We start from the raw sequence: 50,126 nt of genomic DNA, 5'->3' as shown, positions 1-50,126 counted from the left end.
AGACCGATTTCCCCTCTAACTTTTCACCTTTGACACAAAACTATTGACATACCCCAGACTGTTGAGGCTGAGTGCTACATCAGGATGCATCGCCCCTAACTGCTGTTCCCGGATTGAGAGTGATCGTGCGAGGAGAGGTTCTGCCTCACTGTAGCGCCCCTGCGAATTGTAGAGGGATGCCAGATTGTTGAGGCTTTGTGCCACATCACGATGCATCGCCCCCAACTGCTGTTCCCGAATTGAGAGTGATCGTGCGAGGAGAGGTTCTGCCTCACTGTAGCGCCCTTGCGAATGGTAGAGTAATGCCAGACTGTTGAGGCTAGTTGCCACATCAAGATGCATCGCCCCCAACTGCTGTTCCCGAATTGAGAGTGATCGCGCGAGGAGAGGTTCTGCCTCACTGTAGCGCTCTTGCAAATTGTAGAGTCCTGCCAGATTGTTGAGGCTTTGTGCCACATCACGATGCATCGCCCCCAACTGCTGTTCCCAAATTGAGAGCGATCGCACATGAAGCGGTTCTGCCTCGCTGTAGCGCCCTTGCGAACCGTAGAGTCCTGCCAGATTGTTGAGGCCAAGTGCTACATCAGGATGCATCGCCCCCAACTGCTGTTCCCAAATTGAGAGCGATCGCACATAGAGCAGTTCTGCCTCGCTGTAGCGCCCTTGCGAATCGTAGAGTCCTGCCAGATTGTTGAGGCCGCGTGCTACATCAGGATGCATCGCCCCCAACTGCTGTTCTTGAATCGAGAGCGATCTTATGTAAAGCGGTTCTGCCTCACTGTAGCGTCCTTGCGATTTGTACAGTACTGCCAGATTGCTGAGGCTAGTTGCCACATCAAGATGCATCGCCCCCAACTGCTGTTCCCGAATTGAGAGTGATCGCGCGAGGAGAGGTTCTGCCTCACTGTAGCGCCCTTGTGCGTAGTAGAGTTCTGCTATCCAATTCAGACAAGTTGCTAAATCTAGCACTTGCCCTGGTCTTGTTAAGAGTCCGATCGCTGCTTGCAAATGAGCAATCATCACTGTCGATTCCTTGATTAGCGATCGCTCTGGCTTATCCCTAACTCTTTCTGCCTCAGCAATCACAACCTCATAAAACTTCCGCTCTAATTCCTCCGCATCTGTTCGCTGCTCTCGCTTTGCTGCAAAAAATTCCCGCAACAATTGATGCAGTTGATACATCCCTTGATCCACACGCTTTAGCAGATTCGCACCCAAAAGCGCCTCGTCTCGAATTTCCTCCAACTCTTCAGCATCCACATCGGGCAAACACTGTTCTACCATCGTCCACGGAATTTCCGCCAATGCAAACAGACTCAACACTGCTGCCAATTGCTGCGCCGACTCCTCCAAATCCTGCCAACTCAACTCAAACGCCGCAGCAACCCCCAACGATGCCGTCATTCCCGGTTCCGCTTGCTGAAACGCTCTTGCCTCCAGTCGTTTATCCTGTAATCGTTGCCACAAAAGCTCGATCGACACATCCTGTTTCTTCGCCAAATACCGCCCGACAAGCTCCAATCCCAGGGGCAAGTAGCCCAACCACTCACAAATCTGCTTTGCGGTCGCTAAATCTTGATCAACCCGTGAATCTTCAACGATCGCCCGCAACAACTCCAGCGATTGTTCTTCCGACAGCACCTTGATTTCGTAATTTTGGACGGGTTTTCCGAAGCGCGATCGCGTCGTCATCAACACCTTGAACTGCGATCGCTGTGGCGGCAAGAACGGTTTGACATCCTCATACGCCTGCACATCATCCAGCACAATCAGCGTTTCTTTTTGCTCCCACTTTCGCCAACACCAGGCTACCTTTTGGGCTAACTCCAGATCGTCTGGGATTGAGAAATTGAAGCGCGATCGGGCAAACAACACAATTTGCAACCCGACATCCTCTCGCGCTCTCAGCCAGCAGATGCCCCCCAGATAAGTCTTCGACTCCAGATGCTTGAGCGCATACTGCAACGCTAATTCTGTCTTGCCAATGCCGCCCATCCCGGCGATCGATGAAATGGCGATCGTCTTTCCAGCATCTCCCTGCTGCAATTGCTCATGCAATGTTGCCAAGTCCGTTTCCCGTCCGACAAACTTCGTCGCGCCGCTGAAAGGTAGGTTGTTTGGGCTAGGCTTCTCCTGATTGCCCTTACTTGAATCAGGAGGCGTTACTTTTTTGCGAGTGCTTTAGACCACTTTCTAAACGTCGGGAAATTGGTTTGCCAAAATTTCTCCAAATCCAACTCGCCTTCTGTCGCCAATCCCACAAATGGCGGCATCGCTGACAACACCCACTTCACCTTAATCGCTGCCGAAGTCTCCGGTTGGTTCAACTTGTCCCGCAGTTCCAGCAAAATCGGCATGATTTCCGGCGGATAGTTTTGCTGTATCGCCAATCGATCGACCGATTCGACAATTTCTGCCACGATTACGTTCGCTTCTGGTTCAGTGATCGTGTCCACCCCAGAGCCTGCCAAAATTTGCCAATACTCTTGCTCATATTCACGAATTTTTGGCTTAGTTTCTAGTCGTAGTCGCTGCTCTGCCTGAGTTTTAAACAATCCCGTTGTCAGCGAAGACTCTTGTTCCAGGGAGGCTTGTTGCTCTCGCAGGATTTCTAACTGATTTTCTATGTGGCGCAGGCGATCATTAGACATGAGCGTAGTTTTAGAGGGGAGGCTGTATCTTTTTTAGCAAAGAAGTTCCCTAACCGTCCGGAAGCTCCACAGTTGATTTGCCAGCCGTCTCATTTGAAAGGGGAACGATCGGGGTGAAAGCAGGGCGATCGTTTTCACTTTTTGCTTGATGCTCCAGGCTTTTTGCTCAAATCATCGGGCTAAAAACAGAAAAGTTCCTATTTCAGACAGCACCAGACGCGCTCGGATCTGGAGAGATTGAGTTAGAAGCGCGATCTCTATGAGTTACCCGCGAGGGGTCGCGACAGCTTACTCATCCGTAAATGGATCGACCTGTAGCTCAAATCCTAGAAGGACAGACTCGCCTGAAAGTTTTGTGGGCAGTGAGCGCACTTCTGTCTCCTGTCCCTGGCGATAGAGTTCAACCTGTTGGTCTTGAGGATTGAACAGCCAACCCAAGCGAACCCCACTCGCCAAATATTCCTGCATCTTTTCTTGAAGCGTCGCCAGATCATCCGTGCGAGACCGGAGTTCAATCACAAAATCGGGGGCAATTGGCGGAAACTTTTGGCGCTGTTCTGGTGTGAGGGCTTGCCATCGAGACAACTCTACCCAGGCTGCATCCGGAGAACGATCTCCCCCACTGGGAAGCTTAAACAGCGTCGAAGAGCTAAACACCTTTCCCAGTCGAGTCTGCTTATTCCAGAGATATAGCTCTCCCCCCAAGCCCATTTCTCGGTTTCCGCTGTCTCCTCCAACTGGCGACATAACAATCAAGGCTCCTTTTGCGTTCCGTTCGATCGTCCAGTCAGGATTATGAATACAGAGTTGATAAAATTGCTCATCGCTGAGATGAACGTGCTTAAGATCCAGCTTGAGGGGAAGGGTCAGTTCCATTTTTGCTCCCATCCAGGACAATCTACGGTGAAGGTTTGAGTTGAATGCACGATGCGCTTTGCAAGAAACGGCAACGCTGCCCAACTTTATTGAGATGTTCCAATCTGCCTAAAAAACCGCTGCACCTGACATTCAAATCCTGGCAAAATTGGGGAAGCGATCGTTTCTCGATAAAACCGATTACTTAGAAATAAAGTGCGCCCACACCTCACCGTCAGGGCCAGCCGTCTGATCCACATAGCTGTAAGGATAGAGTCGCTTGCGGCCTTCGGTATTCGTATAACCAGAAATCGCATCGCCCCACGGATCATTCACGATGTAGCCTTGAGGCGTGTAACCGATCGTCGTAATAATGTGTCCCCCATGCGTAAACAGCCCACACAAGACGACCGGACGACCATTCATCAACTCTTCCTTCACCTCCTGCCACTTATAAGTCGTGCTAAAACGACTCTTAAAGCCATACGCCTCAATCATTTCTACCAAAACGTTGTGATTGGTCTGAGAGCCTTCCCCAGCTTTGTTAAAACACCACTGCAAAAGCTCATCCTCTAGCTGACCGCCGTCTTTAGAGCGCAGTCCGTAGTAGTAGAAAACCATCGCGATCGCCGTCACATTACAGGTTGACCAATAATAGCGAGGGTTGTCACGCTGAGAAAAGTACGGCACATTCATCTCAACCGTTCCCGGAATCGGGTTAAACGCCCGTCCGCCCCGCTTCATCTGCACAAAATCAGGAAACACAAATCCTGTATTGCCAAAATTAGGAACTTCCTCAGTCAGTGTGACTTTAATGTGTCCGCCCTGAATCATGTAGCTCGACACGCCGTAGAAATCGCCCGCGTTGAAACCTGCTCGTTCTTGCGGTTGCAGTTGGGCCGAGTCTACTGGACGCTTTTTGAGAATGGTCGATCGCAATGCCGTCACCGTCAGCGCATTTGGGTCATAAGGAATCACCTTGCCGTCACGCTTGATTTGAGCATATTGCCAGAAGACATATCCCACATCGCCAAAATTAGGCAACGGTTGCGCCAACTTCACTCTAAAGTGTCCGCTCACACAGGCATAGCCCAAAATTTGTAGCGTTTGCCCCTCCACCAGGTTGGCCTTCTCATTTGCCGCCAGCTTTGACGAATCCGCCACTCTCGCCTTGATCAGCGTCGTCGTCGTCACCAACATCTGAGCCGATAGAGGAATATCCGGCACATCATCAATGCCAAACCGCAGCACTTGATTGCCCTTACTCAGTTGCACATCATTTTCGTAGAGATAGCCAAAATCCCCAATGGGCGCGATCGCCGTCGCCAATTCCAGCTTGAGATGTCCATCCAGGTAGCCGTAGCGATTGACTGCAAAAGTTTGCCCCGCTTTGACCAATACCTTCTCAGAGTCCTTGAGCTTGCCTGAGTCAAAAGGAGCGACCTTAAAGAACGTATCGCGCATGACTTTCAGCGTCAGAGCTTGCCCCACGGTCAACGGGTCAGCACTCACCGTAATATAAAAGATTCGATCCTCAACCACCTTGTTGGCAGCGTCAAAGCCTCTCAGTCGCAGCCAGCGCGTTCCTGCCGCCGAAAAACCTCTAGGCATGTTGACCTGCCAGGTTCCTGCGCTCGTCGTCACACTCAACGGAAACTTGTCTTCGGCCGCCACAGTGATTTTGGCGATTCGCCTGGTGTCGTAGCTTCCCTTAAGCGTCAGTGGCTTGTTGACCAAGACTTCTCTCGGCCCGGAGTAGATGGGTGGAGCGGCAACCCCCGCGAGATTTCTGACAGTAGGATCGGTCATGGTAGTTACGGATGGAGGGATGAGGGATGAGGGATGAGGGATGAGGGATGAGGGATGAAGAATTCTACTAACTTAGGGTGTCAAGGGTTCTCGGTTTGTTGATGAATTACGAGGATTGACCACCCAGGTAGAAGCGGCATTTTTGACGATCGAGCGGCGACAGGAACCCCTAATAATTTAGCTCACATACTGAGGGATGATTCTGTTTTTGGGCGATCGCTACTCCAACCACTGCTTCAAAAAAGAAAGCCCCAACTCCAAAAAGGAATCAGGGAAATCAGCAAAAGGTTTGGGTTGGACGGATCTGTCTGGAGCCAGTTAGCCCATGTGAGCCAAGATATCCGTTGCGTGAGTCGCCGTCTGAATCGATTCAAACACCTGCTTGATCTTGCCGGACTCATCAATTACATAGGTTACCCGCTTGGAGTAGCCGCCACCATCGACATCGTAGGCTTTGGTGATTGCCCCATTGGTGTCTGCCAACAGCGGAAACGGCAAGCTGAACTTCTGAGTGAACTGCTGATGAGAGGCTTCATCATCCATGCTCACGCCCAAAACGGTGATGCCTCTGGTCAGGTACTGCGTGTAGTTGTCTCGAAAGCTGCAAGCTTCTTTAGTACATCCCGGTGTATCATCTTTGGGATAAAAATACAGCACGACGGGCTTTCCAGCATAGTCTGACAAGGAAACCGTATTGCCCTGGGTGTCTTTGACGGTGAAATTAGGGGCCGTTGCTCCAACAGATAAAGACATAGTTGACACCTTAGTAATTCAAACTTCCGTTAAAAATTGTAAGGTACTAAGAGAAGTCAAAACTTCTACTCTTTGCAGTATTTGATAAATTACCTTGTCTGAAGGTCGATCGCTTATGACACTCTTTTCTGCTTGCAGACGCTGGATTTTGCCAGTTTTTACGCTAATTCTCACCGCTCAGTTTTGGATGGCTCCCGCTCAAGCGACCAGTCTGTATGAGGTTCCGCCGCTCCCTAGCGATACGAGAGTGATTGATCTAGCTGAGATTTTGAGCCGCCTCAACGAAGGGAAGTTTAACGAATCCCTAAATGCACTGGCCGAGAAAACGGGGCAAGAAGTCCATTTTGTGACGATTCGCCGTCTCGACTATGACGAAACGATCGACACCTTCACCCAAAAACTATTCAAACAGTGGTTTCCGACTCCCGAATCGCAAGCCAATCAGACCCTATTGGTAATCGACAAGCTGACCAACAACAGCGCGATCTACACGGGCGAAAAGGTGAAGGAAGTCATGCCCGATACGATCGCCAACAGCATTGCCCAGGATACGCTACAGGTTCCGCTACGAGAAGGTGAGCGCTACAATCAGGGGTTTTTGGATGCCAACGATCGCTTAGTTGCCGTTCTGTCTGGAGAACCTGATCCGGGCCCGCCTGTGGTCAAAGATACGGTGCAGGTCGAAGGCACGTTTGCCAGCCCAGAAGAAACCAAGGAAAGCAACGCAACGGTTTGGGTAATCGGGCTGTTGATCGCAGCGACGGTGATTCCGATGGTGACGTACTTCTGGTATGTGAAATAGAGGTGTTTTGAGGTTTGGGTTAGAGTCACGATCGACCAAATCTTGATCTTTCTGATCAGACGACGATCGCCCCTGTCAACCGCCCAACCTCAAACCCTCTCTCACCTGAGATCCAAACCTGTTTAACGTGGATTCAACAAACTTCTTCACTTTGGTTGCCGCTCTACAAAGTATTCCTGACCCTGGGCGAGGGGCGGGTCAGCGCCATTCCTGATGGGTGTTTCTGCGGTTCATCATTCTCGGTACCAGGCGGGGCGAGGGGGATAGCGAGGGGTATCCCGGTTCAGGCTCAGCCACCAAGCGCATCTCGCCCAGCAGTTGGGGTTGCGCCGAGACCGCAGTCGAGCGCAATGAATCAACCCTACAAGTGGGGGATTTAAGATATCCCTTAAAAATTTCTCTCGCACAAAAGCATACTTAACAAGTTCATCCCTCATCCCTCTGCTCTGCGTTCACTGTCCAATCTTTGCGGCAGAGGTTTGCATCGTTTTACAGGAGGCTGGGGTGAGCGGGGAAGGGTGAGGAGTCGCAATCGAGGCTTGATCAATGAGTTGGACGGTGCCATCAGCCTCAATGACCCAGCCCTGAGCTTCTATGATCTCGTTGGTGACAGGATGAGAAGGGGTGATGGCTTGAGGAGACTGGGGGGTGATCTGCTCCAGCAGATATTTCTTCGAGATCGCTGAATTTGGCACGATCGGAGTCAGTCCTACTAAAACACCATCTCCGGTAACCAGATCAGTGGGACTGGTGGGCAGGCCGCCTCGTCCGGTTACAGTGAAGTGATTTTGATTCGCCGTCCCGTTGGTTGAACATTGCTGAGAAATCTGATTGGTCGGGTCAACAAGATTGGTCGGCAAAGACACCAAACCGCTACCGGGATCGATACTTAGGGTGTTCAAAATCACCTTTCCATTCACCCCAAATTGTGAACTGGCCGTAATGTCGCTGCGGGGCGTGTCTTTGGGTTGAAAGGTGAGACCAAAAATTGCTTGAGTGTTGATCTCAACCTTGCCGCCGTTGCCTGTAAATGCGTTAGCTCGAATATCACTATTTTCTGACAACACACCCAAAATAAAGGGAGCCGAAATTGTGATGTTGCCGCCGTTCCCTCCGGATTGGGTCGTTCCTGCGCTAGAGGAAATCAGACTGCCCTGCCGCAAAAACAAAATGTCTTGTGCCTGAATCGAAATGTTGCCACCCTGGGCGCTGGCGGTTTCTGCGGAGAGAAGGGCCCGATCGACCAGGGTCAATTGATTGCTACGAATCTGCACGTTGCCGCCTTGTCCCTGTCCGCGGCTGCCTACGGCGACCCCTGCGCTCGATCGCAGATTTAACCTGTTTGCGGTTAAGAAAATGCTGCCCCCGTCGCCCGTCGAGTCGGCTGTGGTGTTGGCGAATAGTCCTGTGCCATTTCCAGTGAGGAGAACGCGATCGCTGACAGTTGCGGTGATGTCTCCAGCTTGACCGCTGCCAGAGGTGGTGGTTCGCAGTTGTCCCCCTTCAAATGCTGTGATGTTGTTCGCATTCACCGTAATGCTGCCTCCCGAACTTTTGGCCGTTGCGGTCGCGTTCAGGGTAGCGTTTCTCGAAATTTGAAACGTATCTGTCTCGATTCTGATTTCTCCACCCTTTCCGGTGTCAGAATTGGTTTGCGTGATCAGTCCACTATTAAGATCAGAGATGTTAACAGAACCGTTGATCGCTTCAATCGTAATATTTCCCGCATTCCCTTGACCAAAGGTACTGGCAGACAGTTGAGCGCCCTCTGTGAGCGTAAAGTTAGGCGTTGTGACATTAATTTTTCCGCCGTTGCCTGTGGAATTAAGGGTTGCGTTTGCGAAAAGTCCGGTGCGATCGCCAGAAAGGGTGACGCGATCGCTGCCATTGACTCGAATATCGCCTGCCTGACCTTGCCCAGACGTTGTGGTGAGAAGCTGTCCCCCGCTTTGGGCATTTACGGTTTTGGCGCTGACTGCAATGCTGCCTCCCGGACTCGCTGCGGTCGTCGTCGCATTCAAAGTTGCCTGGTTGCTGATCTGGAAGCGATCGGTGGCGATCGTAATCGTTCCGCCTTGTCCGACATCGGAGTTGGTTTGGGTCACCAGGCTACTATCGGGATCTGCGAGGTTGACAGCATTGAGCGCCCTGATTTGAATATCACCCGCTTTGCCCTGTCCTGAAGTGCTGGCAGAGAGTTGAGCGCCTTCTCGGACAGAAAGGCTGTTGGTTTTAATATTGATCGTTCCGCCGTTCCCGATCGCGCCCTTACCGACTGAGTTATCGATACGTCCTGCGCCCAAAAGTTCGATCGCCTCCTGCACCTCAATATTCACGTTGCCTGCATTGCCCTGTCCGCCTGAAATGCCTGCGGTTTCAGCAACGACCGACGTGAGAATGGCACCCCCGTCGATCGAGAGATTTTTAGCCGTGAGGTTGACATTGCCACTATTGCCGACCGCTCCCGCTTCTACTGTGCTGTAGATGGTGCCGCCTCGCTGGAGGGTGACTTGATCTTGAGCGGCGATCGCGACACTTCCCGCATCCCCTTCGCCCAGGGTCGCCACATCTAGAAATCCATCGTCTGTGATCAAGAGAGAACCTGTTGTGATTTTGAGGCTGCCCCCGGTTCCGATCGCGCCTGTTTGCACTGTGCTGGCAATTTGTCCACCTTGCTGAACGCTAATGTGATCGCTTGCGTTGACGGTGATATTTCCTGCGTTTCCTTGTCCGAGTGTACTAGCTGCTAACTGAGCATTACTGCTGACATTCAGAGAGCCAGTCTCGATCGTGATGTCGCCTGCGTTCCCAATATCGGATGTCGTAGCAACAATCTCACCGTTACTTATAATGTTTGTATTTCTAGTGTTAATCACGATACTTCCTGCATTGCCACCACTAGAGGCTTGAGCAGTTACTTTAGCGTCATCTTCTACGGTTAAATCATTGATATTCAGCGCAATCAGACCGCCATCATCAGCATTCTCAGTCGCAGCGCTAATGGTTCCACGATCGCTCAATCGTAGTGTTCCTGCATTGACTGTAATGCTTCCCCCGCCCCCGGTCGAAGTTTCTTGAGTGGCGCTAAAGATTCCTGACGAATTTGCGTTGCGGTTATTGGCTCCTGCGATCAAGATGCTGCCTGGAATGCCACGATCGCGAACGTCGAGAATAATATCGCCTCCCTGTCCGTCGGCCCCTCTTTCAACGGTGCTAGAAATAGAGGCTCCATTGAGGATTTGGAGTCCCGCTGCTTGCAGGTCGATCGTGCCCGCTTGTTTACCAACCCCTCCAAAAGAGACGTTGCTGGCGATTCCGCTTCCCGAAGCTTGTGAGTTTTGACGCGATCCTTCTAAAATGACCCGACCCGTCGCCCTAATCGTCACATCTCCTGCCCTGACATCCATGCCATCTCCAAAGTTGTTGGCCAACAGTTCGGAGCCATCTCTCAATTCAAGAGAGCCTGTATTAATGATGATGTCGCCACTGCTGCCAAACGATCGCAAGTCCGCCAGCGTAAACACCGCACTGGGACGAAAGTCAAATCCTGTCCCTGTTAATGAAATCGAATCTGTAACGTTGAGCGTAATGCTTCCGCCATTTCCAGTCGCTCCCGTGCGGCTTTGGCTTCTAAGTTGTCCTCCATTGGTTAAAAAGAGCGATCGAGCATTTACCGTGATACTGCCTGCATTGCCGCCGCCAAAGGTGCTGGCTTCAAGGCTAGAATCTTGAGTCACCGTCAGCAAATTAGTTGTAATGTTGATGCTGCCTCCGTCATTAGCATCTTGTGCAAACGAGATGGCTGTCGCGTTGACGCTGCTGTTTTGGATTTGAATCTCGTCTGTAGCGTTTAGCGTGACCTGACCCACGTCGCGATCGTCCGCTCTATCAACAGGTGTACTCGCAGACAAACCAGAATTATTCAACACGATCGTTTTAGCGGTTGGCAAAGTTTCATTGTCGGGATGAGTTCCCAAAAAAATCTGTCCTAGATAGCCTTCGCTGAATAGAGTGCTGCTATCTATCTCGATGCGATCGGCGGCATTGACAATCAAATCTCCTGCATAGCCAGATGCATTGTTGTCAGCCTTGAGCAGCGAGTTGCTTACAAAGACCGAACCTTCTAATGAGGCGATGTCGATCGTTCCATAGGCGGTCAAGTCGTCTCTGTTAGAAGAGATGTCGATCGCGACTCCATTCAGCGCAATGTCACCTCTAGCAAGTAGTGTAACGTTCCCACTGGTGCTGTTAAAAGCGGATGCCGAAGCGTTAATATTCCCGTTCAGTATTAAGCTATTTCCAGCGCTTAGAATGACGTTTCCACTAATACTATCGGTTTCAATCGTAGAAGTATCCAATGATTGATTAATTAGAATGTCTTTTTCTGCTAGAAAGATGATTTCTCCACTATTTCCAAATAGGTTAGCGTAAGTTTTCACTTGACCATTTACGATCAATCCATCGCGGGAATCGATCGCCACTAATCCCCCTGCATTATTTGCCGTCGTATCAATCACACCCACTTGAATCATGCCCCCCGGCAAGGTGAGGTCTGGCGCAAATCGATTGGTGATCAAAACCTTGCCAGCAGAGGTAACCAGGTTACCTAGAGTAATGTCTGCACTGGTTGCTGTCTCAAAGGTTGGCGGGGGCGTGACGTTGCCAAATGTGCTATTTCCGGGAGAGCCATTAAGCTGATTCCAATCAATTCCCGCACGAATGTCGAGTACCGTTTCTGCACTCCCGTCGAGTGTGATTTCTGTCCCGTTAGAAAGCGCGATCGAAAGCTGTCCAAAAATATCGTTTGGGTCAGGTGCAGTAATGAAAATATCGCCTGAAATTGTGACGCTGCCGCCTGCAAAAATATGAAGAGAAGCCCCTGTATAGCTGTCTAGGCTGACATCACCATCAGCCACGATCGTCGGATCAGTTGGGCTAAAGAGCGCTCCTAAATGACCATCCAGTTTCTCAAACCGCACGTTGCCCCCACTGCGATAATGAGCATCCCCGTTGATCGGGTTGGCGCTCCGCAACATCAGATCCCTACCTGCAAAAAAGCCACTTGCGGGATGATTTAAGGCAAAAATATCGACCTTCTGATTTCCTTGAACCAGGAGATTTCCGCCTGATCGAGCGACCAAGGGAGCGATCGCGCTATCCCGCACTTGCAAGGTGTCGGTGGCCAAAAGCGTCAGGTTTCCGCCTGCTTGAAGTTGTCCCTGTAACTCCAAATTGTTGGATGCCAAGGTCAGATTTTGTCCGGTGGTTAGATTGCCTCGATTGACGATGCTGCGCTGCTGAGTACCATACTGCAACCCTGGCGTGAGATTGACCTTTAGCACCGATGGGATTTGCGGAGCGATCGCACTAAATTCGCCTCCGTCAAACTGAAGTTGGTTGGCAGTACTGGCTAGAAACGAGCCACCCAGCTCTAACCGAGCATTGGGGCCAAATGTAATGCCGTTGGGATTGAGAAAAAATAGATTGGCGGTGCCGTTGGCTTTGATCAGTCCATCAATGCTGGAGTCCGACGTTCCGGTAACTCTGGTGAGAATATTCTGAGTTTGCGACCCGTTGTTAAAAAACGCCACTCCGCCCGTAGGAATCGAGAACTCCCGAAAACTATGAAACAAATTGGCTCCCTGGATCGTTCCTCCCTCGATCGTGCAAACGGTACAATTCTGCTCCACTAGAGAGTTAACCGGAAGGGTATTGTCAGGAATAATCTGCGCCTGAACAGAACTAGCGATCGCCAAATTTGTAGCCAGAATACTGAGGAGCGATCGCAGAGAAACTTGATTCATAGAGCTAAAGATAGAAACGATCGGGGACAAAAATACTAAAAAGGTGCGTCACGGATCACACCGAACACACCTGCTTATGAGGACTAAAAAACTACTTTGAGGCGCGAATGGGAGCCGCCGCGATCGCATCCAAATTTGCGGATTTTAGCAAGTCTTGCCAGGCGGCTGTGTATTGAGTGTTGTTGGGTTGCGATTGTCTGAGGGCGATCAAATCGGCCAAGGTGTCATGCCAGATTCCAGACTTGGCGAGTAGGGCTGCGCGATCGAGTCCTTTAGTTGCTGCCAACTGATTTTTTAACCTGGCATCCGGCTGAATTCGGCGCACAACCCCTTCTACAAAAAGATCTCCAGGTTTGGGAGACTTGCAGATTACCGAGGCTGACCATTTATAGTCTTTGCCAATTGCTAATAAGGGGCCGGTGGCAGGTAGGGTGATGCTGACAATGCTGGCGGCGTTGGTGACAGCTACACGAGTTTGATATAGACCATTGCCCGCTTGATCTTCTAGTGTAAACTCCACGGCTTTTGCAGCACTCTGAGGCACATAGACTAGAAAAGTGGGGCGATCGGACACCGTTAATCCCAGTTTGCTGACAGGTACCAGCGGCGTGAGGGAGTTTGCCAGCGATTTGACCAGGGGCGGCGCGCTCGAAAGTCCGGGCGCTTTTTGACAGAGACTTCCGCCTCGTCGTCCTCCTCCTACGGTGACGGTTGGGGCGGGCTGTCCTTTGGGCGGTTCAAAGCCAAATCTTGCCTGAGCCGGAGGAACGAAAACAGAAGGGAATAGAACGATCGTCGCTGAGAGCAGCGCAAAAAACTGGGGAGTTTTGCAAGTCATAATGCAGGAATCCCTTAGATAGCAGGTTTGTAGATTACTTAAGTTGTGCCCAAATTCAATTTGATTTGCTCAGATAAACTTATACCAAATCAACCAACAAATGATACTCATAAAAATCAGTTAATTAACCGATTTCTATCTCTCAGATTTGAAAAAACCAATCAGGGAAGCCGTTTCAAAGTCCCCCAAAATGGGGGATTTAGGGGGCGAGGATCTGTATCAGTAACTAGTGTATTTGGTATTAGGCGCTGAGAATGGGATTTCTACTACAGCTATCTTATTTAAATGGTGAGAATTTAGCCGTTAGTGATTAGTTGTCAATCAAAGGCTAAGGAGATTTCTAGCAGAGAAGTGACCAATCTTGGGAAGCCCTCTAAACCCCCCAATTCTGGGAACTTTGACTTTCAGAACTCTCATTGGAGACGGACAGGTAGATTTATTAAAGCAAATCTCCTAAGAACTCATGACTAGAAACTTGCCATTTGAAGATCCTTACAAACGATCTAGATTTCTGTAGTTCCACGGCTTGTTCTGCTAAAAAAACTGTGTGGCTCAAAGCCAATTGCCAACGAGGACAAAGGGTGCCCAGTAGTAGGGATGACGCAACCCAGGCTGTTTCAAGATGATTTGTTGAGCGTGACGCAGCGCTTCGGCTTTGGTCATGTTGGGTTGAGCCAGCGCTTGATAAAACTCAGTCATAAAGGCAGATGTCGCTTGATCATCGACCGCCCAAAGTGAAGCAACTGTACTGCGTGCCCCCGATCGCACCGCCACTCCGGCCAATCCCAATGCAGCGCGACGATCGCCATCGGCCGTTTCGCAAGCACTCAAGACAAGTAACTCGATCGGGTGTTGGGTTTCTTGTGCCCTGCGCTGGAGCAATTCGCCAAGCTGTTTGACAGTAATGGGATGATCCCACGCCAAGACAAAGGTTTCCTCAGCGTTGGAGCTAAATTGTCCATGTGTGGCCAAATGCACCACGGGGAAAGGCGTTTTCTCGATGAGTTGTTGCAGACTGGCGCTAGTGAATTTCTGATTGAGCAGCACTTGAGCCGGGATTTCGGACTTGATTTGAGAAATTTCAGTTTCGACTCCGGGCAGCGAAATAAAGCCATGTCTCGACTCACTCAATCCCCCAACCAAAACCTGAAGCTGGCTGGGAGCAAGCGGCCGAGGATCAAGGAGTTGCAGTCCGGGTGCGATCGAAATGCCGTATTTCTCAATTAAGTATTGCTGACCATCGTGCAGAGCCGCCATCGGAATATTTTTGAGCGAGCCATCGGGGACAAAAACCAGCGTTTTGATGCCTGCGTTGGTCAAGTCTGACTCGGCGGGACGAATCAGCAGATTGTAGATTTTTTGAGCGATCGCCAACCGTTCTTTTTCCAGAGAGGTGCGTCTGAGCGAGTAGCGCATCTGATCAGAAAGGCTGTCTAAATCAGGTTGAGAAAGGTTGGTTGCATAGTGACGTAAGGGTCGATTCGCGATCGAAAGAACCACTTCTAGTCGATCTTTCAGAACGATCGGGTAAATAACGGCAGCCGTTGAGTCGATGTAGTCGATTTGAGTGGGACGATCGCTCAAACAAGATTCTCGAAAGAAGTTATCAAGTTCGGCGAGTTGCAGCGATTCGATGACTTCACGGGCTTTTCGCAGATTTTCTTGACTGGTGACACTAGGTTGTAACAATAGTCCGACAAACTGACGATACACAGGCTCTACACTTTCCCGAAACGAGAATTGCATATCCAAATTGCTGGCAACCAGATCTTGACGAATCGAACTGAGGGTTTTGATGGTTTCGGTGTAGGTGGCGATCGCGGCTTGGGTCTGTCCCTGGGCGTTGAGTAGTCTTCCTAGCTGCCACTGCCAACGATAGGTGATATCTGCGGCGTTGCTCATTTGCGCGAGAACTAATGCTTTTTCGGTCAGCGATCGCGCTTCTGACCATTGCTGATTTTTTTCGTAGAGTTCGCCTAAGTAACCTAGTGCGTATGATTCTGCGGGTTGATCGCTCATTTTTTGGGCTTGTTGGGCTGCGATCGCCAGTAGTTTGACAGCGTTCTTTGTAGCGATCTGATTTTCTTGCTGATTGATTTCTGGATCTATTTTTTGCGTGTTTTCTTCTGTTTCCTCTTCTGTGTCATCTACTTTTTCGCTGGTTGTCAGTCGCGTTATACTTTGAGCAAGATTAACTGTTGCATAGATTGTCATCCGACTGGGCGGAAGTTGATTTAACTGCGATTCGATTTGATGAATTAGAGACTGGGCTTTGGGTCGTTGGTGAGTGTCAATCAATAAGCGCAACTGATTGAGTTGAATCTGGACACGGGTTGCTGACGGTGCAGTTTCTAAGGCTTGCTGATAGTAATTGAGCGCCTCGATCGGTTTCTCAGTGCGAAGCGTATTGCCCAAACTTAAGAGCGCCAACGTGATGTCTGAAGGAGACTTTAATGCTTGAGCGATCGCTAAACTTTGTTGAAGAGCCGTTTGGGATTGGCGGACAGCTCCCATCAGCCGCAGAGCGTCTCCTAAATTGAGCAAACTAGAGGCTTTGAGTTGTGAATCTGGCTGATCTTGGAGGGTTTGAGCCACCTGTTCTAGCGTGGTCTTAGCCCGTTGATAAAAGCCTAATGCTCTAAGAGCCTGCGTCTGATTGATCAAACTGCGCGTCATACCAGAACGATCGCTCGCTTGTTGAAACAAATCAGCCGTTTTTTGCCAGGTTTTGAGCGCTTGTTGGGGTTGTCCCTGAGCGAGTTGTAGATTGCCTTGAATGTTTAAAACTTGTCCTAAAAGTGATTGAGTTTTAATCAAATTTTGAGCAGATTTACCATTCTCCAACAAGTCCAGACTGTCTGCGATCGCTTGATTCGCTTCTTGCCACTGCCCTAATTGCTGATGCGCCATTGCTAGATTACTCAAGACAGCCGCCTGATTTGCCCGATCGTTCTGACTTGCAAAATGTTGAACGGCTTGCTGCCAAGCTGCGATCGCGTCTGCAAATTGTCCTGCTTGATAATGGGTTGTACCCAACTGCACTAATTGATCAGATTGATCAGAGACGCTGGTCTGTTTAAAGAAAATTGCGGGCGCGATCGTGTTGGGAATCTTGGCGCTGACTGGAGAACTGGCCAAAAAGAACAAATTTAAGAACAACCCGATCGCCGCCGCACAGCATCCCAAACTAATGAATTTTAGGTACTGACGCGATCGTCGTCTTAAAACGGATTGTTTCCGCAAGTTGAGAGCGTGGTGCGGAGGTTTTCTAAAGGAGGGCATTTGGCTTTGGCGAAGAGGACTCCCTGCCATGCAAACTAAATTTGTTGGTCAAGTCTGCTGCAAAATCGCGGATCTTTGGCTTTACCCAGGCAAACTTTGTGCGTGTAGCTGCGGTGATTGGCGCTCATCGCCTCATTCAAAATCTTTCTCCACCCAAATCTTGATTTCCAGTGACGCTGTAAAGTGGAAGCGGTAAACTTTTTGAGACAGTTTGAATTAGGCGATCGCACAGGAACTCAAATGGCACTGGAATATCCCGAAGATCTGAAATATCTCGACACCCACGAATACGCTCGGCTAGAAGGCGACATTGCCACCGTTGGCATTAGTGCATTTGCGATCGACCAACTGGGCGACATCGTGTTTTTAGAACTGCCCGACGTAGGAAGCGCAGTCGAACAAGGCGAAAGTTTTGGCACTGTTGAATCGGTCAAAGCCGTCGAAGATTTGAAGTCACCCGTCACAGGCACCGTGATCGAAGCCAATGTAGACATGGTAGAGACTCCCGAAAACCTGGTAGACGATCCTTACATCGCAGGTTGGCTGATCAAAGTGAAAATCGACGATCCGAGCAGTTTGGACGATGCACTCTCAGCAGAGGACTATCGATCGCAAGTCGAAGGCGCGTAAAAAGGTGAAGCTCGAAATTTTGAAGCGAAGTTGTCATAAAGTCCCCCAGAATGGGGGGTTGGGGGGCAGAAGCGCTTAATAACGAAGCGAAAAAAGGTAGTGTCACGAATTATTCGCGATGGACTAGAGAATAAAAATTGAGTCCCTCTAGGCAAGGGTTTCAGAAAGCCCAAATCAGGAGCGCGAATAATTCAAGACACTAACGAAAAAACTTTACCAAACTGACGCTAAAACAGATGATGAATGATAGACAGCAGGATGAGACAAACCGACAGCTTGCTCACATTACCGTAAATCTAGAAATGGTCACTGACCAAATCGGGCGATTGACAGAGGGATTGACCGACATCAAATTGACCGCCCAACAGCAAGCAGAAAACATCGCAAAACTGACGGATAACATTACTCGATTAGTGACAGTGGTCGATCGTCAGGCTCAAATGATGGAAAAACTGTTTGAGCAGCAAAATCGCTGACAAAATTTACCGGAAGCGGGAGGGTTGGGGAACCCTTAAAGCTCCTGTCATTCATGCATGGGGATGGAGAAAGGGGTTCCCGCGTGGCGCTTAAGCCACAGAGTCCAGAGAACGAATCAGCTCACGAAGCACGTCGCTTTTAGTTCTTTTCTTCTTTTTGCAATACGCTTCTAGCTGCTTAAACTCTTCGTCAGTTAGGCGAAAAAACAGGCTCTTTTCCATTGCAGTAGCTTATATCAATATGATATAAACATATCATGAAAACCCTGAAGTTCAAGCTCTATCAAAGCAGTCGGAATAAACATCTCAAGCGGTCTATTAATGTCGCCGGGGTGATTTATAACCATTGCATCGCACTTCACAAACGGTACTACCGAATGTGGGGCAAGCATTTGAATTGCGCCAAACTTCAGAGTCATATTGCCAAATTGAGAAAGCGTAAAGCCTTCTGGCAGCAGGTCGGATCTCAGGCAGTGCAGGATATCTGCCAACGCATTGAGAAAGCCTATCAACTATTCTTCAAACATCACAAGAAAGGAGTTAGACCGCCAAACTTCAAAAAAGTTAGACGATACAAATCGTTCACGCTCAAGCAAGCTGGCTACAAGTTTTTGACAGGTAATCGGGTCAAGATTGGGAGTCGCGTGTTTCAGTATTGGAATTCCAGAGAGATAGAGGGCACGGTCAAGACGTTGACGATTAAACGCACTTCACTAGGAGAGTTGTTGATGGTCATTGTGGTAGACAGCGTTGATGCGCCTAAAACCAAATTCGAGACGAGTAGAATTGCTGGATTTGATTTTGGTCTGAAAACGTTTCTCACTGGTTCTGATGGCTCCCAGATTGAATCGCCGCAATTCTTGAAACAGTCTCTCAATGCCATCCAGAAAGCCAGTCGCAACCATTCTAAGAAACAGAAAGGTTCAGCCAACCGAGAACGGGCAAGATTGAACCTGGTTCGCAAGCATGACGACGTGACTAACCACCGCTCTGATTGGTTTTGGAAGTTGGCACACGACTTAACGAATCAGTTTGATGTGTTGTGTTTCGAGACGCTTAATCTCAAGGGAATGCAGCGTTTATGGGGACGCAAACTATCCGATCTTGCGTTTGGGGAATTCCTGAAAATTCTCGAATGGGTAGCAACCAAAAAAGGCAAGCAGGTTGTCTTCATTGACCGTTGGTATCCGAGTTCTAAAACCTGCTCAAATTGTGGGCATGTCTTGAAAGAACTAGCCTTGGAGGTGAGGCAATGGCGGTGTCCGTCCTGTCAACAAGTGAATGGCAGAGACGAAAACGCCGCGATAAATATCTGTGCGGTTGGGGCATCGACCGCTAAGTTAGGCAATGTGAGACAGGCTACGCCTGCAATTGCTGTTTGAGCTTAGAATCCCCTCGCCTTTGGGCATGGGGAGTATGTCAAGAGATTTCACGGTTTAACTTCATCATCCTTTCACACTTGATCGTGCAGCTAACGGGTTGATTGTTGCAAAATATAAAGACTGGCTCTAGGATAAGCATTCATTTGTGCTTCACCTCCTGAAACTGCTCGATTTATTCACTCCAACCCGTAAACTCACCTATGTCTGAGCCTCTCACCCAAGCACACTCCACGGTTGAATTGAGTCGGTCTGAAGGCAATGCCGTGGTTTCTCAAAGCTTTTCTAACGGCGATCTCTTCGAGTTACCCGCAAGGGGTCGCCCTACTTCAACGCTGGATCAGTTGGCTTACACCGATCGCTTTGTCGATCGCCACATTGGCCCTCGCCCCTCCGAAGTTCAGCAGATGTTGGGTGAGTTGGGCTTAGACTCGATGGAAGCGTTAATTAGTAAGGCCGTTCCCCAAGGCATTCGGATTCAGCAGCCGTTAAAAATTGGAGCCAGCCGCAGCGAATATGAGCTGTTGACTGAGTTGAAGGCGATCGCCAGCCAAAATCAGATTTTTCGCTCCTTTATGGGCATGGGCTACCACAATTGCATTACGCCGCCCGTGATTCAGCGCAACATTCTCGAAAATCCCGGTTGGTACACGCAATACACGCCTTATCAGCCCGAAATCGCGCAGGGTCGATTAGAAGCGTTGCTCAACTTTCAGACGATGGTGATTGACCTGACGGGGCTAGAAATCGCCAATGCGTCTCTGTTAGATGAAGGCACTGCGGCCGCCGAAGCGATGTCGATGAGTTATGGCGTGGGCAAAACCAAGGCGAAATCTTTTTGGGTGTCAGAGGCTTGTCATCCTCAAACGATCGCAGTCGTCAAAACCAGAGCGCTACCGTTGGGAATTGACGTGATTGTGGGCGATCATCAAACGTTTGCCTTCGACACGCCGATCTTTGGGGCACTGCTGCAATATCCAGCGACAGACGGCGCAATTTATGACTATCAGGCATTTTGCGATCGGGCGCATGAATCAGGAGCGATTGTCACCGTTGCCGCAGATTTACTCAGTTTGACCTTGCTGAAACCGCCGGGAGAATTTGGCGCAGATATCGCAGTCGGTAACACTCAACGGTTTGGCGTTCCGCTCGGATACGGCGGCCCTCACGCAGCTTACTTTGCGACTAGAGAAGCCTATAAGCGACAAATCCCCGGCCGCATCGTCGGCGTGTCAAAAGATCGTCAGGGACAGCCCGCCCTGCGTCTCGCTCTGCAAACTCGTGAGCAACACATCCGACGTGACAAAGCCACCAGCAATATCTGTACGGCTCAAGTTCTGTTAGCGGTGATTGCCAGTATGTATGCGGTCTACCACGGGGCAGAAGGGCTAAAACGCATCGCCGATCGCATCCATTACATGACGAAACTATTGGCGACGGGACTGCAAAAACTGGGCTGTACGATCGGATCTGAACCCTATTTTGATACGCTGCACGTACAAGTTTCTACCCAGCAGGCTGAAGAAATTTCGAGACGAGCGATCGCCCATCAGATCAATTTGAGACAGATCAACGATCGGACTTTTGGCATTTCTCTCGACGAAACGGTTTGCGCGGATGATTTGATCGCGCTTTTCCAACTTTTTGCGGGAGATCATTCCGCCCATTTCAACCCCGAAGATCTGCTGCCTGTTGCCACCTCGCTTCCCAAAAATTTGACCCGCACGAGTCCTTACCTGACCCATCCCGTTTTCCAGACTTACCGATCTGAGACTGAACTGCTGCGCTATTTGTATCGGCTGCAATCCAGGGATCTGTCGCTGACGACGGCGATGATCCCCCTCGGATCTTGCACGATGAAGCTCAACAGCACCTCAGAAATGGTGCCCGTCACCTGGTCAGAGTTTGGACAGATTCACCCGTTTGCACCCGTTGAGCAGACCGAAGGCTATCAAATTCTGTTTCAACAGTTAGAAGAATGGCTGGCTGAAATCACCGGATTCGCAGGCATTTCGCTGCAACCCAACGCGGGATCTCAAGGCGAATACACAGGACTTTTGGTGATTCGAGAATACCACCAGCAGCGAGGCGAAGGGCACCGCAACATCTGTCTGATTCCTCAATCTGCCCACGGCACCAACCCCGCCAGCGCCGTCATGGCCGGAATGCAAGTCGTGCCGATCGCCTGCGACGACGAAGGTAATATCGATATCGCTGACCTCAAAGCCAAAGCCGAAAAACATCAAGACAACTTATCCGCGCTGATGGTGACCTATCCCTCGACCCACGGCGTTTTTGAAGAAGGGATTGTCGAAATTTGCGCGATCGTTCATGCTCATGGCGGCCAGGTCTACATGGATGGAGCCAACCTGAACGCGCAGGTGGGGCTTTGTCGTCCCGGTGATTTTGGCGCGGATGTCTGCCATTTGAATCTGCACAAAACTTTCTGCATTCCTCACGGCGGCGGTGGGCCGGGGATGGGGCCGATCGGAGTCGTTGCTCATCTGGTGCCCTTTTTACCCAGGCATCCCGTGATCGAGATGGGAGGAAAACAAGGGATTGGAGCCGTTTCCGCCGCGCCGTGGGGCAGTGCCAGCATTCTGCCAATTTCCTGGATGTATATTGCGCTGATGGGCGGTCAAGGTCTGACGGAAGCCACCGAAGTCGCCATTCTCAACGCCAACTACATCGCCAAACGCTTAGAAAATCACTATCCCGTTCTCTACAAAGGCAAAAATGGGCTGGTGGCTCACGAGTGCATTCTCGACTTGCGCCAGTTCAAAAAAAGCGCCGAAATTGAGGTCGATGATATTGCCAAACGGCTGATTGATTATGGGTTCCATCCGCCGACCGTTTCGTGGCCCGTTGCCGGAACCGTAATGGTTGAGCCGACCGAAAGTGAATCCAAACAGGAACTCGATCGCTTTTGTGACGCGATGATTGCCATTCGAGAAGAAATTCGGGCGATTGAAGATGGAGCAGTCGATCGCCAAAACAATCTGCTCAAAAATGCCCCCCACATTGCCGCCGATCTGGTCGCTGAGGAGTGGAATCGTCCCTACTCTCGTCAGGAAGCCGTCTACCCAACCAAATGGACGCGAGAAAACAAATTTTGGGCAACCGTGGGACGAATTGACAATGCGTTTGGCGATCGCAATCTCGTTTGCTCGTGTTTGCCGATGGAGGCTTATGAGGGATGAGGGAGAACTTCGATGATCTGTTCCCCCTTTGGGGGTAATCCGCTGCGCGAGGAGGGATGAGAAGTCAGTCTTTGGGAATTAAAGTCTTTTCCCTTCCTAACTCAACTTGGCGGTGCATTCTAGGATGAGGCGTTGGTTTTCGATCGCATACGGTTGCACTTCTAACGCCTCTCGAAAGGATTGGATGGCTTCGCGATAGTCGCCGATCGCCGCATAACACAGACCCAAACCATTGAGTGCGCCAAAGTGAAAGGGACTGAGCCGCAGAACGGTTTTGCAGTCAGCGATCGCTTTAAAGTACTCTTTGAGCGTGAAATACAGGACGGCGCGGCGGTTCCAGGCTTCGACAAAATCGGGGGTGCTGCTGGTTAACTCAGTGAGTAAGGCTTCGGCTTGAGTGGTGTCACCCTCTTCGAGTAAAGACTGGGCCCGTTGCAGCATCTGAAACCCGACCATTCCTTTCTGCATAAACCAAAATCGCCAAAGCTCTTCGGTAGCATGGACTCGGACGGCTTGATCAGGATTTTTTAGCTCTTGCAGCAGGGAATTGATTTGTGCTTCGTTCATATTGGACGATTGACTCTAGACGGTAGACTTTGGGCTAGGGGCGATGAGTGATTGCCCTCCTTTCCCTATTCTCCAACATTTAAAGTCTGAGGAACTGCCCGCCGAACAACGTACCAATCCAGCCATCTAAGATTTTAGAGATCTGCCTTCTGCCTAACGCTTTATTTTGATATAAGTCCTTTAACGAAAAGTGCGTTCGTTCATCTCCTCAAAAAATAGTTCTTCATTTTGAGTCGCCATTCGTAATGCTATGCGGTCTTGCAAAATTCTTGAATTGAAGTTTCTACGAACCTCTTCGTCAACACGATTGAGCAAGAATGGTATTTCGTGGCCGGCATGGTTCATTTGGCAATCAGCGGTCATCATGCGAAGCATATTTTCTAGATGATCCTCATGTACTTCAAAACCAAAAACTTTGTTTCTTGGCTTAAAGATACCCCTTAAAATGTGAGGGGCATAGTTATTAAGAAATGAGGGTAACGTTCCTCTAGAACTCTCGCCTTGATTTCTGTTAGGAACATTACTATTAGATAAGTGATCTCCAAGAGTTTCTATAATATAAAGTTCTCCTGTTCTTAAAGCACGAGCGTAGGTTGAAAATACTACATTTGCCTTGACGTTTTTCATTACCCCAATGCATTGCTTACCACTAGAAAAAAGGTCTTCGTAAAGACCTACACCTTCTTGGGTAGCTACAAGCCATTCATATACTAGTGTTCCATCAAAAAATATATAAGGCTCCTCAAGCTCTAAGCCGTGTCTTACTTCAAAGTACCTGAGATAAGCAGTTGAAGAAATACCAAAGAGAGCTTGTTCTTGTCGAGCAATGAAATCATTGGTATCCCTAGAATCGCCAAGATAAGCTCTACTAGACCAATAATGTAGCGAATCCTTTAGTGGACGACGATGGGAGATGCTCCCAATTCCTACGCACAAAGCTTGCCCTGATGAGTACATCTGTAGGGGAAGTGCGGGAGTGCCATCTACAGCGGCAACCTGACCTTGCTCCAACTCTGGTGCATTACTAAACAAACCAAACTCAACTTGGCGTAGCCTCGCTCTACCTCCTGGTAGTAATTCTGACGACTCCATCGCTTCTCTTGCTTCACGAGTGATTCGCCGCGCTTGCTCACTATCAAGCATTTCGACAACATCATCAGCAATGCCTCCGAAGGTTGTGGCAAAGTCATCACGGCTAATGCGTCTTGAGCGTCTGACTAACTCACTAAACATAGTCTTTAGTCCTCCCGTTTTTCAAATATATTAAGAACGCAGGTGTCTGATCTCATTCTACGATCGCGCTTTGCCATATTATTCTTTGTTGCACTACCAGGCTCCTGTTGGCGACCGCGAGAAACATAGGTTGTATCGAGCCACATTAAGCCGCAAGAAATAGCCATCGAAGAAACATCTGATGGAACATCGTGATTTGGATCTTCAGGTCTAAGTCCACTCCACTTAGGTAAAAAGACGCATAGCCTTCCATTGGGATTTAAAGATTCGGCTAGAGCAGATATTATTTCTTTCATCCCAGCAAGATAGGTGTCATAGTCCTTGGCTGATGCTAACTGGTCTTTAAATAGATGACTAGATTGACCATAGTACGATGGATCAATGAAGATCCAGTCAGCTTTGAAGGGTAGAGGAATTCGTGCATCATGCTTTTTGATAAAGCGACGACGAGGATATAAATCAAATAGCTTAATTTTCAACCTAAAGCTGGAGTCTTTCTGCCATCGATCGCGGTCATCATAAACACGTTTCAGCATTCCGCTCCCAGCCATTGGATCGACTGCAACACCTGATTGAGGAGCAAAGTAATAGAGTGCATTCGCATAGACTTCTCCAGGAATTGATCCTGGAAAATCTTCTTCTTTTCTCCATTTTGGATGACTAAAAGCCCACCAGTCTGAAGGTTTTATAATATCAAGGTTAGCCTTGATACTACCGTTCCTCTGACACCAATTTCTGTGGATTTGAGTATATGTGGCTTCAGACTCATTTTCGAGAAATTCTACGGCTTCAATTAAGTACTCTTTGGCTCTTTCTCTTTGACGTTGAGCATATTGAAAAAGTAGCGGAGAAGCCTTACGTAAGTTAGCTGTGTTTATACCTGCTTCTTCAACATCAATGATGGCTCGACCCTGTGCAATGAAACCTCTTGCTTTAGCTGGATGAATACCTGTTTGAGTACATAAGTGACTAAGTTTCAACCCATCCGAGCCATTTCCCTCTTGAGTATCAATCATCTGAGAAACTTTAGCCCAGAATTTTGCGCGATAAAATGCACCTCCGGGTTCTCTTTTACAAGCAAGCTCAGCACATTTTATAATCTCTGTAGGGTCTGAGATCTTATCAAAAATAAATTCAGCAGCTTCATAGAAGGAGTCATTGTCTACAGCGTTTTGAAACTGCCTCAAGATGTCTCCCGCTTCATTTTTCTTGTACTGTGCAGATCCGTTACTGGAAACCTCAAGTTGTGAAGAGGGGCGAATGTTGTTTATAGATGCTGTAGTTTGATGAGTCTTAGAAATCAATGTCGTCTCCTATCGCTACCAAGTCTGCTTGCTGATGGATAATCCTAGCACCTGTGTTGTCAGTTCTCATCAGTTCAAATGGTGATGGAGCCATCTGAGCAAGAACCGTAGCTTTTGATTCATATATTGCTACAAGAGCCTGACCCGTTCCTAATCTCATTGCCTGTGGCGAAAACTCTTTACCCATCGTTTGAGTTGCTGCATCTGCTTCAGCTTTGCTGTTTTGCCTCATAACAAATTTTGTATTCAAGTTGTTCATAACTCGCTGAGGAATTTGCGAGGTATTTTGCAAACTAAGAATGATTGAATGATCAACAGATCTTCCTTCCCTCATGACCCGCTCAAACGCACGTTCTAATGCAGAACTGTGCCGAGAGTCGTTATCAAAGATCCGGTGAGCTTCATCCACCATTTGAACAATACCTACTGAGTGTTGTCCGGGGCGTTTACGATACTGCTGACAAACTCGTAAGAAATAGGAAAGGATTAGGGCATAAGATTGTTCATCCATCTGCGAATAGTCAATTACGATCAGTTGTCCTAGACTCACATAGCTCTCAAGGCTGAAAGCCTGAACCGCCTGATTCTGATTGTTATCTAGACGGGATGCGCGAAGGCGGCTTGCGGCTTGTGATCTTATTGCTGTTCCAATAGAATCAAGCCAAGGCATTCCACGACGACGAGCGTTGACTTTTCTTAGAATGGTATTCCCTGTTGATTCATGTATTCTTTCGCGTTCGGATTGAGGTGAAGTAATTCGTCGCTCAACTTCCTCAGTAATGTTCTCTAATGAGTATGTTCGGCGATCACCATTGGTATTTTGACCAATCGTTCTTTCTCTAAGCGTTTGTGCCGCATTCACAAATCCTTCAAACTGATTCTGCTCACCAGGATATGGAAAAAACAAACCTGCGAGAATCTCTGGGGAGAAATCCGAGGCGTGAAATCCAACGACTGTCCGTACATTATTAGGATCACACAATCCGTGAAATCCGACTCGTATTACGTTAGTAACTCCACGAGGACTTAGCCCATATTGATCAAATTGTTGCCAGATTTCGTGAGGTACACCTGGATCTGTATTCGGAATGTTTACTAATCCATAATCTGGTTTGGCATCATGCAAAAGAACACATTTTCCAAAGTTGAGAGCTTGTTCTACAAGATTTGCTGAAACGTTAGATTTTCCTGATCCCGTCCCTCCAGAAACCATGATGTGGTAGTTGAACTTGAGAGCATCGATACATAGAGGAACACCTGCTGCATTGAGAAGCTCACCTACTACGTTAGAACTGCCGTCTTCTCGATCTGCTCTTTGAGGTATGCCAATCACTCTACTGGTGTCTTCAATATTTAACCTGCTTACAACCGCTCCAGGCAGGGGACGTAAGCGTGGTGTTAGCAATTGGCGACCATTATATTGACCCAGAATACCGATTTCAAAAACCTGAACAGATTCTACAGACTGCACTTCTGAGTGTTCCTGCATCAGCCTCAAACCATGCAGAATCGTTGGGTCAAGCCTATTGCTATTGACGATTGAAATATTGCGATTTGGCTCAAGAATCTGACCGATCCATGCCATATCACCCTGATCAACCCGCACGTAATCAAACAGGGCGAACCCTTCATCTATGCTTGCCATTGCTTGTACGTGGGATAAGTCACCACCAGTTCCATCGTGTAGGATAATCATTTAGCTTTCCTTTTGCTTATTTAGCATTCTCACATCTAGTTTGCCCACAACAATTGATCGTTGGTGCCCTCTTGTCTAATGACCCATCCAAGTCCTGAATCCTCCATTGCAAATCTCGATCACTAGATGTTTCCGAATACTCATGTCTTGCGGATAGCCTTAAAACTGATTCAGATTGGCGATTTGGTCAAACTTTTCACTAGTGTAAAACTCAAAATCAAGTGATTAGACAGACACCCTAAAGCTCAAGATTCTACTGAGAAAGCTATAAACAACAGACTACCCAGACAATACCTCCGTGTAAGTGATCATCCGCACAAGTCTCAGTATTTTTTGGGGCGGCGGATTGCTTGAGGACTCTTTAATCACCTAACTATTCAAAGTTTTTTGAATCGCAAAGCTGGTTCACCCTTTGGCAATTAACCTTTGTGCGGCTCACTAAAGCCTACACAGTTCTAATTCTTCTAACTTCGAGGATCTAACCCATCTCGCAGCCCATCGCCCAAAAGATTGAATGCCAGCACAATCAGCGTGATCACCAACCCTGGAAAGAGCGTTGTCCAGGGAGACGAGAGGGAATAGCCGCCTTTGAACGCATCCGACAGCATGGTGCCCAATTCTGGGGTGGGAGGCGGTGGGCCGAGTCCCAAAAAGCCCAATCCTGCCGCTTCGAGGGTGGCAGTGCTGATCGACAACGTTGCCTGAACGACCAGAGGGGCGAGACTGGCAGGGAGAATGTGCCGCCCAATAATCCGCATGGGGGTCGCTCCTAACGCCTTTGCCGCCTGGATAAATTCTTGCTCCCGCAGTGACAACACCACACTTCGGGCCAGCCTGACATAGATAGGAATTTGCACCACCCCAACCGCGATTATTACACTTTGCAAACTCGGCTCTCGAACGGTGGCAATCGCGATCGCAAACAAAATCGGCGGAAACGCCAGCAAAATGTCAGTCACCCAGCCAATAATCACTTCCAGCCAACTGCGAAAATAGCCTGCAAGCAATCCAAAAAACAGCCCGATCGTTGCCCCAAAGCTCACCGACACCAGACTGACGAGCAGCGACATGCGAATTCCATACCACACCAGCACCAGCAAATCGCGCCCCAAACTATCTGTCCCAAACCAATGAGCGCCACTGGGGGCAGCCAACCGAGCTAGATAATCGCGATCGCTCGCCGGGTCATAGGGATACAAAATGGGAGCCAGCAGCGCCATCAAAAAAAGAGCGATCGTCAGCACGAGTCCAATTTTGCCAGAGGTCGATCGTGAGAAGCGCTGGACGGCTTTGTGTCCGAAAATCTGCTCAAAAAATCGCTTCATCGCTGCTAAAGTTCTCACACCACGCTCAGCCCAGTTTACCGGAACTGAATTCGCGGATCGATCCAGGCATAGGAAATATCAACCAGCAGATTGATCACCACAAACATGACGGCAATGAACACCACGCCACCCTGCACCACGGGATAGTCTCGCGCCAAAATTCCTTCATAGACCCAGGAGCCAAGCCCCGGCCAGGAAAAAATTATCTCGGTCAAAATCGCTCCACCCAACAGCGTGCCAAACTGAAGCCCGATCGTCGTATTGATCGGCAACAAGGCATTCTTGAGCGCATGACGAAACACAACTAAGCGATTGGGCAATCCCTTGGCTTTGGCGGTGCGAATGTAGTCTTGGGTGAGAACTTCAAGCATGGCGCTGCGAGTGATGCGGGCAACGATCGCCAGCGGAATGGTTCCCAGAGTCAAAGCTGGCAAGATCAGATGCGACAGCACATCCGCCAGGACGGATAGATTCAGATTTAACAATGCATCCAACCCATAAAATCCGGTGATGGGCTGAAACGAAAATCCAGTCTCGACACTGATCCGCCCACTCGGAGGCAGCCATTTCAGCGTGATAGAGAACAAATAGACCATCAACAACCCCAACCAGTAGACAGGCAGCGAAACCCCAATCAGCGATCCACTCATTAGCAGATTATCCACCAGACGATCTTTATGAACCGCTGCCACAACGCCAGATGGGATTCCTAGAACGATCGCCACGAGCATGGCCGCGATCGACAATTCAAATGTTGCCGCCCAACGACTGCGAATTTCATCTATCACAGGAATGCCGCTAATGATGCTGTTGCCAAACTCTAGTCGCACCATGTTTTCTAGAAAGGCAAAGTATTGCTGGTCTAACGGTCTGTCGAGACCCAACTGTTCTCTTAAAGTCGTGATCTGATCGGGAGTGGCTCGTTCGCCTGCCAGGACGATCGCCGGATCTCCAGGAATCAGCCGCAATAGCAAAAATACAGCGAAAGTGATGCCAAACAAGACAGGCAGCAGACCGAGGAGGCGTTTGAGAATGTATTGGGGCATATCGGAGGTGAGGAGTGAGGAGTGAGGAGTGAGGAGAGTGGAATTAAGAATCGGAACGCTTTCCTTCTTCGCTCAAGCCGATGATTGCAGTAATCAGGGTTGTGGCATCAAAGGGTTTTGACAAATAGACCTGAAAGCCTGCTAGAGACGGATCGGTGCGGACGGTTTCTAGAGTTTCGCCTGTCAGAGCGATCGCGGGCGTAAATTGGCCTATTTTGGAATCGCGATCACGCAACCGCTGCAAAACTCCTGCACCAATGCCGTCGGGTAGCCGAATATTACTCAAAAGCACATCGGGAAAGAAGGTTTCTAATGCCTGGAGTCCTTCTCTGACAGAGCCAACCGCAAGCACAGTGGCACCCTGACGCTCTAGTAGTACCATGAGAGCGGTGCGGGTGATTGCTTCATCCTCAACGATGAGAATCTGTAAATGGTTTAACCTTTGAGCAGATGTTGACAAAATATCTAATTACCAAAGTACTTTTGGGAAGTTAATTTCTTATCGTAATAAATTAACGCCCCTTTCGATAGATTGCAGAAATTATTAGGTCTATTTCTGTGAACGCTATGTCCTCTTCAAAAGAGTGCTAGTCCTAGAAAAACGCAGAGTGCAGCCCAGAGTCTACGGTTCCTTATTCATTTCACCCTATGGCCAGTGTTCGCTTAGATGGAATTACACGACGGTTTAGCAAATCTGTGGCGATCGCCGACATTACCTTTGAGGTGCCCGATGGTCAATTTTGGGTGCTGGTGGGCCCGTCTGGCTGTGGCAAATCGACGGTTTTGAGAACGATCGCCGGACTCGAATCTGCAACCTCTGGCAACTTGTACATCGGTGAAACGCTGGTCAACCAAGTTCCTGCTCGACAGCGCGACGTAGCGATGGTCTTTCAAAACTATGCGCTTTATCCTCACATGACGGTGGCGGAGAATATTGCTTTTGGGCTGAAGATGCGTCAGATCGACTTCAAAACGCAGCAAGAACGCATCGAAACCGTCGCCCGAATTTTAGAAATTTCCCACCTGCTCGATCGCAAGCCTCGCCAACTCTCCGGCGGTCAACAACAGCGCGTGGCCCTGGGAAGAGCGATCGCCCGTCAGCCTCAAGTCTTTTTATTAGACGAACCGTTGTCTAACCTGGATGCTCAACTACGTGACGGCACTCGATCAGAACTCAAACAACTTCATCAGCGCGTTGGCATCACAACCATTTACGTCACCCATGATCAAGTCGAAGCGATGACGCTGGCAGATCAGATTGTCATTCTCGATCGCGGCACCATTCAGCAAATTGGCGACCCTCAAGAAATCTACGCCCTACCCCAAAATCGGATGGTTGCCACCTTCTTGGGCAGTCCTCCGATGAATCTTTTGCCAGCCATCTACACAGGCTCAGGCTTTCAGATCGAAGGGCAGACCATCCCCTGTCCCACAGCCCTACCAGCCAAACTGAGACTCGCTTCTGGGCAATCTCTCGATCTCGGCATTCGTCCAGAACATTTGCAAGTCAGCCAAGACGCTGGACATCTAATCACCGAAGTCAGCCTGATCGAACCCTTGGGGCGAGAAACTCTAGTTCGAGTCAGGTTGCCTTCAGGGAACCGATCGTTCCTCAACGTTCAAACTCATCCTGATCTGCCTCTACACCTTGGCGATCGTCTCTCTCTCACCCTGGACTTTGACCATCTTTTTCTCTTTGACCCAGCGACAGGCGATCGAATGTATCCAATTAAAAGCAAAGAAATTTAACAGCTAAGACTGAAACATAAAGAGCAAAATCCCTCATCCCTCTCGCAAAGCGGATTACCTCCAAAGGGGGAACAGATCATCGAAGTTCTCACTCATCCCTGATAAAGCCCCTTTACCCACTCCCATTCTTTTGTCAGTCCGTCTACAAGAGAAACTTGAGGCTGATACCCCAAAATCCTCTGCGCCTTAGACACATCCGCCGCCGTATGTCGAGCGTCTCCCATCGCCTTCTCAATGTGATCGCGACGAATTGGACGACCAACAATCTGCTCCATCGTATCGATCACTTCCGTCAACACAACCCGACTGCCGCCACCAATGTTGAACACTTCACCGATCGCTTCAGGAGTGGCCTCTGCTGCTAGATTGGCCGCGATCGCATCACTGACAAAGGTAAAATCTCTGGTTTGCTGACCGTCTCCGTAGATAGCGATCGGCTGATCCTCTAAAACCGCCTTAAAGAACTTGTGAAAGCCCATATCAGGACGCTGACGCGGGCCATACACCGTGAAATATCGCAGCGCACAGTAAGGCACCCCAAAATTTTGGTGATACAGCCCACATAGCCTTTCTGCCGCGAGTTTGGTGATGCCGTAGGGCGAGACGGGCTGGGGGCAAATCGTTTCAGCGGTCGGTAGCGTCTCGGCATTGCCATACACCGAGGAGGTCGAGGCGTAGATAAACCGTTTCAGATCTTGGGCATCCTTTGCTGCCTCTAGCATGACCTGTGTAGAACTAATGTTGCGTTCTGTGTAAAATCGAAACCCTTTGCCCCAGCTTGCTCGTACCCCCGCCTGAGCCGCTTGATGGTAGACCACATCGACCCCCTTTAAAAGCGACTGCCAATCGAGAAACTGAATGTCTCCCTCAACCAGCTTAAAGTTGGGGTGATCTGTGAAATTGGACACGTTTTTCCACTTTAGGGCAGGGTCATAGTAGTTGTTAAATTCGTCAACGCCGATCACACGCTCACCTCGATCGAGCAATGCCTCTACCAAATGAGATCCAATAAATCCTGCTGCGCCTGTGACGATACTTGTAACCATGTTTGTTTCCGCTAATAGATGAGGTTCTAATCTAAAACGTTGTGCCCACACGGTCGCCATTCCTCAATCTACCCTAAATAGATAAGCTGAATTTGTGAACCGCAGGAACACTCAAAAGTAGAAGAAATCGTAGGTTTAAAGATCTAAGGGGGCAACTCGATCGACAAACAAACACCCTAAATTTTAGTAAAATCTAACGCTTAATTTTGCTGACAATCTGTTGAAAAAAACCGGGCTTTTTGGGGGCTAGGGTCGCTTCTACTAAAGGCTTTTCTTCATGCAGATAGCGGTAATGCTCCCAAACATCCCAATAGGGGCAATCTGGCTGAATCCGAATGCCTGCCCAATGTAAATATTGCAAAGGTTGATCAACGCTAGGATCAGCTAATTGGTAGTTTTCAGTCCGAGTAAAATGACTGGTACCTCCCCAGTTTCCAGGTGCTCCGCCGGGTCTACGAATGATGTTGAATCGGCGGGCAATGCGCTTCAAAATCATGTAGTTGATAATTGGTTGGTCAGAAGTCTTTTGAGAGAAGTCAAAATATTCAGGATGGGCTGCACATTCCGCAAAGGTTTCGTAGATTTCTTGTTCAGAAACCAATCCTTTTTTGGAAGCCCAAAATCCACCGTTAAACATATCTTTCAAATCACTTTCGGTAAAGACGTTTTCCTCGACCACTTTGGAGGTAAAGACGTTTTTGATTCCTCCCAAATGCTGATAGTCACAGCAGAGAAAATCATACTCAGAAAAGTAATTTAGGTTGTCGATGATCTTCTCGAATACAACAATATCGGTATCAATGTAGAGAAACTCATCAAACTCACCAAACCAACAAGCCTGCTTGCGAAACTGGTTAGGACGCGCAAAAAAATCACTGCCAAAAGCTTCATGAAGCCGCTTCGACAAGCGATCGATAAACTCCAAATCCTTGTAAATTTCAACGCCATGACGCTGCTTGAGAATTTCTGCAACCGTGTGATAGTTGTCGTCATAGGGAATTAGCACGATCGGTGTTTCTATATCGTGGATGCGAATGCTATTGATGAGAGCGATCGCGTGATCCGTTACTTTATCGTTTGCAGTAATGTAAATTCCACGACTCATGACTGAACTCCTTGTGCAACTAACTTGATTTTTTCGAGAACCCGACTGACTAAACTGGGCGGCGAGGGTGGGTGGTAAGGGATGGGTGAGGTGTTGAAGACAGGTCTATTTTCAGGTTCCTTAAGGTAGCGATAATGGAGGAATAAATCTCGGTAGGGAAAGTCAACATTTTCGCCTGAACAAAGATTGCGAAATAGACTAGAGGACAATCCAATGTAGTGAATATAAACTAGTCGCTTGCCGTGATCATACAGAATGTGATCTTGTTCTGAAAAATGAGGCGAAGTGACACAGCAACCTGTTTTTTGGTCGGTTGGTAACTGTAAAGCAAAGTTGTAAATAGAAAGCTGCGATCGCATCACCATGTAATTGAGAATCGTCTGGTCTGGTGCCATGCAATACAAGACTTCTGCTTCTCCACTTTGCAGACTCTTCAGCAGCCAGTCCAACTTTTCGGCACTAAACGTATTCTTTTTTGCGGCATAAAGTCCAGAGCAAAAAATCTCAGCGTTGAGTCTTTCTGCTGAAAAAACCTTTTTAAGTTGGCGAGAAGCCGCCTCGTAAACGTGATCAATATCTCGATATTGGAAGTCGTAAACCACCCAATCGTGATGATTTAATTGCTCAAAAATGGGGGTTATATCTCCCATCAACAGCGTATCTGCATCCATGTAGAGAAACTGATCGAACGGGCCGTCAAATGCACAAAATCGCCGATGAGTGCCGATGCGATGGTAGCGCTCCAAACTGTGTTTTTGCCACTGTTGTTGAGCCGTTGGATGGCTATCCCAAATTTGCTTAACGTAGCGATCCCAGCGGTCGATCGACTCCTGATCTTGATAAAGCTGAACATTGGGTCTTTTGGCGATTTCCATCTCAATACGACTGGTGGTGTTGTCGTAGGGATAGACACAGACCGGAAAGTCTGACCCCATAATGGCTTCGATGCTGTTGAGGAGAGCAACTAGCTGCTCGTAAACGTAATCATTGGCGAGGGTACAGATTCCGTTCATAAAAAGGATGAGGGATGAGGGGTGAACTAGAATTTTTGGGTGTAGTCGGAGAGCCAATTTAGAAGGTTGAGCTTATGGAGGATGATTTGTCTGGCTTCGGCGATCGCTTCCTTGGCTTCATACCAGGCATCAGGAGTGGCGGTGACTTCTTGAATGTAGGACAGCCCTTTTTCGTCGAGACTGGGCAACCGTAGAAAGCTGCCCGGAGGGAGAAGCTTGTCGGCCGCCGAACCGCCGTAGTAAATCGGTAAACACCAGCAGAGGAGCGAATCCCAGAGTTTTTCACTCACATACCAATCATTGTCGGCGTAGTTCTCGATGGCTAAGTTGTAGCGGTAGGGTGACATCGCATACCATTTGCTGTTGACTCTGCCCGTCGTTTGCGCCCAGTCAGGGAGGCCGCGTCCGTATAGGTCAAAGGGCACCTGATGAGATTGCAGCAAGCGAAGAAAGTCTAGTCGTTTGCGGTGGTTTTCGGTGCGGCTGATGCCAGAGGTGATCCAGCTACAGGGGCGAATCTTTTCGGGGACGGGCATTTCGTTCAGTTCGCGAAACGAGTTGTGGACGTACCAGATGGCAGGCATGTAGTCGGGGACAGGCGCAAAATCATCGGGCCCAGATACGTAACCGCAGTATTGTTCTGCTTGCTGATAGTTCCATTGGTTGGCGTGAATAACTTCCTCTAGAGGCGGTTCTCGGAGCAGATAGATGATTCGCTCTGAAGGGACACCGCGCAGTTGGGAATAGATGTCTGGCGGAGGGGTCTGCTTGCGAAATTTGTCGCGCCAGGAGGGTTGGGGAGTCGATCGCGGAAAATCAAACTGATACATCAGCAAAAAATCTGGCTGCGTCGCCGGGGCCTGAATTTGAATATTGCCCCACTGACCAAACGGGTAGGGAGTTTGCTGCCACAGCCAATCGCTCGGACTTGGATTTAGCCCTGCATAGCTGCTCAACATACCAACAATTTTTTTACTCATGTCCTGACTCATGTGCTTCGACCAATTTGATGACTAATCCACTAAATTGAGAAATTCAAAAAGAGGTGGGCCGCTAACTGACCTCTGTGACGCGGGGTTGAGGCGCAGATTCCACTGTCTGTTGGTTTGAGGCCTCCAGCGTCTCCAATTCTTTGACCAGATGTAGGGCGGACTGATAAGCGTCTTGAGTAAAGCGAGTTCGCTCGTCTGCATCGTCAATTACACCATCGACCACCAATCGCAGTGACCCAATCATTGAGTTGAGCGAAGTCCGCAGTTCGTAAGAAATCTGAGTCAGCAGATCGTGATTTTTCCGCTCTTTGTCAGAAAACTGCATGTCGTGGAGCCGCGCATAATAGCCCCCTTTTCGTAACAGATCAGTGTGGGAGCCAACTTCGACAACCCGCCCTTTGTCGAGAACGGCAATCTGGTGCGCTTTCTGAATCGTGGAGAGACGGTGGGCGATGACTAACGTGGTGCGATCGCGGCTCAAATCATCCAATGCCTGCTGTACCAATCGTTCAGAGACGGTATCCAGCGCACTTGTGGCTTCGTCAAGAATCAGAATGTCGGGGTTTCGCAATAGGGCACGCGCGATCGCCAGTCGTTGTCTTTGCCCCCCAGAAAGCATGACACCTCGGTCGCCGATCGTGGTTTCAAACCCCTGGGGCAGTTTGATGATGAATTCGTAAGCGTTGGCGCGTTTTGCGGCCTCGATCACATCGTTGTCGGTGGCATCCTGGCGAGCGTAGGCGATGTTGTTGCGAACGGAGTCGTTAAACAAAAAGGTGTCCTGGCTAACAATGCCCATTGATCGTCTCAAGTCGCGTGGGTCAAAGTCTTTGAGGTCGGTGCCGTCGATCGTAATGCGTCCACTTGTCACGTCATAAAATCGAGGCAGCAAATCCGCCAAGGTGGACTTTCCGGCACCAGAAGATCCGACGAGGGCGAGGGTTGTGCCTTTGGGCAGCCACAGATCGATGTTGTTGAGCACCAGATCTTCGTGACCGGGATAGGCAAAAGACAACCCCTCAAATCGAATGCCTTCTTGAATTGGGCGATAAGCCTGAGAACCACTTTTCATAAACGGCTTGTTGTCTCGGCGCAAAAAATCATGCACGATCGCGACGCTAGGAGACGTGCTGGCAAAACTGCTGCGAATGCTGTTGAGTTGACTCACAAAGGGCAGCAGTCGAAACAGCAGCAGCAAATAGGTGAGCAAAACTGTTGAAAGGGAAGCCATCTGGTCGCGAAAGAAAAGCTGACCCAGAATGACGATCGCCAGCACCGTAAGAATCCCTGCCATCTCGTTGATAGGGCCAACCAGTGCAGTATTCGCCTGAGACTGAAATTCTGCTTTTTCACGCCGATGAATCAGTTGGTTGAGTTTGCGATGTTCTTGAGCTTCGTGACCTGTGGCTTTGACAAGACGGATACCGTTGAGAATTTCGAGTAGCGCAACCGAATATTCTCTGGACTGCTCTGAAAGTTCTCGCCCATAAATCTGAGCGCGTTTGACAAAGTAGTGATTGGCGAGCGACACCAAAAACAACAGTGCGGTCGAGGCTAATGTCAACTGCCAGGAAATCGCCAACAACAGGGCGACAAACACCAAAACAGTTGCCACCGTTGTGATCATATTGATCGCAGTCCGAATGGCACCCGCCGCTTGAGCCACTTCTGCACCGAGACGATTGATCAAGTCGCCCACTTTAGTTTTGACGTAGAAGTCTAAATCTACATCCAGAAGTAGCTTCAGCCCTTCGTTACGGATGTCGTTGACCAGAGCGCGAGATAGGTGACTGGAGGATAGAGAACCCACATACCCAGTTATGTTTTTGAGCAAGATTGCCAGCAAAATCAAGCCCAGCATGATTCCAGCCTGACTGCTGCCTGCACTGCCATCCAGTCTAGAAAAAATAGGCTGCAAGACGGGCGGTGCGCCCCTAAAATTGACTTGTTGTCCTAGAAATCCCAGAATTACTGGGACAATCAGAACGGTACTCACGCCGTTGAACAAGGCTCCCGAAAATCCCAAAACGATCGTGGCAACAATCCAGGTTGGATAACGAAGGGCAAAGTTGAGGAGCAGCTTGTTGGGGGACATGCACAATTTCCAGATAGACAGCAAGTAAAGTTTGACAACCGTTGGGGCGCGGGTCTTTTTTATTTATCCCGTCATGACTTGAAGTCGATCAGGTTGAGTAAAACAACTTCAAGAGCCAGGGATGAGAGAGGATACGGCGATCGAGCGCCCTTTTCCTGAAGGTGAGGAGGGGGGAAAGTAGAAAAAGGCACGTGGCTCCTTCATTCTTAAACTGCGATCGTGGATCGAATCCGGACGAGTCAGATTGTTGCAGATTACCCTGGTGGCGACTTTGTAGAGCGGAATTGGGGAAGTGGAGCCGGGGAATGGGTATTTTGAGTCAGTAGTCTCTCAGTAAGGTCGATATGAACCAGGATTTGATCAAACTTCCGCACTTGTTGGATGACGTTCCGCTTCCTGATTTGTTACCTCCGATCGTGTTGGTTGCGTTTACTCGTCCTGAGCTTTTGCAGCAGGTGCTCGTGGCGATTAGTCAACAGTCTTTGTCACCGCAACAGATCTTAGCCTTTGTGGATGGAGCAAGAAGCCCAAAAGATGAACTCTTAATCAATGAATGTGTTGCTTTATTAAAGGAGTTCTCACAAAAAATTCCGGTCGAGATTGTGGTGCGTCCTGAGAATCTGGGCTGCGATCGCAATGTGGTGGCTGCCCTGACGGAAGTGAGCGATCGCTATGATTCGTTTATCTATCTAGAAGACGATGTGGTGCCCAATCCAGGGTTTTATGACCGAGTGTGTCGATTACTAGAAGCTTACCGAAATTATCCTCAAATTGGGTCGGTGTCGGCCTTTGCCAACTTTCCGAATGAGTTGGAGCCGCTGATCGATCGAGATTTTATCGTCTCCAATCGGGTGTTTGCGTTGGGGTTTGGGATGTGGAGCGATCGCTGGAAGAAACTCAATTTAGCAAGTCAGCCCCAGGGGTCAAATCCATTCCAGAATTACTATCGGATTCCAGCAACGATTCAGACGAAACATACGTTGTTAAATCAGTTTTTTATCGAAAAAAATCGTCAGACAGATTGGGTGATCACGATGACGCTGAATGCGCTGTCACACAATTTAGTTCACATTACGCCCAAAGTTTCGTTTGTCAAAAACATTGGATTTGGACACCCAGAAGCTAAGACTTATCGAGGCGCGGAGCCTGATTGGATTAATTTTAGATTTGATCCGGAGGCTCATCCCAACAGCTTGCCAGATCGTTTGGAGCTAATGGACGGATTGGCAAAACCACTCAATGGGATGGAGCTAGTACAGCATTTAGAGAAGGCGAACGGCGTGTGGTTGAGTGTGCCCGCGATCGCCCACTTTCTCCAAAAATATCCAGGCATGGAGAATATGAAGGCTTTTCTAAAGCTATTTCTATCCCGTGCGCCAGTCATGCTCAGACGTTGGAGAAGTGGTTTACCTGTATAGTATTCGGTGAAATTGTTTGCTAAGGTTACAAGTCACAGAATCCCCCTTAAAGTTCTGAAGTTCTCCAAAACTGGTAGCTTGAGGGCAGAAGATCTAAACACCGAAGATTCCAAACACCGAAGATTCCAAACACCAAAGCGAAAAATTAAAGCAACTTAGCGATTAGCGATCGGACTTAAAGAACACTTCATAGGGCAAAAAGAACCGCCTTAAAAAGCCATGAGGCAAGACCTTTCCGCCATCTGCATCGATCGGCAAATATTGAGAGCGATAGGCTTCCAGGGCTTGTCGCTTTTTAAGTTGGACGGGCTTGATCGAGAGGCGACAGGCACCCGCTAATTCAGATAGCTTGACTTCTTGAAAGAGCCGCGTTTTCCAAAGAATCCAAATCGGATACTCAAACAACTCGATCGCTTGTCCTGACGCTGCGATCGCCTTCTTAACTAAGGTGTGAGTCACTTCATGGTCGGCGCTGCGATCGTGACGGTGAGTGACATAGATTTCACCCGGTTGAAAGTCGTGAATAATTTGGGTTAACTGATCGGTGGCTCGTTGGCGATCGCTGTCTGTTGTGTATCTCAGCTTGCCGTCTCGGTGGTCGAGAAAGTGAATCTGATCTGCCTCTACGCCCAAAATGGATAGGGCTTCTAGCGCCTCCTGTTTGCGGATTGGAGCAATTTCGCCCGACTTAAAGTTGGGATGCCAGAGATGAGAAGCCGCCCCATCGGTGACAAATACAATTTGTACGGGGGTTCCCTGTTCTCGCTTGAGGGCGATCAATCCCCCACAGCCAAGGGTTTCATCATCCTGGTGAGGAGAGACGATGAGAGCCGATTTTTGAGAAAGGGCGATCGCCGGACTGCTCACCGCCAGCCCTAGATACTGAAACCAGCACAGCCACGCAGGAGATTCGTATTTTTGAAGCCAGTACAGTTTATTTTGAATTCGATTCAACAGTTTTTTCACAAATCAATTGCTCTAAAAGGCTGAAATAATGCTTGATAAAATGGTGGCCATCGCATCCACGCTGTAGTGTTGGACGCATCGTTCTCTAGCGCGTCGTCCCTGCTCAGTGGCTTCCTCTAAATGTTGAAAAATCCAGGAAATTTTGTCAGCCAATTGTTCTGGAGAACTGGGCGCAACGAGATATCCGGTGTCTCCTAAAATTTTGGGCACGTCGCCTACCGTGGTTGATAGAACGGGTTTTGCCATCGCCATCCCGTCAGTCAGTTTGAGCGGAAATTGGGCCGTCGTCGCTGGGTCATCCCGTTGAGGAATCACGATCGCATGAGCCGCCGAGACAATTTCGGGCATCGATTCGTAGGAGGCTTTGGGCAGCTTGATGATCCAGCGTCCCCATTTCTCGATCAGTTGATTGTCGTAGTCGTCGTAGGGACTGCCGCCCACAATGACTAATCGCAAATCGGGCTGATTCAACAAATCCAGAGCGGTCAACACGTCTTCTAGCCCTTTGTAGGGACGAGGCGCACCTGGAAACATCAAAATTCGATACTCAGAAAGACCATAGCGATCGCGGCTAACGTGAGGATCGTAGCGATCGGGGTCAAACAGCATCGTATCCTTGCCGTTGGGAATATAAATGCCCCCAAACCGTTTCTGCATGGCTTCTGTATGAACGGTGACAACATCGGCACGAGAAACAAGCTGCTCCGCCCACTGGAGGTAGAGAGGATGATCGGGGTTTCGCAGCGCTCCGTCTGATTTGAGCAAGTCTTTAGCAAATTGCCGAATGTTGGGACGGTATTGCCAGCGATCGCCGCCATGCCAACTCATTTCCCAATCGTCGATGTCTGAAATCACCGGGCGATTGCTCCGTCCTTTTTTGAGCAGTGCCAGCCCCAGACTCGTCAGCTTGGTTTTGTAGGCGTAGAGCATATCGCCGTCAATCTGGTCGAGTAGCTGTTTGGCGTTGGCAAAAAAAGCGGGATAGGGTTTTGCGGGAATTACTTTGATCGGAATCTCAGATGTGAAGGTGGCGTGAGCGTGTCCCTCAAAGACAAAGCCAACGATTTCAACCTCGTGTCCAATCTTTCTCAACGCCTGACTCAGCAAAAAGGGGCGAACGGCTCCCCCACCCCACCGACCAACGCCACTCTGGGATAGATCGCTAACGATGAGTGAAATCTTTTTCATTCCAGTAGTTTCGGAAGTTGCTCTGTATCCAGGTTCCCAAAATTTTTGAGAAGTCGGGATTTTTACCTTTGCGGGGTGCGTTTAATCAGTAAGTTTGACCTGGCCTGCCAAAATATGATCAAAAATGCGATTAATTCGACGGCGATCGTTCTCAGTTGCTCTCTGATTAGACAGTAGAATCGAGGCCAAATGAAGATATTCCTGACGATTGAGTTGCCCTGATTTTAAGATTGTCTCAATGAGATGGGGGGTGGGCAGATGCGATCGCGGGATTGCCACTCTTACCATAGGTTTAGTTGAAGGGCCCGCAGGCCAGTAGATGCTGTCTCATTTTTGACGCAGGAACGCTTATTTGGGCGAAGTAGCCATCAGTGAATTGTAAAAACTTGATGAACTTCTCTCTAGATCGATTCTCTACACTTAAGTATTGACTGCCTGTATCCAAAACCACACACAAGCCCAAAAATTGGAAAGAATGCAAATCTACCGACTTTCTGCCCTTTCAGACAACTACATCTTCTTGCTGCATGATGTTTGGCGTAATATTGCCGTAGTTGTCGATCCGGCTGAACCTTACCCAGTTTTACAGCAGCTTGATAAACTTGGCGCAGAATTAGTTGCCATTTTGAACACGCATCATCACGGAGATCACGTTGGGGCAAACTCGGATCTGTTGCGGCGGTTTCCCAAAGCGATCGTGTATGGCGGCGCAGAAGATCGCGGCAGAATTCCCGGACAAACGGTGTTTTTGCGAGAAGGAGATCGGGTGGAGTTTGGCGATCGAGTGGCAGAGGTGCTGTTTGTGCCGGGACATACTCGCGCTCACATTGCTTATTATTTTGCAGCGAATGTGCCTGGTCAGTCAGGAGACTTGTTTTGTGGAGACACGTTGTTTTCGGGCGGCTGCGGCAGATTGTTTGAAGGCACCCCGGCTCAGATGGTTCAGTCGCTGACCAAAATTCGGGCGTTACCGGACGATACAAACATTTGGTGTGCCCATGAGTACACATTGAGTAATCTAAAATTTGCGGTGACGGTCGATCGTGGCAATTCTGCTTTAAATGCGCGTTTTGCAGAAGTGCAGTCTCTCAGAACCCACAATCAACCAACCATTCCTTCGTCGCTCAAAATTGAGAAACAAACGAATCCCTTTTTGCGTTGGGACGATCGTGCCGTTCAACAAGCGATGAATAGTCAGGACGTTGTGCAAACTTTTGCGACGCTGCGAAAGAAAAAAGATGTGTTTTAGAGATGGGCAATCCAGCGCTTTTCGACCTCCAAATCTGTTAGCGAATCTTGCTTAAAGCAGCCACCCAAATTACTGTCGAGCTAACATCTATCAGAAGACGGATATCGTAGACTGTCAGCCGCAATGATCCATTCAAAAATCTATTTCTCTGAAGCATTGATTTTTGGAGTAATCAAGCAAAAGAGTTAAGAACTTTCTCTATTGTCCACGAGTTGGTCGTGTTCTAAAGAGGTTAGAAATTTCAAGAAATAGTGACAAATGAAATTTATCTACCGATGCGTTAAATCTTTGTAGAGATGTTGATTCTTCAATACTTTTACGGGGTTTCACCTATGATTTCTTCGTATTTTCCCTGAGTTTTGAGCGTTACAATTCTACGATCGTCTCAAATTTGTAGCAGAACTAACAATCTGCAATTTTTTGCCGCAGTATTTTCAAATTGCTAACCAAAGGCACACAGCATTAGGCTAACCTCACACATCGACAAAGCTTTCTACACAGCATCAGCAGTTTTGCTCAAAGAGATTGCTGGACATAGAAGGACTTCTTAATAGATGGTCTGTTCTATGCGATCGACTGACTACAAGGTTTTGTTCATCTTCAAGTAATTTAGTTAAGCCAATTTCTTCACGGATTCATCAGGAGTGTGTATGAAGCAAAGCTTTTTGAGAATGGTTGTCTATCCTCTTGTCTACAGATCTACAGAATTGTCAGGATTGACGATCGCCAATTGAACGAAGTCATTGACTAACTAGAAACTTGCTGCTTTCTAATGTGATGGAGAGTTTGTTAACTCAAGCATTCCAGGCAGTTGAAAGCGTAGGAAATTGAGAAAGTTAGCCAATTTTGAGAAGGTACAAGATGCTTTTCTCAAAGTCTGGTGAGGTGTTACCGTGCGAACTTTTCAGGCGAAACTCTGGCTGTGAAAGTTTGTAGAAGTCTGGTGCGTTGAGAGTCATCTACCGAGTGGAGGAGCGATCGTGAAACGTCGAGATTTTATTGTTCAGGTGGCGGCAGCGGGGGGTTCGACTTATGCCGCGATGAAGGCGTTGGACTTGTTTGGAGAAAGCAATCCAGCCGCTGCTCAGGGCAGAGAGTTACAGATTCGACCGGGGCGGGGGGCGCGAGTCATTATTTTGGGAGCCGGACTCGCAGGCATGACGGCCGCCTATGAACTTCGGAAGGCGGGCTATCGATGCACCATTTTAGAAGCGAGAAATCGATCGGGCGGACGCTGTTGGACAGTGCGCGGCGGCGATCAGATTGTGGAAACAACGGGTACAGTTCAGACGGCGCAGTTTGCTAAAGGAGAATACTTTAACCCTGGCCCCGCTCGGATTCCTCAACATCACATCACGATCGACTACTGCCGCGAATTGGGAGTCAAGCTAGAGATTTTTGGCAACCTCAACTATCAGCAGTACTACTACAACGAGGGCGTTCCGGGTGGGTTAGCAGGGCGAAAAGTGAGGGCGCGTCAGGCAAAAGCTGACATCAGAGGCTATCTTGCAGAACTGTTGGCCAAAGCTGCTAATCAAGGCGCGTTAGAGGCTCCGCTCAGTGCCGAAGATCGAGAAAGATTGGTGGTATTTTTGAGAACCTATGGGGGACTTGATCCTGACTTGTTTTACCGGGGGTCAAGCCGTCGTGGATTTGATGCCGAAAAGCAGGGAGCGGGCGATCGTCCCGGTAAGTTTGAAAGTCCCTATTCACTCAGTGCGCTGATCAATCAAGGATTCGCTAACTACGAAGCATTTGAGCAGGGCTACGACCAACAGATGTTGATGTTTCAACCTGTAGGAGGATTGGATCAAATCGCCAAAGCGCTGGAGCGAAAGGTACGATCGACCATTCAGTTTGACGCTGAAGTGCAAGAAATTCGCAAAACACCCAACGGAGTGCGGATTGTATATAACCAAAATGGCAATGTGCAACAAGCCGTTGGAGAGTATTGTATTTGCACCATTCCGTTGACGGTGTTGAGCAAGATTCCTGCTGACTTTTCGCCAGATATGCAGGCGGCGATCGCGGGTGTTGAATATGCCGTCACTGGTAAATCTGCCCTGCAATTTAACCGTCGCTTTTGGGAAGAAGATGAGCAAATCATGGGCGGTATCACGAGTACCAACATTGGTTTGGCAACGATCTGGTATCCCTCTTATGGCTATCTATCTCGGCGCGGTGTGGTGGTTGGCTACTACAACTTTGGAGCGGTGGCCGCAGAATTTGGAGCATTACAGCCTGGAGAACGAGTACAGCGCGCCCTAGCACTAGGTAGTAGAATTCATCCACAATACAACAATCACTTTGAGACGGGCTGTTCGATCTATTGGCCCAATGTGCCTTATAACTTGGGCGGCTGGGCAACTTACACAACCCAATCTCGCCAACAGTTTTACTCCAGACTCAATGCACCAGACGGCAGGATCTATCTCGCAGGTGAGCATCTAAGCTATCTAACAGGCTGGATGGCTGGTTCATTTGAGTCGGCGCGAGTGGTAGTGCAGCAGATTGGAGCGCAGGGTTAGAGGAGGTGAGCAGTGAAGAAGACGTTAGATGAAAGACAAGAGACGTTAGACGAACGCAAGAGACGCTAGACAAAAGACTGAAGACTTAAAACACTTTCCTGATGAAAGGTGATGTGCAACTTCTCGGAGTTCTCATTTAACTTGACGTGAATTTGATGAAATCTTTAGCAAAAAAACTTCATCGAATTCACTAACTTGAGTTTTTGGCATCACTTCGCGTCTATTCAAAGTCTAAAGTCTAGAATCCAATGTCCAGAGTTCAATTGAAGATCAAGTAAGTAAAGGAAACATCATGGCAAAGTGGTTTGGTCAGATTGTGAAAGGTAGACGCTGGTTGGTCGCCGTTTTTACCATTCTTTTTAGTGTGACGGTGTTGACGGTGGCGGTGCAGGCGCAGACGGTGCGGACGCCTAGAGTGGTAACGTTTACGCCGGGTGGGGCAACTTCTCCAATTTCTGCGGGTGTGGCATTTCCCAAGGATGTAGGGTATTACTTCACCAGTGGAACGGTGCCGCCTGCCGTTAATTTAGACGCTCCTGCAACAAGCCGCGATCGCTTTGGAGACACCTATACTCAAGCTAAAGGTACACTGACTCGCATCAAAGAGTTGTTAGAATCTCAAGGACTGGGACTCAAAGATGTGGCGTTTTTGATTTGCTATCTGGTTCCTGATCCCGCACTGAATGGACAAGTGGACTATCAAGGATGGTTTACGGCTTATGGAGAGTTTTTCAATAATCCAGACAACCCTGTTAAGACGGCCCGTTCTACACTAGGGGTACAAGGTTTAGTCAATCCAGGCTGGCTCGTTGAAATTGAAGCGATCGCGGTTTATCCTCGCAGGTAGACTCGATATTGTTAAAACGTTTTTTCTGCACGATTCCTCCACTTTTTTATTGGTGATGCAAATGAATCTGATTGTAAAATCAAGCGCGATCGCTCTAGGGCTACTCATTAGTTTGGGTGGAACGATCGTCCTCGTCTCGTCGGCTGAGGCAGATACCAAAGCGCCCAATTCGTCAGGTGGCTCATCGGTGAAGGAAATCGATCAGGTGATCAGTTCTGACACCCAAACTTATCCAGAGTTGGTGCAACAGGCTGAAACGCTGGCGACTCAATTGATCAATCGAGAATTGCAGAATGCTGCGGTGCAAACTGTTGTTGTGAGAGTTTCGGGCGATCGTTTTGGTAGTGTTGCGCCGATTTTGCTAGTCAAGGTTTCTCGCAAAGACTGGCAAGCCAAACCTAACATTCGCGACTGGTCGAGATATGCGGGTCAATCTTCTCAACAACTGTTGGGCTATCTCAATCCGCCTCCCCCTCAAGCGCCCGTTGCTTCGTCCTATACTCCAGAATATGTGCCTGAGACTGCGCCTGCGGTGTCGTCGGGTGGGGCGGCGGTCTCTAATGGGTCGGGTCAGAGAAGGGCTGCTACGAGCAATCGTGCCGTCAATCCTTTGATTTCTGGGTCAGTGCCCGAACCTAGCGATCCGGGATATCGGTGATTGGTCTAGTCCTCACAAATCGTTTAGAAGAGCGTTGCTGAATTTGTAATGGATGGTAGAGGAACTACTTCTACACATTACTTGTCAGCAACGCTCGATCGTTTACAGTTCAATTGTCTTTTTGTTGTGCAATTCCTCCAAGTGTATGAGTGAACCAGCGCCCATGACAATATCGAACTTCATTAAAGAACGTTGAATTTGATAGCCCGCTAATACGCGAATCACTTGATATTCAGTCGTCAAATCGCTCGTGCCATCCCATTTGAGATAGGCCAATTGGTTTGAGGCAACTTCACTCAATTGTTCAACGAATTCTTCAATACAATTTCTCACGTCTGAGAGAATGCCAGAGGGCATAAAGATTAATCGCTCTTGCAAGTCCAAGGTAACGGTGACTTGGTAACGTCTAACTAATGAGCATTGCAACTCAAAGCTAAACGAAACTGAGTCAGGAAGGTGTCTCCTAACGGCCATGTTGTTTTGTCCTCCCTGTTTAGTTCAAAGAGGATGGGAGCGCAGACGTTTCAAACGCTCCCCCAAAGTGTGAAGGGTATGCAGGATCTTGATTCCAACCTTTCAAGATCCCATCGCAAAGCAGACGTAGTACAATCATGAACGCCTCCAAAGTTAGTACGTTTAACTTAGGTGGAAGTCCTCGGAGGTCTGATCGGCTAAATCAGATTTCCGGGGCGTGATCTCCACCTGCGGAATATCTTACACAGATTTTTGATTTTTTGGAATACTGAATTTTAATTGGGCGATTAACTAGATGAGGTGTGCAGCGATCGAGTAACTTCCTGGATGTTCCTGTCACAACAAGTGTCTGAAGTATCAAAGGGACAGTCTTTTTTGAGTGGAAGCTATGCTGAAGTTTTCCGCCTATCTGCCTAATCACACCCGCTATACAGAAAGCTTCTGCCGAGCCACTCGATTTTAAGTGATATGCAGAACTTGTCAGCCTATTCACCCAATTTAGGATGATCTGTGAAACTTTCTCTCTAAAAAACTATGCCGTCTCAATCTTGCGTTTTAGATGCTCTTGCCCCCATTCACACAAGGGCTTAAAGATGGGTATGAGCGTCTCACCATAGGCTGTGAAAGCGTATTCGACCTTTGGAGGCATATCTGAAAGCGCTATACGGCTGATAATTCCATCTCGCTCTAGTTCGCGCAGTTGCTGAATCATCATTTTTTCAGTGATTTCAGGAATCAATCGCTTCAATTCGCTGTATCGTTTTGCTGAATCCTTCAGGTGCCACAAAATTAAGAGCTTCCACTTTCCGCCCAGGACTTTTAGGGTGGCTTGTACAAACAGTGTGCCATCATTTTGTTCTGGTTGCATGAGAATCACGTTTTAATGAGCAACAGGAACTTACAAAAAAGTAAGTACTTCCCAAAAAGCCAGTTAAAGCATACCGTGTTACTGATGAAATCTCCCTGTTTCGAGCCTAGGAATAAAGCCATGTCTTCACTGAAAGGAAAAGTAGCATTAGTTACGGGTGCATCACGGGGCATCGGACAAGCAATTGCTGAACGTCTGGGGCGCGAAGGGGCAAACGTTACAATTACCTACGCAGGCAATCGAGAGAAAGCGGAAGCAGTGGTTACTACGATTCAGAGTAATGGAGTAGAAGCGATCGCGATTCAATCAGATATCAGCAATGTTGAACATACTCGTAATCTATTCGACCGAGTTCTCAACACATTTGGTCAGGTTGATATCGTTGTTAATAATGTTGGGGTGTCTGTCTATAAACCCACGATTGACATGACTGAATCTGACTTTGATCATGTCTTTAACACCAATGCTAAAGGAACTTTTTTTGCTTTACAAGAAGCAGCGAAGCATCTTAGCGATGGTGGACGGATCATTAGTTTATCCAGTGGTGCAACCAAGCAAAGTATTCCGATGGGCGGACTGTATGCCGCTAGTAAAGCCGCGATAGAACAGTTTAGCTTTGCCTTGTCTAAAGAGCTAGGGCAGCGAGGCATTACTGTCAACTTGGTATCGCCAGGAGTCACGGCAACAGACGGATTGATTATGCCTGCTGATGCTTTGAACCACTTAATTCAATCAACTCCACTAGGACGGCTTGGACAAGCTACCGACATAGCAGACGTAGTTGCATTCCTAGCATCTAATGATGCTCGCTGGGTCAATGGTCAAGTGATTCAAGTGAATGGCGGCATTCTGTAAGCCAGTATTAAAGGAGTCAATTCATGAATGTGCAATTGGAAAATGGATTCCCAGTCAATCCTATTCGCGTTGATAATGGAATTGTGCTGATCAATATATTTACGCTCGATCCTGACAAGGCTGAACAATTTGTTGCTACACAAGTTGGCGAGTACAAAAGATTAAAAGGTCAATTTCCGGGTAGTTACACAGCCAATTTGCACATTAGTCTCGATCGCACACGAGCAGCTAACTATGCTCACTTCACATCTGTAGAAGATTATGTTGTCATGCGGAATAGCCCTGAATTTGCTGATCATTTGCAGCGCCTCCAAGGGCTTGTGATTAAAGCAGAACCCCAACTCTATCAAGTGATCTACACACAACATCTTGATATGCCCACCTCTGAAGAACCTTTACCTGCTTTGCCTAATCCAGAGTTTGCACCAAGCCTTGCACCACCTTTGCTCAGTTAACACCGTTCAATTAGATTCATTTACTGAACGGCATAACGATCCCGTTGCACACCGATCAGATAGAATTGTTTCATCAAGTCCGAAAGGTCGCTAGTGACAGGTGAACGGAAACGTTATGCATCTTAGAGCGCACACTTCTTCGCTGAAATTGCATTTAGGTTGAGCTATGTCGTCTTCACTCCCATTTAGTATTCGCCTGCTTACATCTGAAGACTTGGCGCTGATGGAATCTATGATGACGACCTTCGGTAAAGCATTTGATGAGACGGAAACCTACACAGCAACACGCCCAAGTGAAGCTTATCTCAAGCGTTTACTTGCCAGTGATTACTTCATCGCTCTTGCAGCCTTGAAAAATGGCTCGGTAGTGGGTGGAATCGCCGCATACGAACTTCAGAAGTTTGAGCAGGAGCGCAGTGAAATTTACATTTATGATTTGGCTGTCGCAGAGGCGCACCGACGCGAGGGCATTGCTACGGCGTTAATCCAAGAACTCAAGAGGATTGCGGCAACGCGAGCAGCCTATGTCATATTCGTGCAGGCGGATGTCGAAGATGCACCTGCCATCGCGCTCTATACGAAGTTGGGAGTTCGCGAAGAAGTGCTGCACTTTGACATTGCAGTTGCAGGTGATGATCGCACTGCATAACAACCTCAATGCACACTGACCAATGCCAAGTTGTCTATTGAGCGTTCTAGGCTTTCGCGGCGGGTGATTGGGAACGTTCGATCTTCACAGATCGCCACCTCGATCGCTGAACTTCTCTCAGTACTCAGAGTAAACTAATGGTTTCACGATCGTCCCTCTCACGGAAGCCTTCTTCAGGAGAACTCAAGCTCAAGTCTCTGGAATGAGTTCTCTCCGTACCATGCGCCACTAAAACTGAGGTGAATTCGATGAAATTCCTCGCTGTAGCGATCACTCTAGGCAGCCCCCTAAATCCCCCAAGTTTGGGGGACTTTGAGCAAG

The 50,126-nt window shown here is 48.6% G+C and carries 40 protein-coding genes; 14 read left to right on the top strand and 26 right to left on the bottom strand.

Annotated features, from left to right (window positions below):
• Positions 1–15: 15 nt before the first annotated feature.
• The 5 genes from ACKFKH_RS27850 to ACKFKH_RS27830 form a co-directional block, all read right to left on the bottom strand.
• Positions 16–2,067 (bottom strand): tetratricopeptide repeat protein, encoded by a 2,052-nt coding sequence (locus tag ACKFKH_RS27850; RefSeq protein ID WP_446861613.1) that lies wholly within the window; start codon positions 2,065–2,067, stop codon positions 16–18.
• 95 nt (positions 2,068–2,162) lie between these two features.
• Positions 2,163–2,651, bottom strand: a complete 489-nt coding sequence (locus ACKFKH_RS27845; protein ID WP_446861612.1) for a hypothetical protein — start codon at positions 2,649–2,651, stop codon at positions 2,163–2,165.
• Positions 2,652–2,939: 288 nt separating this feature from the next.
• Positions 2,940–3,527 carry a Uma2 family endonuclease gene (locus ACKFKH_RS27840; RefSeq protein ID WP_446861611.1) on the bottom strand — a complete coding sequence of 196 codons (588 nt, stop codon included), beginning with the start codon at positions 3,525–3,527 and terminating at the stop codon, positions 2,940–2,942.
• Between the two features lie 180 nt (positions 3,528–3,707).
• A complete protein-coding gene (locus ACKFKH_RS27835; RefSeq protein ID WP_446861610.1) occupies positions 3,708–5,315 on the bottom strand; it encodes a C39 family peptidase in 1,608 nt (535 codons plus the stop codon).
• Between the two features lie 318 nt (positions 5,316–5,633).
• Positions 5,634–6,068 carry a peroxiredoxin gene (locus tag ACKFKH_RS27830; protein ID WP_446861609.1) on the bottom strand — a complete coding sequence of 145 codons (435 nt, stop codon included), beginning with the start codon at positions 6,066–6,068 and terminating at the stop codon, positions 5,634–5,636.
• A gap of 115 nt (positions 6,069–6,183) precedes the next feature.
• Here ACKFKH_RS27830 and psb32 point away from each other — a divergent pair, with 115 nt between their 5' ends.
• Entirely contained in the window at positions 6,184–6,870 is a 687-nt protein-coding gene (psb32, locus tag ACKFKH_RS27825) for a photosystem II repair protein Psb32 (protein WP_446861608.1), read from the top strand.
• Between the two features lie 452 nt (positions 6,871–7,322).
• On the opposite strand, the gene ACKFKH_RS27820 is transcribed toward psb32, so the two are convergent.
• From ACKFKH_RS27820 to ACKFKH_RS27810, 3 genes are all read right to left on the bottom strand, one after another.
• Positions 7,323–12,674, bottom strand: coding sequence for a beta strand repeat-containing protein (locus ACKFKH_RS27820; protein ID WP_446861607.1), 5,352 nt, complete (start codon positions 12,672–12,674; stop codon positions 7,323–7,325).
• Positions 12,675–12,765: 91 nt separating this feature from the next.
• A complete protein-coding gene (locus ACKFKH_RS27815) occupies positions 12,766–13,512 on the bottom strand; it encodes a DUF928 domain-containing protein (RefSeq protein WP_446861606.1) in 747 nt (248 codons plus the stop codon).
• Positions 13,513–14,064: 552 nt separating this feature from the next.
• The gene (locus tag ACKFKH_RS27810; protein ID WP_446861605.1) at positions 14,065–16,755 is read right to left on the bottom strand and encodes a CHAT domain-containing protein; all 2,691 of its coding nucleotides are present in this window, start codon (positions 16,753–16,755) and stop codon (positions 14,065–14,067) included.
• Positions 16,756–16,995: 240 nt separating this feature from the next.
• Here ACKFKH_RS27810 and gcvH point away from each other — a divergent pair, with 240 nt between their 5' ends.
• Positions 16,996–17,424 carry a glycine cleavage system protein GcvH gene (gene gcvH, locus ACKFKH_RS27805; protein WP_446861604.1) on the top strand — a complete coding sequence of 143 codons (429 nt, stop codon included), beginning with the start codon at positions 16,996–16,998 and terminating at the stop codon, positions 17,422–17,424.
• Positions 17,425–17,663: 239 nt separating this feature from the next.
• Positions 17,664–17,900 (top strand): hypothetical protein, encoded by a 237-nt coding sequence (locus ACKFKH_RS27800; RefSeq protein WP_446861603.1) that lies wholly within the window; start codon positions 17,664–17,666, stop codon positions 17,898–17,900.
• 90 nt (positions 17,901–17,990) lie between these two features.
• Here ACKFKH_RS27800 and ACKFKH_RS27795 read toward each other — a convergent pair whose 3' ends face one another.
• Positions 17,991–18,122, bottom strand: a complete 132-nt coding sequence (locus tag ACKFKH_RS27795; protein ID WP_446861602.1) for a ribbon-helix-helix protein, CopG family — start codon at positions 18,120–18,122, stop codon at positions 17,991–17,993.
• 35 nt (positions 18,123–18,157) lie between these two features.
• On the opposite strand from ACKFKH_RS27795, the gene ACKFKH_RS27790 reads away from it, so the two are divergent.
• Complete coding sequence (locus ACKFKH_RS27790; protein ID WP_446861601.1) at positions 18,158–19,282, top strand: RNA-guided endonuclease InsQ/TnpB family protein; 1,125 nt, start codon at positions 18,158–18,160, stop codon at positions 19,280–19,282.
• Between the two features lie 200 nt (positions 19,283–19,482).
• Entirely contained in the window at positions 19,483–22,479 is a 2,997-nt protein-coding gene (gene gcvP / locus ACKFKH_RS27785) for an aminomethyl-transferring glycine dehydrogenase (protein WP_446861600.1), read from the top strand.
• 96 nt (positions 22,480–22,575) lie between these two features.
• Here gcvP and ACKFKH_RS27780 read toward each other — a convergent pair whose 3' ends face one another.
• The 7 genes from ACKFKH_RS27780 to ACKFKH_RS27750 form a co-directional block, all read right to left on the bottom strand.
• Entirely contained in the window at positions 22,576–23,046 is a 471-nt protein-coding gene (locus ACKFKH_RS27780; RefSeq protein ID WP_446861599.1) for a tetratricopeptide repeat protein, read from the bottom strand.
• 180 nt (positions 23,047–23,226) lie between these two features.
• On the bottom strand, positions 23,227–24,279 hold the full coding sequence (locus ACKFKH_RS27775) for a hypothetical protein (RefSeq protein WP_446861598.1): 1,053 nt from the start codon (positions 24,277–24,279) through the stop codon (positions 23,227–23,229).
• A gap of 5 nt (positions 24,280–24,284) precedes the next feature.
• Positions 24,285–25,583 carry a hypothetical protein gene (locus ACKFKH_RS27770; RefSeq protein WP_446861597.1) on the bottom strand — a complete coding sequence of 433 codons (1,299 nt, stop codon included), beginning with the start codon at positions 25,581–25,583 and terminating at the stop codon, positions 24,285–24,287.
• Positions 25,573–27,279, bottom strand: a complete 1,707-nt coding sequence (locus ACKFKH_RS27765; RefSeq protein ID WP_446861596.1) for an ATP-binding protein — start codon at positions 27,277–27,279, stop codon at positions 25,573–25,575. Before ACKFKH_RS27765 ends, ACKFKH_RS27770 begins: the two co-directional genes overlap by 11 nt.
• A gap of 464 nt (positions 27,280–27,743) precedes the next feature.
• Positions 27,744–28,622, bottom strand: a complete 879-nt coding sequence (locus tag ACKFKH_RS27760) for an ABC transporter permease (protein ID WP_446861595.1) — start codon at positions 28,620–28,622, stop codon at positions 27,744–27,746.
• 17 nt (positions 28,623–28,639) lie between these two features.
• Positions 28,640–29,650 (bottom strand): ABC transporter permease, encoded by a 1,011-nt coding sequence (locus ACKFKH_RS27755; RefSeq protein WP_446861594.1) that lies wholly within the window; start codon positions 29,648–29,650, stop codon positions 28,640–28,642.
• A gap of 43 nt (positions 29,651–29,693) precedes the next feature.
• Entirely contained in the window at positions 29,694–30,110 is a 417-nt protein-coding gene (locus ACKFKH_RS27750) for a response regulator (RefSeq protein WP_446861593.1), read from the bottom strand.
• 188 nt (positions 30,111–30,298) lie between these two features.
• Between ACKFKH_RS27750 and ACKFKH_RS27745 the strand changes: the two genes are divergently transcribed.
• Positions 30,299–31,399 carry an ABC transporter ATP-binding protein gene (locus ACKFKH_RS27745; RefSeq protein WP_446861592.1) on the top strand — a complete coding sequence of 367 codons (1,101 nt, stop codon included), beginning with the start codon at positions 30,299–30,301 and terminating at the stop codon, positions 31,397–31,399.
• Between the two features lie 92 nt (positions 31,400–31,491).
• Here ACKFKH_RS27745 and ACKFKH_RS27740 read toward each other — a convergent pair whose 3' ends face one another.
• The 5 genes from ACKFKH_RS27740 to ACKFKH_RS27720 all read right to left on the bottom strand — a co-directional run bounded on the left by ACKFKH_RS27740 (position 31,492) and on the right by ACKFKH_RS27720 (position 37,650).
• Positions 31,492–32,445, bottom strand: a complete 954-nt coding sequence (locus ACKFKH_RS27740; RefSeq protein WP_446861591.1) for an NAD-dependent epimerase/dehydratase family protein — start codon at positions 32,443–32,445, stop codon at positions 31,492–31,494.
• Positions 32,446–32,638: 193 nt separating this feature from the next.
• A complete protein-coding gene (locus tag ACKFKH_RS27735) occupies positions 32,639–33,550 on the bottom strand; it encodes an Npun_R2821/Npun_R2822 family protein (RefSeq protein WP_446861590.1) in 912 nt (303 codons plus the stop codon).
• Positions 33,547–34,563 (bottom strand): Npun_R2821/Npun_R2822 family protein, encoded by a 1,017-nt coding sequence (locus ACKFKH_RS27730; RefSeq protein WP_446861589.1) that lies wholly within the window; start codon positions 34,561–34,563, stop codon positions 33,547–33,549. Before ACKFKH_RS27730 ends, ACKFKH_RS27735 begins: the two co-directional genes overlap by 4 nt.
• 26 nt (positions 34,564–34,589) lie before the next feature.
• Positions 34,590–35,543 carry a glycosyltransferase family 10 domain-containing protein gene (locus ACKFKH_RS27725; RefSeq protein ID WP_446861588.1) on the bottom strand — a complete coding sequence of 318 codons (954 nt, stop codon included), beginning with the start codon at positions 35,541–35,543 and terminating at the stop codon, positions 34,590–34,592.
• Between the two features lie 73 nt (positions 35,544–35,616).
• On the bottom strand, positions 35,617–37,650 hold the full coding sequence (locus ACKFKH_RS27720) for an ATP-binding cassette domain-containing protein (protein ID WP_446861587.1): 2,034 nt from the start codon (positions 37,648–37,650) through the stop codon (positions 35,617–35,619).
• A gap of 344 nt (positions 37,651–37,994) precedes the next feature.
• Here ACKFKH_RS27720 and ACKFKH_RS27715 point away from each other — a divergent pair, with 344 nt between their 5' ends.
• Entirely contained in the window at positions 37,995–39,068 is a 1,074-nt protein-coding gene (locus tag ACKFKH_RS27715) for a glycosyltransferase family 2 protein (protein ID WP_446861586.1), read from the top strand.
• Positions 39,069–39,230: 162 nt separating this feature from the next.
• On the opposite strand, the gene ACKFKH_RS27710 is transcribed toward ACKFKH_RS27715, so the two are convergent.
• The 3 genes from ACKFKH_RS27710 to ACKFKH_RS27700 form a co-directional block, all read right to left on the bottom strand.
• The gene (locus ACKFKH_RS27710; RefSeq protein ID WP_446861585.1) at positions 39,231–40,034 is read right to left on the bottom strand and encodes a PIG-L deacetylase family protein; all 804 of its coding nucleotides are present in this window, start codon (positions 40,032–40,034) and stop codon (positions 39,231–39,233) included.
• Positions 40,035–40,046: 12 nt separating this feature from the next.
• Positions 40,047–41,222: a glycosyltransferase family 4 protein gene (locus ACKFKH_RS27705; protein ID WP_446861584.1), complete on the bottom strand. Its 1,176-nt coding sequence runs from the start codon at positions 41,220–41,222 to the stop codon at positions 40,047–40,049.
• A gap of 81 nt (positions 41,223–41,303) precedes the next feature.
• On the bottom strand, positions 41,304–41,510 hold the full coding sequence (locus ACKFKH_RS27700; protein ID WP_446861583.1) for a hypothetical protein: 207 nt from the start codon (positions 41,508–41,510) through the stop codon (positions 41,304–41,306).
• Between the two features lie 187 nt (positions 41,511–41,697).
• Here ACKFKH_RS27700 and gloB point away from each other — a divergent pair, with 187 nt between their 5' ends.
• From gloB to ACKFKH_RS27680, 4 genes are all read left to right on the top strand, one after another.
• A complete protein-coding gene (gene gloB / locus ACKFKH_RS27695; RefSeq protein ID WP_446861582.1) occupies positions 41,698–42,471 on the top strand; it encodes a hydroxyacylglutathione hydrolase in 774 nt (257 codons plus the stop codon).
• 980 nt (positions 42,472–43,451) lie between these two features.
• Positions 43,452–44,999, top strand: coding sequence for a flavin monoamine oxidase family protein (locus ACKFKH_RS27690; protein ID WP_446861581.1), 1,548 nt, complete (start codon positions 43,452–43,454; stop codon positions 44,997–44,999).
• Positions 45,000–45,291: 292 nt separating this feature from the next.
• Positions 45,292–45,846 (top strand): RidA family protein, encoded by a 555-nt coding sequence (locus ACKFKH_RS27685; RefSeq protein ID WP_446861580.1) that lies wholly within the window; start codon positions 45,292–45,294, stop codon positions 45,844–45,846.
• 61 nt (positions 45,847–45,907) lie between these two features.
• Positions 45,908–46,504 (top strand): hypothetical protein, encoded by a 597-nt coding sequence (locus ACKFKH_RS27680; protein ID WP_446861579.1) that lies wholly within the window; start codon positions 45,908–45,910, stop codon positions 46,502–46,504.
• A gap of 102 nt (positions 46,505–46,606) precedes the next feature.
• Here the strand turns inward: ACKFKH_RS27680 and ACKFKH_RS27675 are convergent, their stop codons facing one another.
• Both ACKFKH_RS27675 and ACKFKH_RS27670 read right to left on the bottom strand, forming a co-directional pair.
• Complete coding sequence (locus tag ACKFKH_RS27675; protein WP_446861578.1) at positions 46,607–46,978, bottom strand: hypothetical protein; 372 nt, start codon at positions 46,976–46,978, stop codon at positions 46,607–46,609.
• A gap of 532 nt (positions 46,979–47,510) precedes the next feature.
• On the bottom strand, positions 47,511–47,846 hold the full coding sequence (locus tag ACKFKH_RS27670) for a winged helix-turn-helix transcriptional regulator (RefSeq protein WP_446861577.1): 336 nt from the start codon (positions 47,844–47,846) through the stop codon (positions 47,511–47,513).
• A 120-nt stretch (positions 47,847–47,966) separates the two neighbouring features.
• Here ACKFKH_RS27670 and ACKFKH_RS27665 point away from each other — a divergent pair, with 120 nt between their 5' ends.
• The 3 genes from ACKFKH_RS27665 (at position 47,967) to ACKFKH_RS27655 (ending at position 49,805) form a co-directional block, all read left to right on the top strand.
• Entirely contained in the window at positions 47,967–48,701 is a 735-nt protein-coding gene (locus tag ACKFKH_RS27665; RefSeq protein WP_446861576.1) for an SDR family oxidoreductase, read from the top strand.
• Between the two features lie 23 nt (positions 48,702–48,724).
• Positions 48,725–49,156: an antibiotic biosynthesis monooxygenase family protein gene (locus ACKFKH_RS27660; protein WP_446861575.1), complete on the top strand. Its 432-nt coding sequence runs from the start codon at positions 48,725–48,727 to the stop codon at positions 49,154–49,156.
• A gap of 166 nt (positions 49,157–49,322) precedes the next feature.
• Positions 49,323–49,805: an AAC(3)-I family aminoglycoside N-acetyltransferase gene (locus ACKFKH_RS27655; RefSeq protein ID WP_446861574.1), complete on the top strand. Its 483-nt coding sequence runs from the start codon at positions 49,323–49,325 to the stop codon at positions 49,803–49,805.
• The last annotated feature ends 321 nt before the right edge of the window (positions 49,806–50,126 follow it).

Source organism: Phormidesmis sp. 146-20, assembly GCF_052939475.1.
Note: the sequence above shows the minus strand (reverse complement) of the source record. Positions and strands in the feature narration are given on the sequence as shown.

What these genes read in the sequence shown, in the direction of transcription:
- ACKFKH_RS27670 (WP_446861577.1), bottom strand. Translation starts at nt 47,846, where the DNA reads ATGCAACCAGAACAAAATGATGGCACACTGTTTGTACAAGCCACCCTA.
- ACKFKH_RS27685 (WP_446861580.1), top strand. Translation starts at nt 45,292, where the DNA reads ATGGCAAAGTGGTTTGGTCAGATTGTGAAAGGTAGACGCTGGTTGGTC.
- ACKFKH_RS27800 (WP_446861603.1), top strand. Translation starts at nt 17,664, where the DNA reads ATGAATGATAGACAGCAGGATGAGACAAACCGACAGCTTGCTCACATT.
- ACKFKH_RS27660 (WP_446861575.1), top strand. Translation starts at nt 48,725, where the DNA reads ATGAATGTGCAATTGGAAAATGGATTCCCAGTCAATCCTATTCGCGTT.
- ACKFKH_RS27820 (WP_446861607.1), bottom strand. Translation starts at nt 12,674, where the DNA reads ATGAATCAAGTTTCTCTGCGATCGCTCCTCAGTATTCTGGCTACAAAT.
- ACKFKH_RS27745 (WP_446861592.1), top strand. Translation starts at nt 30,299, where the DNA reads ATGGCCAGTGTTCGCTTAGATGGAATTACACGACGGTTTAGCAAATCT.
- ACKFKH_RS27700 (WP_446861583.1), bottom strand. Translation starts at nt 41,510, where the DNA reads ATGGTAAGAGTGGCAATCCCGCGATCGCATCTGCCCACCCCCCATCTC.
- gcvP (WP_446861600.1), top strand. Translation starts at nt 19,483, where the DNA reads ATGTCTGAGCCTCTCACCCAAGCACACTCCACGGTTGAATTGAGTCGG.
- ACKFKH_RS27835 (WP_446861610.1), bottom strand. Translation starts at nt 5,315, where the DNA reads ATGACCGATCCTACTGTCAGAAATCTCGCGGGGGTTGCCGCTCCACCC.
- ACKFKH_RS27720 (WP_446861587.1), bottom strand. Translation starts at nt 37,650, where the DNA reads ATGTCCCCCAACAAGCTGCTCCTCAACTTTGCCCTTCGTTATCCAACC.
- ACKFKH_RS27740 (WP_446861591.1), bottom strand. Translation starts at nt 32,445, where the DNA reads ATGGTTACAAGTATCGTCACAGGCGCAGCAGGATTTATTGGATCTCAT.
- ACKFKH_RS27780 (WP_446861599.1), bottom strand. Translation starts at nt 23,046, where the DNA reads ATGAACGAAGCACAAATCAATTCCCTGCTGCAAGAGCTAAAAAATCCT.
- gloB (WP_446861582.1), top strand. Translation starts at nt 41,698, where the DNA reads ATGCAAATCTACCGACTTTCTGCCCTTTCAGACAACTACATCTTCTTG.
- ACKFKH_RS27655 (WP_446861574.1), top strand. Translation starts at nt 49,323, where the DNA reads ATGTCGTCTTCACTCCCATTTAGTATTCGCCTGCTTACATCTGAAGAC.
- ACKFKH_RS27675 (WP_446861578.1), bottom strand. Translation starts at nt 46,978, where the DNA reads ATGGCCGTTAGGAGACACCTTCCTGACTCAGTTTCGTTTAGCTTTGAG.
- ACKFKH_RS27830 (WP_446861609.1), bottom strand. Translation starts at nt 6,068, where the DNA reads ATGTCTTTATCTGTTGGAGCAACGGCCCCTAATTTCACCGTCAAAGAC.
- ACKFKH_RS27765 (WP_446861596.1), bottom strand. Translation starts at nt 27,279, where the DNA reads ATGATTATCCTACACGATGGAACTGGTGGTGACTTATCCCACGTACAA.
- ACKFKH_RS27725 (WP_446861588.1), bottom strand. Translation starts at nt 35,543, where the DNA reads ATGAGTAAAAAAATTGTTGGTATGTTGAGCAGCTATGCAGGGCTAAAT.
- ACKFKH_RS27845 (WP_446861612.1), bottom strand. Translation starts at nt 2,651, where the DNA reads ATGTCTAATGATCGCCTGCGCCACATAGAAAATCAGTTAGAAATCCTG.
- ACKFKH_RS27705 (WP_446861584.1), bottom strand. Translation starts at nt 41,222, where the DNA reads ATGAAAAAGATTTCACTCATCGTTAGCGATCTATCCCAGAGTGGCGTT.
- ACKFKH_RS27730 (WP_446861589.1), bottom strand. Translation starts at nt 34,563, where the DNA reads ATGAACGGAATCTGTACCCTCGCCAATGATTACGTTTACGAGCAGCTA.
- psb32 (WP_446861608.1), top strand. Translation starts at nt 6,184, where the DNA reads ATGACACTCTTTTCTGCTTGCAGACGCTGGATTTTGCCAGTTTTTACG.
- ACKFKH_RS27790 (WP_446861601.1), top strand. Translation starts at nt 18,158, where the DNA reads ATGAAAACCCTGAAGTTCAAGCTCTATCAAAGCAGTCGGAATAAACAT.
- ACKFKH_RS27665 (WP_446861576.1), top strand. Translation starts at nt 47,967, where the DNA reads ATGTCTTCACTGAAAGGAAAAGTAGCATTAGTTACGGGTGCATCACGG.
- ACKFKH_RS27755 (WP_446861594.1), bottom strand. Translation starts at nt 29,650, where the DNA reads ATGCCCCAATACATTCTCAAACGCCTCCTCGGTCTGCTGCCTGTCTTG.
- ACKFKH_RS27680 (WP_446861579.1), top strand. Translation starts at nt 45,908, where the DNA reads ATGAATCTGATTGTAAAATCAAGCGCGATCGCTCTAGGGCTACTCATT.
- ACKFKH_RS27735 (WP_446861590.1), bottom strand. Translation starts at nt 33,550, where the DNA reads ATGAGTCGTGGAATTTACATTACTGCAAACGATAAAGTAACGGATCAC.
- ACKFKH_RS27815 (WP_446861606.1), bottom strand. Translation starts at nt 13,512, where the DNA reads ATGACTTGCAAAACTCCCCAGTTTTTTGCGCTGCTCTCAGCGACGATC.
- ACKFKH_RS27715 (WP_446861586.1), top strand. Translation starts at nt 37,995, where the DNA reads ATGAACCAGGATTTGATCAAACTTCCGCACTTGTTGGATGACGTTCCG.
- ACKFKH_RS27775 (WP_446861598.1), bottom strand. Translation starts at nt 24,279, where the DNA reads ATGTTTAGTGAGTTAGTCAGACGCTCAAGACGCATTAGCCGTGATGAC.
- ACKFKH_RS27840 (WP_446861611.1), bottom strand. Translation starts at nt 3,527, where the DNA reads ATGGAACTGACCCTTCCCCTCAAGCTGGATCTTAAGCACGTTCATCTC.
- ACKFKH_RS27795 (WP_446861602.1), bottom strand. Translation starts at nt 18,122, where the DNA reads ATGGAAAAGAGCCTGTTTTTTCGCCTAACTGACGAAGAGTTTAAGCAG.